The sequence below is a fragment of the Streptococcus sp. 1055 genome (genome assembly GCF_013276815.1).
Lineage (GTDB): Bacteria > Bacillota > Bacilli > Lactobacillales > Streptococcaceae > Streptococcus > Streptococcus pseudopneumoniae.
Map to the genome: position 1 here is coordinate 1 of NZ_VMLT01000068.1, position 43,519 is coordinate 43,519.

At 39.1% G+C, this 43,519-nt stretch carries 34 protein-coding genes and 5 pseudogenes; 2 read left to right on the top strand and 37 right to left on the bottom strand.

Annotated elements, in window-relative coordinates:
* From HT699_RS06595 to HT699_RS06610, 4 genes and pseudogenes are all read right to left on the bottom strand, one after another.
* Positions 1–759, bottom strand: a 759-nt coding sequence (locus tag HT699_RS06595) for a YSIRK-type signal peptide-containing protein (RefSeq protein ID WP_155449089.1), incomplete at its 3' end; no start/stop codon positions are given.
* 82 nt (positions 760–841) lie between these two features.
* Positions 842–979: a hypothetical protein gene (locus HT699_RS06600; protein ID WP_153300005.1), complete on the bottom strand. Its 138-nt coding sequence runs from the start codon at positions 977–979 to the stop codon at positions 842–844.
* A gap of 461 nt (positions 980–1,440) precedes the next feature.
* Positions 1,441–1,864 (bottom strand): annotated as a pseudogene (locus HT699_RS06605) (DUF4231 domain-containing protein).
* Positions 1,865–1,992: 128 nt separating this feature from the next.
* Positions 1,993–2,793, bottom strand: a pseudogene (locus HT699_RS06610) (IS5 family transposase).
* A 255-nt stretch (positions 2,794–3,048) separates the two neighbouring features.
* On the opposite strand from HT699_RS06610, the pseudogene HT699_RS06615 reads away from it, so the two are divergent.
* A pseudogene (locus tag HT699_RS06615) lies at positions 3,049–3,249 on the top strand (helix-turn-helix domain-containing protein); the annotation flags it as partial.
* 126 nt (positions 3,250–3,375) lie between these two features.
* Here HT699_RS06615 and HT699_RS06620 read toward each other — a convergent pair.
* The 10 genes and pseudogenes from HT699_RS06620 to HT699_RS06665 all read right to left on the bottom strand — a co-directional run.
* On the bottom strand, positions 3,376–4,260 hold the full coding sequence (locus HT699_RS06620; RefSeq protein ID WP_000988346.1) for a PucR family transcriptional regulator: 885 nt from the start codon (positions 4,258–4,260) through the stop codon (positions 3,376–3,378).
* A 3-nt stretch (positions 4,261–4,263) separates the two neighbouring features.
* Complete coding sequence (locus tag HT699_RS06625; protein ID WP_000567930.1) at positions 4,264–4,650, bottom strand: Mini-ribonuclease 3; 387 nt, start codon at positions 4,648–4,650, stop codon at positions 4,264–4,266.
* Positions 4,643–5,986, bottom strand: a complete 1,344-nt coding sequence (cysS, locus tag HT699_RS06630; RefSeq protein ID WP_054387984.1) for a cysteine--tRNA ligase — start codon at positions 5,984–5,986, stop codon at positions 4,643–4,645. The genes HT699_RS06625 and cysS overlap by 8 nt, the downstream gene beginning before the upstream one ends.
* Before the next feature lie 81 nt (positions 5,987–6,067).
* Positions 6,068–6,952, bottom strand: coding sequence for a GNAT family N-acetyltransferase (locus tag HT699_RS06635; RefSeq protein ID WP_050971888.1), 885 nt, complete (start codon positions 6,950–6,952; stop codon positions 6,068–6,070).
* A gap of 11 nt (positions 6,953–6,963) precedes the next feature.
* Positions 6,964–7,581: a serine O-acetyltransferase gene (gene cysE, locus HT699_RS06640; protein ID WP_023933244.1), complete on the bottom strand. Its 618-nt coding sequence runs from the start codon at positions 7,579–7,581 to the stop codon at positions 6,964–6,966.
* A gap of 15 nt (positions 7,582–7,596) precedes the next feature.
* A complete protein-coding gene (gene pnp / locus HT699_RS06645; RefSeq protein ID WP_000166431.1) occupies positions 7,597–9,810 on the bottom strand; it encodes a polyribonucleotide nucleotidyltransferase in 2,214 nt (737 codons plus the stop codon).
* 1,079 nt (positions 9,811–10,889) lie between these two features.
* Entirely contained in the window at positions 10,890–11,756 is an 867-nt protein-coding gene (metF, locus tag HT699_RS06650) for a methylenetetrahydrofolate reductase [NAD(P)H] (protein ID WP_172934190.1), read from the bottom strand.
* Positions 11,757–11,858: 102 nt separating this feature from the next.
* Positions 11,859–14,108 (bottom strand): 5-methyltetrahydropteroyltriglutamate--homocysteine S-methyltransferase, encoded by a 2,250-nt coding sequence (metE, locus tag HT699_RS06655; RefSeq protein ID WP_172934191.1) that lies wholly within the window; start codon positions 14,106–14,108, stop codon positions 11,859–11,861.
* Between the two features lie 562 nt (positions 14,109–14,670).
* Positions 14,671–14,964 (bottom strand): helix-turn-helix transcriptional regulator, encoded by a 294-nt coding sequence (locus HT699_RS06660; protein ID WP_172934192.1) that lies wholly within the window; start codon positions 14,962–14,964, stop codon positions 14,671–14,673.
* A gap of 58 nt (positions 14,965–15,022) precedes the next feature.
* A pseudogene (locus tag HT699_RS06665) lies at positions 15,023–15,508 on the bottom strand (helix-turn-helix domain-containing protein); the annotation flags it as partial.
* Positions 15,509–15,664: 156 nt separating this feature from the next.
* Here HT699_RS06665 and HT699_RS06670 point away from each other — a divergent pair.
* The gene (locus HT699_RS06670; RefSeq protein WP_172934193.1) at positions 15,665–16,666 is read left to right on the top strand and encodes an endonuclease/exonuclease/phosphatase family protein; all 1,002 of its coding nucleotides are present in this window, start codon (positions 15,665–15,667) and stop codon (positions 16,664–16,666) included.
* 187 nt (positions 16,667–16,853) lie between these two features.
* Here the strand turns inward: HT699_RS06670 and pheT are convergent, their stop codons facing one another.
* The 23 genes and pseudogenes from pheT to HT699_RS06785 all read right to left on the bottom strand — a co-directional run bounded on the left by pheT (position 16,854) and on the right by HT699_RS06785 (position 43,411).
* Complete coding sequence (gene pheT, locus HT699_RS06675; RefSeq protein ID WP_172934194.1) at positions 16,854–19,259, bottom strand: phenylalanine--tRNA ligase subunit beta; 2,406 nt, start codon at positions 19,257–19,259, stop codon at positions 16,854–16,856.
* A gap of 76 nt (positions 19,260–19,335) precedes the next feature.
* Positions 19,336–19,845 (bottom strand): N-acetyltransferase, encoded by a 510-nt coding sequence (locus tag HT699_RS06680; RefSeq protein ID WP_172934195.1) that lies wholly within the window; start codon positions 19,843–19,845, stop codon positions 19,336–19,338.
* Entirely contained in the window at positions 19,845–20,891 is a 1,047-nt protein-coding gene (gene pheS / locus HT699_RS06685) for a phenylalanine--tRNA ligase subunit alpha (protein WP_000103741.1), read from the bottom strand. The genes HT699_RS06680 and pheS overlap by 1 nt, the downstream gene beginning before the upstream one ends.
* A gap of 437 nt (positions 20,892–21,328) precedes the next feature.
* Entirely contained in the window at positions 21,329–22,744 is a 1,416-nt protein-coding gene (locus HT699_RS06690; RefSeq protein WP_000151847.1) for a glycoside hydrolase family 1 protein, read from the bottom strand.
* Positions 22,745–22,756: 12 nt separating this feature from the next.
* Entirely contained in the window at positions 22,757–24,595 is a 1,839-nt protein-coding gene (locus tag HT699_RS06695) for a beta-glucoside-specific PTS transporter subunit IIABC (protein WP_172934196.1), read from the bottom strand.
* A gap of 17 nt (positions 24,596–24,612) precedes the next feature.
* Positions 24,613–25,452, bottom strand: a complete 840-nt coding sequence (locus HT699_RS06700; protein ID WP_000584530.1) for a PRD domain-containing protein — start codon at positions 25,450–25,452, stop codon at positions 24,613–24,615.
* A 298-nt stretch (positions 25,453–25,750) separates the two neighbouring features.
* Positions 25,751–28,429, bottom strand: coding sequence for a DEAD/DEAH box helicase family protein (locus HT699_RS06705; protein ID WP_172934197.1), 2,679 nt, complete (start codon positions 28,427–28,429; stop codon positions 25,751–25,753).
* Positions 28,430–28,700: 271 nt separating this feature from the next.
* The gene (locus HT699_RS06710; protein WP_023936623.1) at positions 28,701–29,504 is read right to left on the bottom strand and encodes a Fic/DOC family protein; all 804 of its coding nucleotides are present in this window, start codon (positions 29,502–29,504) and stop codon (positions 28,701–28,703) included.
* Between the two features lie 356 nt (positions 29,505–29,860).
* Positions 29,861–30,427 (bottom strand): hypothetical protein, encoded by a 567-nt coding sequence (locus tag HT699_RS06715; protein ID WP_000253751.1) that lies wholly within the window; start codon positions 30,425–30,427, stop codon positions 29,861–29,863.
* Positions 30,417–31,760 carry an AAA family ATPase gene (locus HT699_RS06720; protein ID WP_000778677.1) on the bottom strand — a complete coding sequence of 448 codons (1,344 nt, stop codon included), beginning with the start codon at positions 31,758–31,760 and terminating at the stop codon, positions 30,417–30,419. Before HT699_RS06720 ends, HT699_RS06715 begins: the two co-directional genes overlap by 11 nt.
* Positions 31,761–31,866: 106 nt before the next feature.
* A complete protein-coding gene (locus HT699_RS06725) occupies positions 31,867–34,518 on the bottom strand; it encodes a valine--tRNA ligase (protein WP_138701090.1) in 2,652 nt (883 codons plus the stop codon).
* 126 nt (positions 34,519–34,644) lie between these two features.
* Positions 34,645–35,646 (bottom strand): virulence RhuM family protein, encoded by a 1,002-nt coding sequence (locus HT699_RS06730; protein WP_001002884.1) that lies wholly within the window; start codon positions 35,644–35,646, stop codon positions 34,645–34,647.
* Between the two features lie 31 nt (positions 35,647–35,677).
* Positions 35,678–36,919 (bottom strand): hypothetical protein, encoded by a 1,242-nt coding sequence (locus tag HT699_RS06735; RefSeq protein WP_138701091.1) that lies wholly within the window; start codon positions 36,917–36,919, stop codon positions 35,678–35,680.
* Between the two features lie 299 nt (positions 36,920–37,218).
* Positions 37,219–38,451, bottom strand: a complete 1,233-nt coding sequence (locus HT699_RS06740; protein ID WP_050223594.1) for a hypothetical protein — start codon at positions 38,449–38,451, stop codon at positions 37,219–37,221.
* 5 nt (positions 38,452–38,456) lie between these two features.
* Complete coding sequence (locus HT699_RS06745) at positions 38,457–38,612, bottom strand: hypothetical protein (protein WP_004237269.1); 156 nt, start codon at positions 38,610–38,612, stop codon at positions 38,457–38,459.
* A gap of 30 nt (positions 38,613–38,642) precedes the next feature.
* Positions 38,643–38,840, bottom strand: a complete 198-nt coding sequence (locus HT699_RS06750) for a hypothetical protein (protein WP_007284866.1) — start codon at positions 38,838–38,840, stop codon at positions 38,643–38,645.
* Between the two features lie 296 nt (positions 38,841–39,136).
* Positions 39,137–39,715: an AAA family ATPase gene (locus HT699_RS06755; RefSeq protein ID WP_031222973.1), complete on the bottom strand. Its 579-nt coding sequence runs from the start codon at positions 39,713–39,715 to the stop codon at positions 39,137–39,139.
* Complete coding sequence (locus HT699_RS06760; RefSeq protein ID WP_138701092.1) at positions 39,715–40,275, bottom strand: GNAT family protein; 561 nt, start codon at positions 40,273–40,275, stop codon at positions 39,715–39,717. The genes HT699_RS06755 and HT699_RS06760 overlap by 1 nt, the downstream gene beginning before the upstream one ends.
* Positions 40,262–40,839, bottom strand: a pseudogene (locus HT699_RS06765) (flavin reductase family protein). Before HT699_RS06765 ends, HT699_RS06760 begins: the two are co-directional and overlap by 14 nt.
* A 282-nt stretch (positions 40,840–41,121) precedes the next feature.
* Positions 41,122–41,517 carry a helix-hairpin-helix domain-containing protein gene (locus HT699_RS06770; RefSeq protein ID WP_000038630.1) on the bottom strand — a complete coding sequence of 132 codons (396 nt, stop codon included), beginning with the start codon at positions 41,515–41,517 and terminating at the stop codon, positions 41,122–41,124.
* A gap of 95 nt (positions 41,518–41,612) precedes the next feature.
* Positions 41,613–41,867 carry a DUF1912 family protein gene (locus HT699_RS06775; RefSeq protein ID WP_000119707.1) on the bottom strand — a complete coding sequence of 85 codons (255 nt, stop codon included), beginning with the start codon at positions 41,865–41,867 and terminating at the stop codon, positions 41,613–41,615.
* 9 nt (positions 41,868–41,876) lie between these two features.
* Positions 41,877–43,178, bottom strand: a complete 1,302-nt coding sequence (locus HT699_RS06780) for a DUF438 domain-containing protein (protein ID WP_172934198.1) — start codon at positions 43,176–43,178, stop codon at positions 41,877–41,879.
* Positions 43,178–43,411 carry a DUF1858 domain-containing protein gene (locus tag HT699_RS06785; protein WP_041171405.1) on the bottom strand — a complete coding sequence of 78 codons (234 nt, stop codon included), beginning with the start codon at positions 43,409–43,411 and terminating at the stop codon, positions 43,178–43,180. The genes HT699_RS06780 and HT699_RS06785 overlap by 1 nt, the downstream gene beginning before the upstream one ends.
* Positions 43,412–43,519: the final 108 nt, after the last annotated feature.

The window sequence follows — 43,519 nt, forward strand, 5'->3', positions numbered from 1 at the left end:
ACCGTCTCCGTCTGTATCTACTGTTTCATTAGGTCCTACTGCAACATAGCGAGGATATCTTGAACGAGGCTGTACAATTCCAGCTACGACAGGTAATTGTGAAGCCACTACCCCATCTTGAACATCCGCTTCTATTTCCCACTTGTAAGCATTATGAGAAAAATTTTCCCATGAATTGATACCAAACAGTAACTGATTTTTTTCTTTCCACTCAGTTGGAATATAGGAACCTGAACCAACCTTTCCTATTTTTTCCCAAAATTCATTCCATTTTCCTTCGTTTCTAGGGTCAAAATCAGGATTAAAAACTAATTCTCTTGTCGCACCAGGAAATTCATGCACTCCCAAATCGTGCACTAATTTCCACGGCAATCCCCCTCCCCCTGTTTTTCCATCAGAATTATAAGTTCTAATCCTAACCGTCCGATGGTCCAAACCAGTTGGTAACCAAGCAGTAAGTCCTGGCCTAGCCCAGTATTCATAATTTTTATTGAAAAGTATTGTATATTTTACATGCTTGCCATTTTTTGATATCTCAGTCCTTACTTGTACTGATTGCTTAGCATTCTCAACTTCTTTAGGTGTATCCCCAAGATAGGTCACATTATCTACCGTTTCAAAATGAGCGGAAACGGTAGATATATCACTGCCTAAAAAGGAGAGTCCTACCAACACAGAAGCCGCGCCAAATTTAAATTTTCTGAGAGAGTAGCGAAAGGCTTTCTCTCCACCTTTTTTCTTATTTTGTATCAATTTCAACAATTATTTTTCTCCTTATGTTCTAAGTAATTCTTTCTGTGAACTCCAAGGCCAGCCAGCTTTTTTCTGACTTCAGAAAGCCTCAAGTGTAGCCGTCTGCTTCCTGGGTATCAATGATGGCAAAGACTCCTACAGGGCAAAAACCATGCTCTGGATAGTCCAAGCCTGGTAATAAGCAGAGGTACCAACGCCTGTAGATACATACCAGGTGCTCCTTCATCGCTCAAACCGCCATTATGTTGGATGACAATCCTATCGATAGCTAAACGATTGTCATCGCTATTCATGATTTCTTCGTCGACATCAGCGATAAGACCTGAAAATAAATCACCATTTATCCGTTTTGTTTTAACCTTAATCACCTCCTAGTTATCTTCCTTTAGGTGTTGAAACATTGAAATCTGCACTCTTTCCATTTCTAAAAAACCATCTACTAGCTACTCAACCACATCCGTACTGGTTAGACCATAAGCTTGTTTAACAGTCTCCGTCTAAACTGAGTTTTCTTTCAAATGCACCGAGACAAACTCAAGTTTCAAGGAAGTTCCTGTCTTTTAAGCACAAAAAACAAACCGGACCTTGAGTTGTTTTACGCTGTAAATTCCATTTTTTCATACTGCTTTCCAGTCAGGCTATTCTTTCCCTGACTATAGGTTTTCTTTTACCCCCTCGATTTTTCTTTCATTGGAGTGGAGTTTCCGCAGGCACACCCGCTTCTTTAGACTGGATGCCTTCCCACTTGATTATTTCGTCAGAGATTATCCCTTCACAGATCTTGACAAAGAATGTAGAAGGCTTGCTTTCACCTGCGTATTTATTTCTCAGTCAGACACTGGTAGAGAAACTTTTCTCGTTCTAAAAGTTGCGCTGCCTTCTGATAGGATATCCAGTGTTCCTTGCTATTATAAATACCAAGCAATCCCTCACAAAGCAACCCCATGCTTGAAAGCACAACAGAGACAAGGCGATAGTAATCGCCCGACATGGGAATGGCACAAAAAATCGCAATCAAAAAACCGGAAACAATCTCAGCAATCTCCAAGACCTTGTAGCGTCTGCGATGCTGGAAACTTTTCCCCTGAAAGCAGGTGATTTGCTTTTCCAATCACTCTGTCATATAGACTTCTTCTGGTGTCATATAGAACTCCTCTCTGTTTTGTTTACCACTATCATAATAATACATAATAGAAAGTGAATCAACTTGTAGATTGTAAAACTAGACTTCCTGCAAAACTAGAATCCTAGTTCACGGTTGATAATGCCAGCAATCGAGTTCATTCGTAAGCCGAAGCGTTTACGATGATTTCGATAGGTTGTTGAAAACATTTTAAACGTTTTTACTTTGGCAAAAATATTCTCAATCTTGCTTCTCTCCTTAGATAGCGCATGGTTATAGGCTTTATCTTCAGCTATTAGCGGCTTGAGTTTGCTGGATTTACGTGGAGTTTATGCTTGAGGATATATCTTCATGAGCCCTTGATAACCACTGTCAGCCAAGATTTTACCAGCTTGTCCGATATTTCTGCGATTCATTTTGAACAACTTCATATCATGACAATAGTTCACAGCGAGCTCCAAAGAAACAATTCTCCCTTGACTTGTGACAATCGCCTGAGCCTTCATAGCGTGGCATTTCTTTTTACCAGAATCATTCGCTAATTGTTTTTTAGGGCGATTGATTTTTACTTCCGTCGCATCAATCATTACCGTGTCCTCAGAACTGAGAGGAGTTCTTGAAATCGTAAAACCACTTTGAACAAGAGTTACTTCAACCCATTGGCTCCGACGGAGTAAGTTGCTTTCGTGGATACCAAAATCAGCCGCAATTTGTTCATAAGTTCGATATTCTCGCACATATTGAAGTCGCCATAAGAAGGTATTCTAGGCTTAGTTTAGGCTTTCTTCCACCTTTTGCGTGTTTAAGTTGATAAGCTGTTTTAATACAGCTAACATCTCTTTAAAAGTCGTGCGCTGAACACCAACAAGACGCTTGAATCGTGCATCAGTTAGTTGTTTACTTGCTTCATAATTCATAGAACTATTGTACCATATTTTGTTTCGCAGGAAAGTCTAATATATAAATAGCAACTTACGACTATTTACCCCACTGTACCTCCTATGAAGAATATACAGTCTAGTAATAATTATACTACCCCCCCCCCGAATTTTGCAAGGAAAAACATTTTATTTTTTCTGTTTTGTAATTCGAATGTGATAATGTCTTTAGTAAATCGAACGTGAAAATGTTCCATTTGATAAAATAGTCGTATGAAAAGTATCCAACTGAATATGAATGAAACGAAAAAATATCTTGTGATAAAAGCTATAGACCAAGGAAAGAAAACAAAGAATCGAGCCTGTGTCGAACTGAATCTTTCTGAAAGACAAAGCAATCGTCTGCTACTAGCCTATCAACAGAAAGGAAAAGAAGCCTTCAGACACGGAAACAGAAATCGAAAACCAAAACATGCAATCCCTGATGAAAGCAAAATAATTGCCCTCAATCTCACCATTTTTTTGGGACATCATCACTTTCGATTGACAGCATCAATACACTATAACTCTGCACATAAAAATGGAGAAGATGGCAATCCTCTTCTCCAAATATTAACTTCTTTACAAACCAACTATAGTTGACAAAGAACCTAAAATCAATTGATAACACAGGGTCAGGTCGGTCAATTCCTTCAACTGTAGCCCTGTCAATTCTTCCCATTTATCAATTTTGTATTGGAGAGAATTGCGGTGCAGATAGAGTTGCTGGGCTGTTTTTGTTAGGACAGCACTATTTTCCCAAAGGGAGAGAATGATTTCCTGAATCTGATCTTGATCCAAAATCATCTGGTGTAGACATTCCTTGATTACTCTCAAGTCCACGAGTCTTTCTCCCATACTCCAAAGATAGAGCTGAGAAAAAGTATGAACACCTTGGTGACCCTGACGCCACCAAGTCTTAAATAAATCTCTCTCTGCTTTAATCAAGTCTGATAGGGCTTGATGTCTTGCCTGAGACCAAACCTGACCCAACATGATTGACAGACGAAGTCCAAAGTCATATTCAACCGCTTCAATCGTATCAGATAAGATTGAACGTACAGAGGTGTACTTATCTTGTTGCAGCACGAAAACATAATCCTGAGCTCCGACCTGAAGCACCGTCTGACAATTCGGAAAAAGAGTCCGCATCATATCTAGCCAAGAAGCCAGATTTTCCTGCTGAAAATAGGAAAGATGGCAATACACCAACTGAATCTTTTTAAAAGTTTGCGGTGCCTGACCCTTCCCCTCAATCAGATAGGAATACCAAGGATTGAGCGAACGAGCCTGCTCCTGCTGGGTCAAAAGGGAAATCAACTGCTTTTCACGCTCACTGAGCCCAGCTTTCTCCAGCAAAATCCACTGCTGAGAAGCTAAAGGGAGAGTGAGATAGCCCTCTTTCTCTACTGGTTGGTCTGAAATCTGAGCCTCAGGAAACCAGTCTTGTAGTTCTTTTGTCATCATGTCCTAGCCCTCCACTTTTTGGATGCACCACCAAATCAAGCTCTCAAGACGTTCCAAATTTTCAGTCATATGGAGATAGCCCATCACAGCTTCAAAACCTGTGGACATGCGGTAAGTCACCACATCGGCATTTTTAGCCTTTGTGTGGCTATTGGTATTGCGGCCACGTTTGTAGATTTCTTTTTCTCTTTCCGTTAGGACTTGCTCCTCTAACATGAGGGAAATCAGGCGAGCCTGAGCTTTGGCCGACACATACTTGGTCGCCTCTTGATGGAGTTTATTGGGTTTTGTCATGCCTTTAAGAATGAGGTGACGGCGAATATACATGGAATACACCGCGTCCCCCTCAAAAGCTAACGCAATCCCATTAATGAGATTGACATCAATCACGCGTCCACCTCACTCCATCTTTGGTGTCAAGGAGCTTAATCCCTTGAGCAGCCAATTGGTCACGGATCTGGTCCGCTGTCGCAAAGTCACGATTGGCACGCGCTTCTTGGCGTTTTTGGATCAAGTCTTCAATCTCTGCATCCAAAACTTCCTCAATAAAAACAATTCCAAAGACATCTAACATAGCCGCAAGAGCTTCCTTAACACTTGAATCATAGTTACCTGAGTTAATCCATTTGGCCATTTCAAAGACGACTGTAATACCGTTGGCAGCGTTAAAATCTTCATCCATAGCTGCTACAAACTTATCTTTAAAGGTTTGTAACTCTTGAGCATCTACAGTTCCAGTAAATGGTTGCTCATAAGTGTTTTTCAGATACTTGAGATTGGTCTCAGCGTCTCGCACTGCCTTTTCCGTAAAGTTGATAGGCTTGCGGTAATGCTGAGTCGCAAAGAAGAAACGAAGCACTTGTCCATCGAGGGTTTTAAGGGCATCATGTACAGTAATAAAGTTGCCCAAGGACTTGGACATCTTGACATTGTCGATATTGACAAAGCCATTATGCATCCAATAGTTGGCAAAGATCTTGCCTGTTTTTGCTTCTGACTGGGCAATTTCATTGGTGTGATGCGGAAACTCAAGGTCGGCTCCACCACCGTGAATATCAATGGTATCACCAAAAATCTCTGTTGACATGACCGAACACTCAATATGCCAGCCCGGACGACCAGGTCCCCAAGGACTATCCCAAGAAATCTCGCCTGGTTTGGCAGATTTCCAGAGGGCAAAGTCTACAGGATTTTCCTTACGAGCCGTTTCTTCATCGGTACGACCTGAAGCACCTAGCTCCAAGTCTTCCAAGGTTTTATTGGCCAGCTTAGCATAGTTGTGAGATTTTTCCACACGGAAATAGACATCTCCTTGACTCTCGTAGGCAAAACCTTTTTCAATCAAGTCTCCCACAAAGCGGATAATGTCCGCCATAAATTCCACCACACGCGGATGGCGGGTCGCAGATTTGACGCCCAAGGCCGTCACATCCTCACGAAAGGCAGCGATGTACTTGTCCGCCACCTCCTGAGGCGTGATACCTTCTTCCTTGGCACGGTTGATAATCTTATCATCCACATCCGTAAAATTGGAAATATAGGCAACCTCATAACCACGGTACTCAAAATAGCGACGAATGGTATCAAAAGCCACTGTTGAGCGGGCATTCCCCACGTGGATATAGTTGTACACGGTTGGCCCACAAACATACATCTTGACCTTACCGTCCTCAATCGGGACAAATTCTCGCAAATCACGAGACATGGTGTCGTAAATTTTAATCATAAATCATAATCAGGAAAACCAAAATCAAAGAACACTTAGTTTCATCACTAAGAGTTCAAGTAAATTTCAGTCCGAATATCTCTACACTTCGGAATCCCTTGCTCCTTTCTCATTCAGATAAACCACCTGAGTCTGTTTGACAAAGCCAATTTTTTCATACAAACGTTTGGCACCTACATTGCTATCTTCCACTGCAATCTGAAATTCCTTGTCATTTTGCTCAATTAGTTGGTTGACGAGGGATTTTGCTAAGTAGCTTCCATAGCCTTTCCCACGTTCAGGTTCCAATATTGCTAAACCGTAGAAGTAATTCGTATCGCTCGATAAATCAACCGTGCAAGTCCCAATGACCTCACCGTTTTTTAACAAAATATACAAGCGACTTTCTGGATCCTTCAGAGCTTCAGCGACATATCTATCCACAACTTCTCTAGATTCATGTTCCTCTGAAAATGCCTGAAATTTTAACTGGCTAATTTGCTCCTGATACGAACTATCTGCTAACAAAACTTCAAGATTAGAAAGTTTTGCTAACTGATATGGTCTTCTATCCTTACCTAACCAGGTTTCTGTCTCTTCATCCTCGACCAATCCCCAATTATTGACAAAATCAGGATGACGCTCTAGAAAAATACGCTCTGTCTGAAAAGTGACTGAACAAATAGAGAAAGAAGCTGTTTCTTTCTCAAAACTCGTAAACAAAGCACGCGCAATTCCCTGACGGCGATGATCTGGATGAACCAGTATCGTCACTTCCACATCTTGATCATCTGCATAAACAGTTAAGAGACCAACAAGTTCGCCTTTTTCATAATAAAGGAAAAAGGCGGGCATGTTTGGGTCAAAATTAAGCATGTTAGAGAGATAGGGATCACGATAGGTACCGTCATAGTTTTGGCAACAGTTAATTAGTTTTTTCGCCTCAGATAACTCCTCTTGGCTTAACTTGTTTCTTGCTTGAATCATATAGGTATCCTCTACAAACCAGACGATCTATGACTGGCTTCTTTAGCCTGCTCGAGTTTATTAACATAATACTCTCGTTTTTCTTCGACTTCGTGAATGACAGGCTCATCCTTCTTACCATGAAGGCGGACAATCTTAGCCGGAATACCGACAACCGTCACATCACTAGGTACATCTGCCACGACAACTGCTGCTGCACCAACCTTGGCATTTTCACCGATTTCCACTGGTCCGATGACTTGGGCATGAGCCGATATGAGAGCTCCCTTTCGAACGGTCGGATGGCGTTTTCCAACATCCTTACCAGTTCCACCAAGAGTCACCCCGTGATAAAGAAGAACGCCTTTTTCAACGATCGCTGTTTCTCCAATCACCAAGCCTGAACCGTGGTCGATAAAGACACCTGAATCAATCTGGGCACCTGGATGAATCTCAATCTGAGTCCAAAAGCGCCAGAACTGACTGTGCATACGAGCCAGGAGTTTGAAGTCGTACTTCCAGAGAAAATGCGAGAGACGGTGGGCCGCCAAGGCCTTGACACCTGGATAAGTCAGCAAAACCTCCAAAGTGGTGCGGGCCGCTGGATCATTTTCTTTTACGATATCAATGGTTTCGCGCCACCACCCCATACATTTCTCCTTTTCTTACTCTGAATCTTTTGGTGTCTCTGTAAATTCTTTCTTAGGTTTGTGTTCCTTGTGATGACGTGGGCGGTGAGGGCGCTCAGACTTTTCACCTTTTTCATCATGCTCAGGTTTTGGCGGACGAGGTAGAAGAGCCTTCATAGAGGCATCGATACGGCCTTTTTCATCAATCTTGATAACCTTAACATCAACTTCATCCCCGATTTCTACCAAATCCTCTACACGATTGGTACGAGTCCAAGCCATCTCCGAGATATGAACAAGAGCATCTGTCTTATCAAAGAGGTTAACAAAGGCACCAAATTTCTCGATACGAACGACTTTAGCACGGTAAACTTCGTCCACCTTAGCTTCACGAACCAAACCAGCAATAATTTCTTTAGCACGATTGATGGCATCTTGGTCGCTAGAGTAGATAGATACGTTACCTTCTTCGTCGATGTCAATCTTAACGCCTGTTTCAGCGATAATCTTGTCGATGGTTTCTCCACCCTTACCGATGACAATCTTAATCTTGTCCACATCAATCTTGATCGTATCAATTTTCGGAGCAGTTGGAGCCAATTCTGGACGAACTTCTGGAATGGTTGCTTCAATGACATCAAGGATTTCAAAACGCGCTTTCTTGGCTTGAGCAAGAGCCTCCGTCAAGATTTCTGCAGTAATCCCTTGAATCTTGATATCCATTTGAAGGGCTGTAATCCCATCACGAGTACCTGCAACCTTGAAGTCCATATCTCCAAAGTGATCTTCCAAACCTTGGATATCTGTCAATACTGTGTAGTTATTTCCATCTGAGATAAGTCCCATAGCAATACCAGCTACTGGCGCCTTGATTGGCACACCACCAGCCATAAGGGCAAGAGTTCCCGCACAGATAGAAGCTTGAGATGAAGAACCGTTTGATTCCAAAACTTCTGCTACTAGACGGATAGCGTATGGGAATTCTTCCAAGCTTGGCAAGACTTGAGCAAGAGCACGCTCACCAAGAGCACCGTGACCGATTTCACGACGACCTGGCGCACCGTAACGACCTGTTTCCCCTACAGAGTATTGTGGAAAGTTATAGTGGTGCATAAAGCGTTTCTTGTACTCTGGATCCAAACCATCAATGATTTGAGTTTCTCCCATCGGAGCCAAGGTCAAGACTGAAAGAGCCTGAGTTTGTCCACGAGTGAAGAGACCGGAGCCGTGCACACGAGGAAGGAAGTCAACAACCGCATCCAAAGGACGGATTTCATCGACCTTACGACCATCAGGACGCACCTTGTCTTCTGTAATTAAACGTCGCACTTCTGCGTGTTCCATTTGTTCCAAGATTTCAGCCACATCACGCATGATACGGTCAAATTCTTCGTGGTCTGCATATTTTTCTTCATAAACAGCAGTCACTTGGTCTTTAACTGCTTGAGTAGCAGCTTCACGAGCCAATTTTTCTTCTACTTGAACCGCTTTTTGGAGGTCACTGTTGTAAGCTGAGATGATTTCTGCCTGCAATTCAGCAGCCACGTGAAGCAATTCCACTTCTGCTTTTTCTTTACCGACAGCAGCAACGATTTCTTCTTGGAAGGCAATCAATTCTTTGACAGCTTCGTGCCCTTTAAGAAGCGCTTCCAACATGATTTCTTCTGACAATTCTTTGGCACCAGACTCTACCATGTTGATAGCGTGCTTGGTTCCAGCTACTGTCAATTCAAGAAGAGATTGCTCTGCTTGTTCTTGCGTAGGGTTGATGATGATTTGACCATCTACATAGCTCACTTGTACCCCAGCGATTGGGCCGTCAAATGGAATATCTGAAATAGACAGCGCCAAGGATGAACCAAACATAGCAGCCATTGGTGCAGATGCATTTTCATCATAAGAAAGCACGGTGTTAATCACTTGTACTTCATTACGGAAACCTTCCGCAAACATAGGACGAATTGGACGGTCAATCAAACGCGCTGTCAAGGTCGCATCCGTTGAAGGACGTCCTTCACGTTTCATAAAGCCACCAGGAAACTTCCCTGCTGCATACATTTTTTCTTCGTAGTTGACTTGAAGAGGGAAGAAATCCCCAGTTGCCATTTTCTTAGACATAACGGCCGCAGTCAAGACAGTTGACTCACCGTAACGCACGACAACAGAGCCATTTGCTTGCTTAGCAACCTGACCAGTCTCTACAATTAACTCACGACCCGCAAAAGTCGTTTGAAACACTTGTTTTGTCATTTTAATCCCCTTTGGATTGATGAAATTATACGCCTTGCCTACAAAAATCAAGATACTAAGCCGTTAAGCAACTCAAAGGAAAATAGGAAATCGAACGACGGAGCGAATGCTCCTAGGTAGATTTATCTTTTTCCACAGAGTTGTAGGCGTGTTCAATTACTCAAGATACCAAGGACGTCAAGCAACTCAAAGGAAAATAGGAAATCGAACAACGGAGCGACCGCTCCTAGGCAGATTTATCTTTTTCCACAGAGTTGTAGGCGTGTTCAATTACACAAGATACTTTGGACGGTTCGGCTTGCCGAACATTTCTGTAGAAAAATAGGAAGGTGACGCCGCACTCGATGAGTGCTAGGAAGCTTATCTTTTTTCCTAAGGAATGAGGCCAAAATTCAATTCATCAAGACACAAAGCCGTTAAGCAACTCAAAGGAAAATAGGAAATCGAACGACGGAGCGACTGCTCCTAGGTAGATTTATCTTTTTCCAAAGAGTTGTAGGCGTGTTCAATTACACAAGATATTTTGGACGGTTCGGCTTGCCGAACATTTCTGTAGAAAAATAGGAAGGTGACGCCGCACTCGATGAGTGCTAGGAAGCTTATCTTTTTTCCTAAGGAATGAGGCCAAAATTCAATTAAGTATCTTTTTGATATTTCCCTGGAATAGTGCGGACGGGAGCTAAAATTATCCAGTGGATGATTTTAGAAATCCAATAAAATTTCAATGGTAATTTTTAATTACTTCGCCTTTTCATTTCTATGCTCAGGCTAAAATAGTTTCCCGAACTATTTTACTCTCAAAAATCCTGCCTTAGATAATAATATTGTTATCATCTAAGATACCACGATAGCGTGAAATATCTTTTAAATACTCACTCCGTTCGTGTTTTTTGAGACACACATTATCAGATTTTGCTTAAAAAATAATCAACTTTAAACAAACTTCTAAAACCTAAATACCCTCATCTTTGTATCAAGTACGTACAGAGTCTATTTTATCATATTTTTCTTAAAAAGTGCGGTCTTTACCATTAAAAAGGAACCATTCCCCTCACTTGAGAAGAATGGTTTTCTTTTTATTATCCTAGAGACTGGTGATTAAACAAAGCATGTGTTGCTTGATGAATGTATTTTGCTGTTTCAGCATTGTTCATGGTGTAAAGATGCACACCAGCCACATCCTGAGTTACCAAGTCCACGATTTGGTCCACTGCATAGGCAAGTCCTGCTGCTCTGAGCGACTCAGGGTCATGCTCATACTTGTCTAAGATGGCTTTAAATTTGCGTGGAAGATGGATATTCTCACAAGTCTTCAAGAGGCGGAGAGCCTGATTTCGATTCAGAATTGGCATAATTCCTGCATGAATGGGAACATCAATCCCAGCCAAGATGCACTTGTCTTGAAAATCATAGAAACGCTCATTGTCAAAGAAAAGCTGAGTTACGAGGCTCGAACAACCTGCATCCACTTTCTTCTTAAGATTTTGAATATCTGAAATCTGATTTGGTGAATCTGGATGGCCTTCTGGATAGCAAGCGCCAACAATATCAAAGTGAGGGGCTTGTTCCTTGATGAACTCAATCAAGTCCGTTGCGTAGCGAAAATCCTTTTGTGGTTCCACATCTGGAACAATATCCCCACGAAGAGCCAAGATTTTCTGCACCCCAACCTTGTCCAAGTCTGCAATGGTTTCAGCAACCTTGTCCTTAGTCAAATAGATGGCTGGCAAGTGAGCAATGGTCGGAATCGCTAAGTCATTTTGGATAAAATCAGCCAAACGAACCGTCGTTTCCTTGATATTAAATTTATTATTGCTGGCAGTTACACTGATAAAGTGAGGAGCCAACTCCTGCATATCTTGAAGAGCAGAAATAATGTTATCATTACCCACGACTGGGTTGGGAGGGAACACTTCAAATGAGAGTGACGGTGTTTGGCGTGACATAGTCAATATCCTTTTCTAGTTGATTTTTTCGTTAGCTGGATTCCTAGAATCCAAGTGAAACAGGCAGATTGACCAAACAGCGCTTCTAGAGAAATCCTTATCTTACAATTTCTCACGCGCAGCTTTAGCTGCTTCAACAAGGCGGATCAAGCTTTCTTTTGTTTCTGGAATACCACGTGTTTTCAAACCACAGTCAGGGTTGATCCAAACTTTCTTGCTTGGCACTTTAGCAAGGATGGCTTCGATTGTATTGTCGATTTCGCCTTCATTAGGCACACGAGGTGAGTGGATATCGTAAACCCCAGGGCCCACTTCTGTTTGGAAGTTTTTCGCTTTGAGTTCGTCCAAGATTTCAAGGTTTGAACGGCTAGCTTCAAAGGAAATAACATCTGCATCCATGTTGTCGATAGCTGGGATGATATCTGTAAATTCTGAGTAACACATGTGAGTGTGGATTTGTGTGTCTGGCGCTACTGTTGAGTGTACCAAGCGGAAGGCAGGAATAGCCCAGTCAAGGTAGTCTTCGTACCAGTCGCTACGGCGGAGTGGCAATTTTTCACGAAGAGCAGCCTCGTCGATTTGGATGATTTTCACACCAGCAGCTTCAAGGTCAAGTACTTCATCCTTGATAGCAAGGGCGATTTGGAGAGTTGAATCCTTGATAGAGATGTCTTCACGTGGGAATGACCAGTTGAGGATGGTAACAGGTCCAGTCAACATACCTTTAACAGGTTTGTTTGTACGACTTTGTGCATAGCTAGACCATTTAACAGTGATAGGGTTAAGACGAGTGACATCACCCCAGATGATTGGTGGTTTTACCCCACGCATACCGTATGATTGTACCCATCCATTTTTAGAGAAGAGGTATCCTGACAAGTTTTGACCGAAGTACTCAACCATGTCATTACGCTCAAATTCACCGTGAACAAGGACATCAAAGTCAATATCTTCTTGCCACTTGATCCATTCGTCAATCGTTTCAGCAAGGAAAGCGTCGTACTCTTTTTGAGACAATTCACCTTTACGGTAAGCCAAACGTTTGGCACGAACTTCTTTTGTTTGAGGGAATGAACCAATCGTTGTTGTTGGAAGAGCTGGAAGTTTGAAAGCTTCTTCTTGGATAGCTTCACGTTCTGCAAAGGCTGGCAAACGAGTGTAGTCTGTGTCTGTCAAGCCAGCGATACGCGCACGAAGTTCAGCATTTTCACCAACACGCTCAGTCGCAAAAAGTTCTTTGTTGGCTGCAAGAGCTTCTGAACCTTGACCATTGCGGATAGCATCCAAGTCACGGATTTCATCCAATTTTTCAACTGCAAAGGCAAAGTGGTTCAAGAGTGCTGGTTCAAATTCTTCATTAGCAGTTGTAAATGGCACATGAAGAAGTGAGCAAGAGCTTGTCAAAACGATGTTTTCAGCTGGGATTTGCTCAAGAACAGCCAAGCTCTTTTCGTAGTTGTTGCGCCAGATGTTTTTACCATTGACAATACCTGCATAGAGAGTCTTGTCAGCTGGGAAGCCACCTTTAACGAGTTCAAGAGTTTTCTTACCTTCAACCAAGTCAAGACCGATAGCATCTACTGGCAAGTTTACAAGGTCAGCGTAGACGTCACGAACATCACCGAAATAAGTTTGAAGCAAGACTTCAAGACCTTTTTTGTCAGCCAAGAGTTTGTTGTAAAGGTTCAAGAAGAGAGCTTTTTCTTCAGCTGTCAAGTCTTTTACAAGAGCCGCTTCATCCAATTGGATGCGAGTTGCACCAAGTTCAGCCAATTTAGCAAAAACTTCTTGGTAAGCAGCCACTAAGCTATCTACGAAGTCTTCTGCCTTCACACCTTCTTCAAAGTCTGACAATTGAAGGAAAGTGAATGGACCTACAAGAACTGGACGAGTGTTCAATCCAAGTTCTTTTGCTTCTTGGAACTCATCGAAAATCTTGTGACCTGCAAGTTTGACTTGAGTTTCTTTTTCAAACTTAGGAACGATGTAGTGGTAGTTGGTGTTGAACCATTTTTTCATTGGAAGGGCGCGAACGTCCCCTTTTTCTCCTTGATAACCACGTCCCAAAGCGAAGTAGCGCTCAAGGTCAGACAAGTCCAAGTTTTGAACTGAAGCAGGTACCACGTTGAAAAGGAAAGCTGCATCTAGGAAGTTGTCATAGTGAGAAAAGTCATTTGATGGGATTTCAGTGATGCCTTTTTCTTTGACGATGTTCCAGTGTTTAGCACGCAAGTCTTTTGCGGCTGCCAAGAGTTCTTCTTCTGTGATTTCTTTTCTAAAGTATTTTTCAGTTGTAAATTTTAATTCGCGGAATTCGCCCAAACGAGGGAAACCGATGATTGTAGTTGACATGATGTGTCCTCCAAAATTTGTTGTTGAAACTATCTTAACAGAAAAGAAATCATCTGTATAATTGTAAAAAATTAGGCTTTGATATAGTTTGAAACTATACCTCTGTTTTAAACAAAAGAAAAAGACCTGAGACAAATGCCTCAAATCCTTTGTGTAGCTTGTTTTATAGCTTTGTTTCAGTTAGACAGTTCAAACACGTTATTAGTAATTCTTATAAGTGACTATGGCTTGTTATTAGAAAAGACTATAGGTTGATTTTTCTTTTGTAATTCTGATATTTCCCTGAAAAGTGCGGACGGGAGCAACTTACTTCGTACTTTCATTACTGATTTTTGAGCACTTCGCTTTTTCATTTGTATGCTCAGGCTAAAATAGTTCCCCGAACTATTTTACTCTCAAAAATTCCGTTCTAGATAATAATAAATTATTATCTAAAATACCACTATGGCGGGAAATATCCACTAAAAGCTCACTTCGTTCACGCTTAATTAAAAAAGTTTGATTTTATAAAATTAAGATACTATAACTGTTAAATTTGTTAAAGTTTTCCAACTTCTTCCTATCAACTCTTTCTCTGTTCGAGGGGGACGACTGCTAGTGTCTTTCCTAAACTGGCTAGGACTTTTAAGACTGTGTCCAACTTAGGACTTGTCTTTCCTGTTTCCATCCTAGCTATGACAGGCTGACTCACTCCACTGAGTTCCTCTAGCTTTTTCTGACTGATTCCTTGCTTATTTCTGGCCTCAATCAACTCACTCATGATAGCCACTCGCATATCACTTTCAAGAATTTCCTCCTTGGTAAAGAGTTGAGACCTGACATCCTTCCAGTTACTCCCAATAGCACTATTCTTCATCTCTTAACCCTCTTTCTTTTACGTCTATGTATTTTTTGAAAAAATGAGCGAATTATAATTCGATAGATTGACCAGCGGGTTTAAAATTGGTGCTAGCTTGTTTCTTAAGCGCTTTTCCTTTTCTAGGGTAAAGCAGTTCCTGTTTGCTTAACCCCAATTTTACATGATGAATCCAATAGTAGATGGTAGAAATTCCCACGTTAACGCCCTTAGCCTTGACCATCATTTCAGGCGAAAATTTTTGGTTATGATAGTGGAGAATCTTTTCCTTTAGTTCCTTGGTCAATCTTGATTTCTTGACCGAGCGCTTGCGATTATTTTCATAAGACTGTTGAGCATAGTCGGCAGAATAAACCTCTTTGAAGCGCCCTTTTCCAAGACATTTTCGGACTGTCCCACGCTTGATTTCAGTATAGATAGTTTGAGGAGCTTTTCCAAGTAGAGAGGCAATTTCTCTATTTGATTTTCCCTTTTTCCATCGTTCGATTAAGCGACGACTATCGATTGTCAAATGTTTGCCTTTTGTAGTATAATTGTCTTGCATCTCCGTGACTTTTAATCATTTCAATCTTAAATTGGACTTTTTTTTACTTGGGTTGTACTTAATCTATAAGGAAGACAAGAAAAAGAGTATCAATCAAGTAAAGTCACAAAGTCACATTAGCTCCGAGCAACCATTGCAAATCGAGGTACTCATACAATGATTAAAATATTTCTCTCTGCCTTTTCTGTCATTCTCTTTGCTATCCCTATCATAGCTTATTCTTTTTTTCCATCTTCTAATCTTAATATTTGGCTATCTACCAGACCTATCTTGGCACAGATTTATGCCTTCCCCTTAGCTACTGCAACTATGTCTTCTATTTTAAGTTTCGTATTTTTTTCCCTATCTTTTTACAAGAAAAATAAACAAATACGGTTTTATTCTAGCATCTTGCTCTTACTATCGTTCATATTACTATTATTCGGAACAGATAAAACCCTTTCTTCCGTATCAAATAAGACTAAAACCTTAAAATTAGTAACTTGGAACGTCGCTAATCAAATAGAAGCACAACATATTGAGCGAATTTTTAGCCATTTTGATGCCGATATGGCTATATTCCCTGAACTAGCTACCAATATTAGAGGTGAGCAAGAAAACCAGAGAATCAAACTATTGTTTCATCAAGTTGGACTTTCTATAGCCAACTATGATATTTTTACTTCTCCACCTACTGACAGTGGAATAGCTCCTGTGACTGTGATTGTCAAGAAAAGTTATGGTTTCTATACAGAAGCTAAAACTTTCCATACAACACGGTTCGGGACAATTGTATTACATTCGAGAAAACAAAATATACCAGATATCATTGCTTTGCATACTGCTCCTCCTCTGCCAGGTTTAATGGAAATCTGGAAGCAAGACTTAACCATCATTCATAATCAATTGGCTTCAAAATATCCAAAGGCTATTATTGCAGGTGATTTTAATGCAACTATGCGTCATGGAGCACTTGCAAAAATAAGCTCTCATAGGGACGCATTAAATGTACTACCACCTTTTGAAAGAGGAACTTGGAATAGCCAAAGTCCAAAACTTTTTAATGCAACAATAGATCATATTTTATTGCCTAAAAACCACTACTATGTTAAAGATTTAGACATTGTAAGTTTTCAAAACTCTGATCATAGATGTATTTTTACAGAAATCACATTTTAATTATTTTATACTCTTCGACAATCTCTTCAAACCACATCAGCATCGCCTTACCTTAGACATATGGTTACTGACTTCGTCAGTCTTANNGCTAGCTTCCTAGTTTGCTTTTTGATTTTCATTGAGTATTATATAAAATCACCCCTCTAGTGTTCATAAACTAGAGGGGGAATTTGTATCATACTATCGTTTAACGCACTTCTGCATTGATTTTTTCTTCGAGAGACGCTTGGATTTTTTCCATATATCGTGCGACTTCTTCGTCCGTTAAGCTGTCTTCTGGATTTTGGAAGGTCAAGCTATAAGCCATGGACTTCATACCAAGTCCCAATTTCTCACCTGAGAAGACGTCAAAGAGTTTGATATCTGTCAAACGTTTCACGCCGGCAGCTTGGATAGCATCTACAACTTCTTGATGAGTCACTTCTGCCTTGAGGAGAAGGGCAACGTCACGGCTGACTGCCGGGAATTTGGTGATTTCTACAAATGGAGTCGCTGGCTGAAGCGCAGCTTCGATAGCTGAAAGGTTAAGCTCAGCTACATACGTTTCTGGAATATCATAAGCCTTAGCAGTGACTGGATGCACTTGGCCAAGGAAACCAAGAACTTGGTCACCGAGTGAAATCACGGCTGTTCGACCTGGATGAAGGCTAGCAATTTCAGATGTTGCTGTATAGGTTACTTGGAGTCCCAAACGAGCAAATAGGGCTTCAAGGATTCCCTTAGCATAGAAAAAATCAACTGGAACTGCTGCTGTTTGGAAATCTTTTTCAGCAACCAAGCCTGTCAAGGCAAAGGCAAAACTGTTGATTTCATTTGGAAGTTCTTCTTTTGGATTACCTGTTTGTTCAAAGACTTTTCCAATCTCGTAAAGGGCCAAGTTTTTATTCTTACGAGCCACGTTGTAGGCAACGGTATCAAGGATACCTGAAATCATATTTTGACGGAGGACTGAACGATCCACAGTCATTGGCCACATGAGTTCCGTAAGGTTACTTAGCTGAGCCGTAAACTCAACTGCTTTTTCAGGAGTTGTTAGAGCATAGGTGATGATTTCTGTCAAACCTGCTCCTTCAGCAATAGTACGAACTTGACGGCGGAGTTTTTGTGTGGCTGTCAATTCACCTGCTGTACCATCGTCTTTTGGTAGACTAGTTGGCAAGCGGTCATAACCATAGATACGAGCGATTTCTTCAAAGAGGTCAGCTTCGATTGTGATATCCCAACGACGACATGGGACTCTGACTGTAAAGCTGTCTGCATTTCCAGAAAGACCAAAGCCAAGACGACGGAAGACGTCTTCTACATCAGCATAAGACAGCTCAGTTCCGAGGACACGGTTAACATCAGCAAGGGTTGAAGAAACTTCTACATCTGAAGTATCAAGCTCACCCGCTGAAACGATGCCCTTACGCACCGTCGCACCTGCAAGTTCCGCAATCAGGCTAGCTGCCGCATCAAGGGCTTCATTAACTGTTGCCACATTAATTCCTTTTTCAAAGCGAGAAGATGACTCAGAACGAAGGTTCAGGCGACCACTTGTCTTACGGATAGATTTGCCATTGAAAACAGCAGCTTCAAGGACAACACGACTAGATTTTTCAGAGATTTCTGTTGCTTGACCACCCATGACACCTGCAAGGGCTACTGGCTTGTCTGCAACAGTGATGACTAGGTCATTCACGTCCAAGTCACGTTCTTCACCGTCCAAGGTCACCAACTTTTCACCAGCACGCGCTTCACGCACACGGATGTCAGTCCCTTCAAATGTGTCCAAGTCAAAAGCATGCATAGGTTGACCAAAGTAGAGCAGGATGTAGTTTGTCACGTCTACAACGTTATTGATGGGACGGATGCCTTCGTTCATGAGAAGGTTTTGCAACCATTGTGGACTTGGTGCAATCGTCACATTATCCAAGATACGAGCTGCATAGTAAGGCGCCTTGTCTGTATCAATGCCCACAGAAAGAACATCTGCTGCAGCTTGGTCAGTTTCTGAAAGAGTAAATTCTTTAAAGTTGACTGCCTTGTCATAGATAGCTGCCACTTCGTGAGCCACTCCACGCATAGAAAGGGCATCTGCACGGTTTGGTGTGATAGACAGTTCGATGATTTCATCATCCAAGTCTAGGTATGAGAAGACTTCCTCACCTGGAACGGCATTTTCTGGCAAAATTTGGATGCCATCTGCGAATTCCTTAGGCACAACTGAGTCAGAAATTCCCAATTCGCCAAGCGAACAGATCATCCCAAGTGACTCAAGACCGCGGATTTTCCCTTTTTTGATCTTGTAATTGTCAGCGATGCGAGCTCCTGGAAGTGCCACCATAACCTTGATACCAGCACGCACATTTGGGGCACCACAGATGATTTGACGGGCTTCTTCTTCGCCAACGTTAACCTGACAAACATGGAGGTGAGTTTCTGGCACATCTTCGCAAGACAAGACCTCACCGACGACAATTTTTGAGAGACCGGCAGCTGGTGATTCCACACCTTCTACCTCGATCCCTGTAGTTGACATTTTTTCAGCCAACTCTTGTGATGGCACATCAATGTCCACCAATTCTTTTAACCATTTATAAGATACAAGCATAATTTAGTTTTCCAGAATGACAGTTGTCACTCTGGTTCTTTTCCTTTCCTAACATTTCAATAGAAGAATCATCTTCTTACCTTAATTTCTTTCTCAGTAACCAATCCGTATCTACTTTTTGACCAACCATAAAATGATGTTGGCTAAATTTTTCAAAACCATATCGATTATAAAATACTTGAGCTTTTGTATTATGCTCCCAAACACCTAGCCAAGCCCAAGAAAAATTATTTTTGGTAGCAAGTTCAAGAGCGAATTCAAACAGTTGCTTACCGAATCCAAATCCTTGGAATTTTTGTAGCACATAGAGGCGTTGAATTTCAAAAGCATCCTCTAATTCTCTCTCAGTCTGAGCACTTCCCCAGTTGACTTTGAGAAAACCAGCTATCTCCTCTTCATGCATAATGAAATAGGTTTCGGATTCTGGATTTTCCAACTCAATTGACAAAACTCTCAGACTATAAGCCTCTTCAAAGTATTCCTGTAACTGCTCTTCTGTATTATCATGAGCAAATGTTTCACGAAAGGTTTGTTTGGCAATTTTAGCCAACACCCCAACATCTGCCTTTTCTACTTTTCTAATCATTATTTAAACTGTTCTGAGAAGCGGACATCTCCTTGGTAGAATCCACGGATATCATTGATTCCGTAACGGAGCATAGCTACACGCTCTTGTCCAAGACCAAAGGCAAATCCAGAGTAAACAGTCGCATCGATACCACTCATTTCAAGGACACGTGGGTGAACCATACCGGCCCCCATAATCTCGATCCAACCCGTTTTCTTACATACGTTACAGCCTTCTCCACCACACTTGAAGCAAGAAACATCCACTTCAACAGATGGCTCTGTAAATGGAAAATAAGATGGACGCAGACGGATCTGACGCTCTTCACCGAACATTTTTTGCACAATCAACTGAAGGGTTCCTTGAAGATCCGCCATAGAGATATTTTTCCCAACAACCAAGCCTTCGATTTGGTGGAACTGGTGACTGTGGGTCGCATCGTCTGTATCACGACGGAAAACGCGTCCTGGTGAGATCATTTTCAAAGGACCTTTAGAGAAATCATGGGCATCCATAGCACGCGCTTGAACTGGAGACGTGTGAGTACGGAGTAAGATTTCTTCTGTGATATAGAATGTGTCCTGCATATCACGGGCTGGGTGGTCTTTGGGAAGGTTCATACGTTCAAAGTTATAGTAGTCTTGCTCTACTTCAAAACCATCCACAACTTGGTAACCCATCCCAATAAAAATATCTTCGATTTCTTCACTGGTTTGTGTGAGGACATGACGGTGACCAGCCGCAACTGGACGACCTGGAAGTGTCACATCGATACTCTCGCTAGCCAGTTGAGCCGCGACTTTCTTTTCTTCCAAAAGCTTAGCAGTTTCTTCAAAAGCTGCTGTCAGAACATCACGCGCTTCATTGACATGTTTCCCGATAATCGGACGCATCTCAGCAGAGACATCTTTCATCCCTTTGAGGATTTCAGTGAGCGAACCCTTTTTACCAAGGACTGAGACACGCAAATCTTGCATCTCTTTTTCATTTTCAGCAGTAATCTGCTTCAAGCTAGCCAGCGTTTCTTCACGAAGCGCTTTTAATTGTTCTTCAATAGTTGACATAATTCCTCCATCAGTCGCTCGTAGATAAAAAGAAAACCACATGCCAAAAACTCCACTCGGAGCGTTGACACGCGGTACCATCCGTTTTCATCTGACAAGTCAGACCTTCATTTCTAAATCCATGCGCAAGTGAATTCACCCAGCTTTCATATAGAGAGCTTGCAGTCACGGCTCTCCTCCCTGATATACTTCCCTTGAGTTACTAGTCTTGCGGATTCCTATTTAATTACTACTTAGTTTATCAGATTTTTACCATTCTTGCAAGACCTATCTCACTTCTGCTTGTTAGCTTATTCTTATCTGTAATAAAGTTAAATTAATTGATACTCCCCTATAAAATAAAGAGGTTTAGAATTTGATATCTTCCAAACTTCTTTATTCCATATTTAATGAAATGCCAACTTAACCGTGATAATAGCTAATCATCAATAAACAAACTATTTGAATAAGGATTCTCCATTTGATTCAATCACTCCTTTATACCAAGTAAAGGACATTTTCTTATATCGATTGAATGTACCACTTCCATCATCGTTTCGATCAACATAAATGAGACCGTACCTCTTAGAAAGCTGTGCAGTGGACATAGAAACGCAGTCAATACATCCCCAAGACGTATAGCCCATAATTTCCACACCATCTTGTAGAGCTTCAGCTACTTGCAATAAATGTTCTTTCATATACTGAATTCTATAATCATCTTGGACTGTTAAGTTATTAAATTCATCTTTTATTAGTTGATCTTTAGCACCTAATCCGTTTTCTACTATAAATAATGGGATTTGATAACGGTCATAATATCTATTTAAAATTATACGTAGTCCAATTGGATCAATTTGCCATCCCCACTCAGAAGACTCTAAATAAGGATTTACTAAACCACCAATAATATTCCCTTGTCCTGAATTATACTGTGTTGGAAGAGCAGATTGAGTCACACTCATGTAATAGCTAAAGGATAAAAAATCTACGGTATAATTTTTTAATAACTCTGCATCTTCAGCTGCAAACTCTATGTTAATGTCATGTTCCTTAAAATATCTTTTTGCATAATTCGGATAATAACCTCTAACATGCACATCTGAAAATAGATAATTTAGATTCTCATACTCATGAGTCGCCCATACATCTTTTGGATTTGGAGTCATTGGATAAGCTGGCATAGCTAATACCATACATCCCACCTTAAACTCTGAATGAATCTCTCGAGCAATTTTTGTAACCAAACTCGAAGCGACTAACTCATGATGTATAGCTTGATATAATTCTTGTTTCGAAAGATTCTCCTTAGGTATATCTATTCCTCCACTAGTAAACGGTAATTCCAAAACAGAGTTTACTTCGTTAAATGTAAGCCAATATTTAACTTTATCTTTATACCTTTCTAAAACTGTTCGAGCAAATTTTTCATAAAAATGAATCATTCTCCTATCAATCCATCCATGATATTTTCTTGCTAAATATAATGGAGTCTCATAGTGTGAAAGAGTTACAAGTGGTTCTATCTCGTGAGCATGTAGTTCATCAAACAATTCATCATAATATTTCAAACCAGCTTCGTTAGGTTCTTCCTCATCTCCTTTTGGAAAAATTCTACTCCATGCAATAGAAGTGCGAAAAACATTAAAGCCCATTTCAGAAAACAAGGATATATCTTCCTTATATTTATGATAAAAATCAATACCTAATAATTTTAAGTTATCTTCTGTAGGATTTTCTGTTGCTTCTCCTAATCCACCTTTGGGTAACACATCCTGAACTGATAATCCCTTACCATCTTCATTATATGCTCCCTCTACTTGATTAGCTGCAACAGCTCCACCCCAAAGAAAATCATCTGGAAAAATGGTCATAACTTTCCTCCATTATAATATTACCAGTAATTCCTTAGAATGCTCGATTGTCTGATTATTAGGTAATACTAATACATCTAGAAAATCGTTGGTATTCGTTACAATTACTGGTGTAACTGTTTCGTAGCCTTTACTCTTGATTAAATTTAAGTCCATTTCAAAAATCAACTGATTTTTGAAAACTCTGTCTCCTTCTTCTACATGACTAATAAAGCCTTGACCTTTTAACTCAACAGTATCTAATCCAATATGAATTAGTAACTCAACACCTTCATCACTCTTCAATCCAATTGCGTGCTTAGTCGGAAAAATATTTGTAATTTCCCCATCGAATGGTGCATAAACCTTACCCTCATTTGGGATAATCGCTACTCCGTCTCCAATAAGTTTATCTGAAAATGTTTTATCCTGGACATCACTTAACGGAATGATTTCTCCTGATATAGGAGAAAATACCATTTTTTTATTTGAAACTCTAGCCTCAACTTCTAAATGGCTAGAACTCTCTTCTTCATCGATTCCAAATATATAAGCCAAGACAAAGGTAATAACAACCGAAATGACCACCACAATTAAAGCATTTACAATATTTGATGGTACATCAGAATAAATAAATTGAGGCAACGCTATCAAAGATGGGACAGCAAATAGATACGCTTTAACACTAGTAAGACCTGCAAATAATCCCGCTAATCCACCACCAATCATAGCTGCATAAAGCGGTTTTTTATATTTTAAAGTCACACCATATAATGCAGGTTCGGTAATCCCTGCAAGTAAGGCTGAGAAACCTGCTGCAAAAGCAATTTGTTTTGTATTATTATTTTTACTCTTTAATGCAACAGCCATCGAAGCAGCTCCTTGAGCTAAGTTTGACCCTAACATTGCTGGAAGAATTAATACGTCTGGAGTAGCAATAGATGCCGCCAAAAAAATAGGTGCAAAAGCCCAATGCATTCCAGTCATAACAATAAATGGCATAATAGCGCCAAGAATAGCTAATGTAAGCCATCCAGCTACACCATACATTTGCCCAACTAGATTTGATAATCCTTCACCAACAATTACTCCAATAGGTCCGACTACAACTAAGGCAATACAGCTTGATACTAATAATACTAGCGTAGGTTGCAAAAAACTCTTAGTAACAGCTGGTGTTAATTTAGCAATCATTTTTTCAATATATTTCATCAACCAAACCATAATAAGAATTGGAACGACTGACGAACCATAACTAGCTGGTGTCACAGGTACACCAAATAAACTAAGAGGATTCCCTGATTGCACCATTTGAACAAAATTTGGATGGAGAAGTACACCTGCTACAGACATAGCTAATGTAGATGTTACTTTTAATTTTTGTGATGCAGAATAAGCTAATAACAGCGGTAAGAAATAATATGGAGCATCCCCAAAAAATGTCAAAAAAGCAATAGTCTGAGAATCTGATTGCAATATACCAAGCATTGGTAAAATAATTACCAAGACTTTCAGCATACCTCCCCCTAACATTGCTGGAATGATTGGAGTCATGGAACCAGCGATATATTCAATGATTCTTTCTAACATATTCCCTTTGTGCCCTTGATCAACTGAATCTGTTTCAAAATTGCCAAGTTTAATGAATTCTTTATAATAATTGGCTACATCATTACCAAGTATAATTTGATATTGCCCATTCTTTTTCATAATACCTATTACACCTGGTATCTTCTTCACATCATCATCATTGACTAAATTTTCATCTTTTAATTCTAATCTTAAACGTGTTACACAATGGGTAACTCTATTGACATTTTTTTCGCCTCCAATTACATCGAGGATTTTTTGTACTGTATCTTTATAACTCATGGTATTCTCCTATTCTATTAATCTAAATTTTTTGTTAAACGACGAATATGAGCCATCAAATAAACTAATTCACTAGAAGTCAGCAAATAATTGTACTCAGTTTGTATAAACATTGCCACCTGTTCACCACATTCATATTCTCTAGGATATTTATTTTTCATTAATGCTAACAAGTCTTCATCATCATCGTCACAATAAGTTGTATTTTCAACCAAGCGATGGGCAAATAATTTTATATGAGTTATGAATCTATAATAATCAATAGAATCTTGGTTAAACTCAGTACAATAGAAATCTTGAATGATTTTCTCAATTCCCATAATTATTTCAGTGATTTTATACGACTCTTGAAAATTATTTTCTAAATTAGCATTAACAAAATGTAGCGCTATGAATGCAGCTTCATCAATTGGAAGTTCAATACCTAACTCTTTTTTTATTATTTGTAAAGCCCTTTTCCCAAGCTCAAATTCTTCTTTATAATATTTCGAGATTTCCCAGCGAAGGGGATTCGAAATAATAATCCCTTCTTTATAACGTTCTATGCTCGAAGAAATATGATCCGTTAAATTAATATAGATAATTTCATCAAAATTATTACCCAATGTTATTTTACCTAGGTTAATTATTTTTTCGGTAATGTACACCAACTCCAAAGGAACGTTAATAAACATCTCTGTAAAACGGGTCATATTATCTCTATTTTTGAGAAAAAAACTTTTCTCAATATCAATTGGATTTACTTTATCTCCAATTTTTCTTCCAAAAGCTATTCCCCTTCCAAAAAGAAGAATATCGATATCTTTTTTACTTTGCGCAATTACAGCATTGTGGTTTAGTATTCGTTTTATGATCATAAATTTCCCTTTTAAAATAAAAGGAACCTACTTAAAAACATCAAGAAACTTCTTCCGATGTGATTAAATAGGTTCCTGCTCACTTGTATTAGTGATAACATCCTTTTATTTCAATTTTTAATGGTGACATGAAGCTTAAATAATTAATAACTCTGTAACCATTTTCATTTTAAGATATTTCAATCTATTTGTCAAGTACTTATAGAAATTTTTTTATTTTGTGTGATTCGAATGTGATAATGGCAACAGTCTCACTAAAGAAATGAAAATCATACATAGAAATTTTTAAAAATTTTCTCTATCGTAAACCTGCCACTAGTTCAGAAACTATACTAGCTGATTCCAAACGTAATATGGTCATTTCATCTACCTTCCCTAATAATGGCATTGCGCCATACCAAACAATGGTCTTGTTTACCAAAAGAATAGGCGTGACTATTTTTGATTGAGTAAAAGATACTTTAATTTTCTTGCTCTTCAACTGGTCTAGCCATGCTTTATTTGCAACCGTCTCTGGTATACATATCTCAATTTGACTAATCCTAAATTCTTTTAGAAATTTCATCAGTTTTGTCTGGTGCACATAAGGTAAAATAAGCATACATTCCTGTCTTTCCCCTGCTAAGTCCTCTCTCAACACCTTCTCATATCTACTATCAACATAAACGAATTGTTTCTCCTCACCCTCGATGGCACGATAATCCATCTTTCGATAAGCTACTTGTCGTTTCTGAAACATCTTTTCTAAATAAGGAACATGAATATCCACATAATCGAAAATCCGTACCAAAGACTTATCCTTGTAGTTTCTATGAATCCGACCTGCATACTGAATTAAATTATTTTTCCAAGAAAAAGGTGCTGCCAAGATAAGCGTGTCCAACTGAGGTAAGTCAAAACCTTCGCCAATGTATTTTCCAGTTGACAACAATACAAACCCTTTATCTAGCTGTTCTAATACCTCCAGTAAACTTGTTCTCTCTCGGACTTTGGTTTTTCCGCTAATAATATAACAGTCATCAACCTCTTTCTCTTTCAATAACTTTTCAAAGACATCTATCTGTTGAATTCGATTGACTAGAACCAAGATATTCCGCCCTTCTGCCACTTGGTCTAGAATATCCTTGAGAATCATCTGATTCCTCACTGAGTCTGTAGCAATCCAATCACTAAGCTGTATAAAATTACTTGCTTTGGTCTTTTCAATTTCCAGATGACCAAAAGAAGTAAATCTTAATTGCAATTGCCGTTTAAAAGATGTTTCCCTCTTATCAGCAGTATGGAGTATCTCACCAATTCTCTGAAAAACAATAGGCTCATGACCATTCTTACGTTCAGGCGTAGCCGTTAAACCGTAAAGATACTTCCCTCTATACTGAGCAACAACTTTTTCAAACATCAAGGCAGAGACATGATGACACTCATCCACAATCATCATCTCATACTCATCCAAAAGACTTTGACTATTTTCCAACTTAAATAGAGATTGAATCATAACAACATCAACCAGTTTACTCAGCCATTTCTTAGTCCCACCGTACTGCCCAACATAGCCGATTACCTTTTCACGACCTGATGGTGTATAACGGGTAGCTTCTGCCTCTTCGAAAGTCAAAAAATGGTTTAAACGATCCAGCCATTGGTCTAAGAGTTGCCTATTATGGACTAGAATAATTGTTTTTGTTTTCCGTTCAGAGATAAGAGCAGCACCTAAAACGGTCTTCCCAAAACCAGTCTCCGCATGAAGTAAACCATTTTCTTTGGAAATCATATCTGACAGGGCTAACTCTTGCTCAAAAGTGAGTTCTCCCTTAAATTCCACTCTAATAGACCTCTGTACCTTTCTCCTATCTTCCACAGATACCTGCTTAAATTTATCTTGCAATGGATACAGTAAACCTCTTGGCAGCCATAAATAATGATCGGATTCTCCAAATAAATACATTCGCTCAGGAATTTGATAGGTTGGCTGTCGCATAGCCTGCTTTAAATAAAATTCGGGATTAGAAAACGAAGCCATATTTTTCAAGAAAAACAGTGTCTTGGGTGTCACAGACGATTTTTCAAGTTGGATCATATTGGATAAGACGACCTTCAACTCCTTGTCCAATTCTTGCTTGCCTAACTCCTCTTGGATTAACAGTGCCACTTTAGCAGTTGAAACCCTCTGAATCTCTTGTAGATACCTCCATTGGTCTTCATAAGGCTGAAACTGTTCATCCACAAAGACCGTTCGCCCTTGATGATAAGCTTCTCCTTGAAAAGGAAGGGCAATCAAATTACCAAATCCACCTTTAGGAAGAACATCCTGATTTGGAAACATGCGATCAAAAGAATCAAAGGACAGTTGCATACTTTCCTGCATTGCCAGTTCTAACAGTTTCTTTCCAAACAAGCGAGCCTCTCGACTCGGAATCGCTTCCTCAAAGAAGAACCAAATATGGAGTCCGTGACCCGAACGAGAAATCTCTAAATGGGCTTCCATCTGGCGTTCCCTGGCTATTCTTCGAATGGTTAAACCTGCTTCTTTCCAATCTCCTTCATCAAAATCCAGTACCAAAAAATAACAGCTATCATCTAAGTGCATAGGAAAGATACCGATAGCTGTCTCCCCACGAAAATGAGATTTCAAAACGGAGTCCGTTAATGTCTGGAAACTCCGTTTTTCAGGTGGCAACTGCTTCCAACCATAATCATAGGAAGGAAAATACTGAATTTTCCCTTGATCATTGATAAAACTCTTAGCATAAACATCAAAACGGCCAGCAAACACAGAGGTAAACAATTGTAATTTTTCTTGCGTCGTCAAGTGACTACTTTGAAGTTGGAACATCTCCTCGAACTGAGAGCGTTCCATAACAAACTGACTCTTGTCTTTAAGACGTTTACACAAGAAAAACTCACTTTCCCCATTAAAAGAAGAAAAGACATCAAGTACTTCTACCACAATTCCATCCAAAGAAACAAAAACAGCCATAACAATCACCTCCTTGATTCCTATAGGCTGATTATAACAAGAATAGCTGAAATTGTACACGAAAATAAAATCCTAATAGTACTCATTTTGTATGTGGCTAATATTCCGTCTCGCTCCGGAATGTACGAGGTAAATAGAGTTTAAACGAGCAGTCTATAAAATTCAAAAAACGCATATTATCAAGTGACCTAAAACTTTGATGATATACGTTTTCTTGTGAGAATATTTACTTCATTTTTTCCTAAAATTCAATGTTTACTCAGTATTAGGATTATGAAAAATCGAGGTCTAAATCTAGATACATTTTTTCTGAAGACAAATCATTTTGACCACCGAGCAAGAGATTTTCAAAAAAAGCTGTTAAAAACTCAGGACGTCGCTGTAAAATCTTTGCATTATCTAATACCAAGGCATCACGAAAATACTTGGCATGTTGCTGAAATGGTGTATTATCAATATCAAAACCAAACTCACGAAGATACTGAATCAAAAAGACCGTTACTGTCCGAGTGTTTCCTTCGCGAAATGGATGAATCTGCCAGATTCCTGAAATAAAATGCTGGATTTGTTTAACCACATCCGCCTGAGTTAGTGTCGCATATGCAACTTGTTTTTCCTGATTAAAATCATAATCCAAGGTCATTTGAATCATGGAGTAATCAGAGTACACAACACTTTCACCATTCAAAACAGGTTCATTCTTTGTGATATTGGTCTGACGAAATTGCCCCACCGGAATAGAGGGTTCAAATATATCTTGAAACAACTCCTTATGAATAGCAAGTAAGGTCGCAGGACTAAAGCTAAAGCCTCTTCGAGACAATAGTTCTACAATACGTAGAGAAACCAAGTCTGCCTCTTCCGTACTTGCATCAATAGTATGGTGATAAGCCGTTGCATCCTCATAAACCTGCTCGTAAGTCAGTTCACCCCGGGACTGTTTCTCAGCCAAAGATTCCATATACGCTGATGGCACTAGATTGTCAACTTTCTGCAGACCAAAACCTATCCGCCATAAGTCACGCTTAGCTTCATAAGACAAGTTTGGGTTGTCAATGTTGTAAGTTGGTTGCATAGAAATATCCTTTCAATTGTTTTTCTGTGTCATCGGTAAATGGTGAAATTGGGGTGAACTATAAAAAACATTCATAATAAGTTCTATGAAGAAGTAATAAAAGAGTTATACTCAACATCCCATGCACTCATTTGTAATGCCTTTTGGATGAATGGTTTGATTAAATGAATAATTCTAGCTTGCATACTTATCAAACTCATAGGATACACCACTCTGAACTCGTTGGTTTGTTCAAATCCCCCAACACCTGAGAAGAAACTGCAATGTTGTACTTCTCAGAGCGGTTCGAACTTAGAGGGGTTGTTGTGTAGTGAGCTGGTTTTTAATCAAAGCTATAAAATTTTAGTATTTTAATTTTAACTGACTAAATTATTATTCTCTATAAATTCTATAAATTTTTCAGGGGGATATTTAAAAGATTCAATTCCATAAAAATCTTCTAAAGCCCTAAAATTTTCAACTTTATAAGGTGACTTACCACTTATTTTTGCCTGATGTTGTCTAATTTCATTTAAATGTCTTTTACCTTTTTGTGATTTAACTACAGTAACTGTCACTATTTTTTTATAATCAGTTTTTTGCAATCCATAAAAATTTTCTAGTAGGAACAAACTCGATAATATTTTAGCTCTAACGTTAGCATATGGAATATTTTTTGAATTCTTAAACTCTATTAAATATAATTTACTATCAGCATCTACAGGAAGAAGAGGCAGAATTGTATCTACAGATTGCCATTTATCAAAGCTATGTTTTTTAAAAATAATTTCTGAAATCTTATCAAAATTATAACAAGTATATTTAGAGTTTACCAAATTATAGTTAGAATCAGAATCATATGAGCAGGTTTTAATATCGCTACGACATTCAGAAAATCTAATATTAAAATCATGTAATATAGAGAAAATTATTTTACTCACCATCAAAATCCTCCGCTAGCTCCTCAAGGCGATTTAAAGGAACATACATTTGCTCATAAATCTTATCAATCGAGTCAGTAACATCTTCAATAGAACTATTAGCAAGATAATACTTAACAGAATCATTTGTATCATTTTTTTTGCTAAATATATCAATCGCTTCAACTAAATAAGGACTATGGGAATTGATTAAGATATGTAATCCAAATTCTTTCTGAAGTAATACTATAATTTCAGCAAATTTCAATTGCCATTCTGGATGTAAATGGACTTCTGGTTCATCTAAAATGAGTGTCCCATTTTCTCTAATCACACCATTTTCTAAAAGAGATTTAATTAAATAGAACGTTTTCATACCTGAAGAATAATTGATTATATTAAGTTTTTTTTCATCTTCCTCATCTTCTGAACTATTAACAATATCAGTCTTCAATATATGATTTATTTCATTAAACACCAAATTTAATCTGTCAGTTATCTTAGCTCGTAATGTGTAAGTGTTGTTTCTTTCATCTCTAAGCTGCTCCATTAAATGAGCATTATGATCCAATTTTAAATCAATTTTATTTAAAAATTCATTTAAAAATTTAGTTGAAAATTTATTTAAAAATTTAGTTGAAAATAAATTTTCAACTATTGCAGCAGCATCATCTATGTATACTACATCTGTTTTAAAATTTATCAATTTATCTGCAGTAGCTCTATTTTTGTTAACTTCAACATTTATTTGTTCATCTTTTATTCTTAAAGAAATTAGTCCTGTCAATGGGTCGTATATATTATTTATTTGATTATGAAATTCATCAGTTAAATGAGCAGTTAAAATTTGGTTAAAGATAGATTGGTCTGACTGAGATAGAATTTCTTTTATATTTTCAGATAAAACATTTAGGTCCAAATCCTTAATATTTAATACAAAGTATTTTGAATTTCGTTTATTGAATTCATTAATTGATTCAATGATACTCTTCTTAAGGGATTCGTTATTATGTTCACTATAATTTTTATCAAGAAATATCAATAAATTTTTTGAAATGATTTTTGTCAATTCTGTATAAAGGAAACTCGGAACGATTCTTCTAGCAATCCCTATTTCAGAATTATTTTTACGATTCATTTCGATATCAGAGAGATAGTCTTCTAAAAAATCATTAATTGCTTTAGTTCGATCGTTAGAAATTTTTTTTATAACATCATAATTGGCACTAAATATTGAAAATAAAGAACGACTTATTGTACTTTTTCCAGTGCCATTTTGACCTGCAATAACTGAAATTCCATTTATTTCAATTTCTGCATTCTTTACATTACCTATATTTTCTATTGTTAGTTTCATATATATTCTCCTTTCACCATGGAGGCAGTACTATCAGTTTAACACAAACTACATAAAAAAGCAGGTGTGAGGTGTAAATCATCTTCCAAGTATATCTCACTTCACACTACTTCACCAACTTCTTCATATCATCAATACGTGCAACTGTCGCGTCGTATTTGGCTTGGTAGTCGGCTTGTTTGTCGCGTTCTTTTTGGACGACTTCTGGTTTAGCATTGGCGACGAAGCGTTCGTTAGAGAGTTTCTTGCCCACCATATCTAGTTCTTTTTGCCATTTAGCCAGTTCCTTGTCGAGACGAGCCAGTTCTTCTTCGACATTGAGGAGGTCTGCCAGTGGCAAGTAGATTTCTGCTCCTGTGATGACGCTTGACATTGCGAGTTCAGGTGCAGGGATGTTTGATGCAATTTCCAAGTGTTCTGGATTTGTGAAACGTTTGATGTAGTTGACATTGCTGTTAAAGAAGGCTTCCAAGTCACTATCGCTAGTCTTAACAAGGATTGTGATTGGCTTACTTGGTGCTACGTTTACTTCCGCACGCGCATTACGAACGGCACGGATCAAGTCTTTGAGACTTTCCACACCAGTGTGAGCCGCAAGGTCTTCAAAGGCTAGATTAACAGTTGGGTATGCAGCTGTCACGATAGAGCCTTCTGAGATTTGTCCAAAGATTTCCTCTGTCACGAATGGCATGATCGGGTGAAGGAGACGAAGAATCTTATCCAAAGTATAAAGGAGAACAGAACGCGTGATGACTTTCTCTTCTTCGTTGTCACTATAAAGGACTTCCTTGGTCAACTCAACATACCAGTCCGCAAACTCATCCCAGATGAAGTTGTAGAGGATGTGTCCAGCCACACCAAACTCAAACTTGTCAAAGTTGGCAGTTGCTTTTCCGATGGTTTCATTGAGGTTGTGGAGAATCCAGCGATCTGTGACATTTCCAGCTTCCTTGTTGGCAACTTTTTCCACATTGGCAGTTGCTTGCTCAAGGGTCAAGCCTTCATTGTTCATGAGGATGTAGCGAGAGATGTTCCAGATCTTGTTAATGAAGTTCCATGAGGCATCCATTTTCTCGTAAGAGAAGCGGACGTCTTGACCTGGTGCAGAACCGTTTGAAAGGAACCAACGAAGGGCATCGGCACCGTATTTCTCGATGACATCCATTGGGTCAATCCCGTTACCGAGAGACTTAGACATCTTGCGTCCTTGCTCGTCACGAATGAGACCGTGGATAAGGACATTTTGGAATGGTTGACGGCCTGTGAATTCCAATGACTGGAAGATCATACGAGACACCCAGAAGAAGATGATGTCGTAACCTGTTACCAAGGTTGAAGTTGGGAAGTAACGTTTGAAGTCTGCTGAGTCGACATCAGGCCAGTCCATAGTTGAGAATGGCCAAAGGGCAGAACTGAACCAAGTATCCAAGACGTCTTCGTCCTGAGTCCATCCGTCACCTTCTGGAGCTTCTTCGCCAACGTACATTTCACCCTCAGCATTGTACCAAGCAGGGATTTGGTGACCCCACCAGAGCTGACGAGAGATTACCCAGTCGTGGACATTTTCCATCCATTGGAGGAAGGTATCGTTGAAACGAGGTGGGTAGAATTCAACCTTGTCCTCTGTGTCTTGGTTGGCAATGGCGTTCTTAGCCAAATGGTCCATCTTGACGAACCATTGAGTAGACAAGCGTGGTTCAACCACAACACCAGTACGCTCTGAGTGACCAACACTGTGGACACGTTTTTCAATTTTAACGAGGGCACCGATTTCTTCCAACTTAGCAACGACTGCCTTACGAGCTTCAAAACGGTCCATGCCTGCAAATTCGAAGGCTAAGTCATTCATAGTACCGTCGTCGTTCATAACATTGACTTGTGGCAAGTTGTGACGTTGACCAACCAAGAAGTCGTTTGGATCGTGGGCAGGTGTAATTTTCACGACACCAGTACCAAACTCAGGATCTGCGTGCTCATCACCAACGATTGGGATCAATTTATTAGCGATTGGAAGGACGACGTTTTTACCGATCAAGTCCTTGTAGCGTGGGTCTTCTGGATTGACCGCAACCGCAACGTCCCCAAACATGGTCTCAGGACGAGTGGTCGCAACTTCAAGGGCGCGAGATCCGTCTTCCAGCATGTAGTTCATGTGGTAGAAGGCACCTTCGACATCCTTGTGGATAACTTCAATATCAGAAAGGGCTGTGCGTGCAGCTGGGTCCCAGTTGATGATGAATTCACCACGATAGATCCACCCTTTCTTGTAAAGGTCCACAAAGACCTTACGAACAGCTTTTGACAAACCTTCGTCAAGAGTGAAACGCTCACGAGAGTAGTCTACAGAGAGCCCCATCTTACCCCATTGTTCCTTGATAGTAGTGGCATATTCGTCTTTCCATTCCCAGACCTTGTCGAGGAATTTTTTACGACCTAGGTCATAACGTGTAATGCCTTCTCCACGCAAGCGCTCCTCAACCTTAGCCTGAGTGGCAATCCCAGCGTGGTCCATACCTGGAAGCCAAAGGGTATCAAAGCCTTGCATGCGTTTTTGACGGATGATGATATCTTGCAAAGTCGTATCCCAAGCGTGACCAAGGTGAAGTTTCCCAGTTACGTTTGGTGGCGGAATGACGATTGAATAAGGCTTAGCCTTTTGATCTCCTGAAGGCTTGAAAACATCAGCGTCAAGCCATTTTTGGTAACGACCAGCCTCAACCTCGGCTGGATTGTATTTAGGTGAAAGTTCTTTAGACATGTGTTTGTCCTTTCTAGTTAATATCTTTAAATAAAATTAGTATGTAGAAGATATGCCTTGATTCAGCACATCTGATTTTTTCAGTATCTTCTATTAGTAAAAAAGAAACTGTATAAAAATTTTACATTAACTTTCTCTCATTATCTTCAGAATATGTTTATCAAAGTCCGATATAATTTTTTGAGTTCGGTTAAATTTTTCATACTCTTGGATGGCTTTTGAGTCTGCTTGTTTCTTGGAAATGCTTCCTTTTCCTTCTAAGATTTCATATTCATTAAAGGATAGAAAGCGATCAATACTATCTGCCAATCCTCGCATTGTAAACGTATTACGGCGCTCAACTAAACCCTCGATATAATCAAAATAGGCTGTAACAGTTCGCTCTAGTTGTCGAATTTCTTTTTCTTGCAAATAATTTTTGGCTACCGTTACATCTGATTTGAGCACTCGTCCATCAGGTGCATGTTTCCAAGTAGTTAATCCCATTTTTTCTTTACTAGCATCAGCTTGCTGATAGATAATTTCTGCAGCCGTACTTCCAGTAATTGCATAATGAAATTTATTTTGCACCATAGCATAGAAGTTTTTAGTAATATCCGAGTTTCGATCATAATCTATGGCACATTCGGCAAAGATATCCGTAATTTGTTGATAGATTCGGCGCTCGCTAGAACGAATAGAGCGAATTCGTTCTAAAAGTTCACGGAAATAATCTTGTCCGAAAACTGTCTGTCCTTGTTTCAAGCGTTCATCATTCAAAACAAAACCTTTGATGATAAATTCTTTCAAGGTCTTGGTTGCCCAAATTCTAAATTGAGTAGCCTTGCTGGAATTTACGCGATAGCCAACTGAAATGATAGCATCCAGATTGTAATATTCAAGTTCACGTCGGACAGTTCTATTTCCCTCTTGTTGAACCTGTGCAAATTTTGCACAAGTTGACACCTTATCCAACTCACCACTATCATAAATGTTTTTTAAGTGCTTTGTAATGACACTTCGTTCAACTCCAAAGAGCTCTGCAAGACCTTTTTGAGTCAACCAAAGATTTTCATCTTGTAAAAGGATATCTAGCTGAACGTCGCCATTTGGTGTAGTATACAGGATGAAATTAGAAATTTCATTCAAGACAATTTCACCTCCCCCCTTCCATAAACAATTACTTCTCTTTCTTAAACTTTATGCCGTTTTCTTTCAGCTTTTTAACGGTTACAGGACCAATTCCCTTCAAAGCGAGAACTTCTTTTTCAGTCCATTTTTTGAAATCTGAAGATGTACGAATCCCATTTTCAACAAAGATGCGAACAAGATCCATCCGGATTCCCTTCATTTTTTCCTCGCTCATAAAGGAGTACCAGTCTGTAACCTGGGATAGATTTCTTAACACACTGGAATGATTCGAAAATACTGGTTTACGACGGAATTTCTTGGCTTCTTTTGTTAAAAATTCTGTTAAGATAATATTTTCTTGTAAATAGTCAAGCAGAGGATACAAACTAGCTTGTAGCGATTCAACTGAATTTGAACAATAGCATTCTTGGTCTTCTATATCTATAACTTTGAATTGCCAATCTTCCTCTATAAAGAATTCAACAGCTTCATCATTTATTTCCACTAATTTTGCAAATAGCTGACTTGCTTCTTCAATTTTTCCTTGAGAAAAAGCAGAGATGATGGCATGAATAAGAATGGTATCATCCCGTTTCCCTTTATTCAATTCTTCACGATAGAAACGCTCAACCTTTAGCTCCTGACCGGTGATATGATACAAGGAAAGCATACAGAAGACAAAATTAGGAGGAAACCGTTCTGGTCGCTTACTCAAATATAGGTCAATCAATTCTATAGCCTTAGAATTGAAGTTCTCCATCATATAATACTCAATCAGAAACATCAGAGCAGACAGGATAGAGCGTGCTTCAAAATAATTCCAACTATTGTATCCATTCACTTTCCATTTTTCTAAAACTAGAATTTCAAAATCCAATACTTTTTTAAAAGTTGACAAATCAAAATCTTCAACTTCTGATAAGAATAAATGAAAATCAGCAGCAAAATAATCTGGATTTATTTTTAAAACTTGCTTTAACAATTTATTTCGCTTCTGTGTATTCGGAGTATGCATAGCTTCTCTAAATAAAGCATGATCCTGATTCCAATCAAAAGTCCTATTTTTCAGTTGGTAATTGATTAGCTGAACATCTGGATACTCTCCGTGTTCATCAGCATATTGCATCACTGCTGTATGTAGTTCATCGAAATTTTGAATGGTACGACGTTCTACAAAAGTTGGATTTTTGACCATGATTTCTGTCCAAGCAGCCTCTTCTTCAGAAATAACTTTGATATCCAACTTTTGCTGGCGTTTTAATTCTTTTTTTCTATTTTTCTTTTTAGGCATCTATTTTCCCCTTTAATTCATCCTGCAATAGACCCGACTCAACTGGCTTAGATATCCTTTGGGACTCAGCTACAGGCTTGAATGGGAAATCTCAGTTTCTTTGTGATTCGTTTACTTTGAAAGTTATCCCCCAAGCGTGACTAAGGTAGAGTTTTTTCCAGTTACATTTGGTGGTGGTAATCACAATTGAATAAGGCTTAGCCTTTTGATCTCCTGACGGCTTGAAAACATCCGTATCAAGGCATTTTTGGTAACGACCAGCCTAAACATAGGATGGAGTGTATTTAGGTGAAAGTTGATTAGACATTATTTTTTCTCCTTTTATGAATATTTCTTTTATATCTACGATTTATTAATACACTGTGCATGTTGTCACGATACACGTAATATCCATTATGGGTGTTTAAATAGAAATACTGTAATAACCAAATTATAGCCTTCCCAATAACTAATGATAATATGAAACAAACGAAAATAATTATAGTTGAGGCAAATAATTCAGACATCCAATCAGCTGCGGGAGTTATAAATTCGACCAATTTCATCTTAATCTTTAAACCCCAAATAATTTCGGTTAACTTTGGAATAATACTCAACATTAATAGAGTAAGAAAACTATATAGTTGAGTTCGATAGAGGTGTCTATCCATTTTCTCAGTTCTTATTGGTTTTTTCTTATATTTTTTTGTATCAAATTGAGAATTTATTTCTCCAATTAGACTAGGAATTAATATTGGCAAAAACCAGGTTAAAGCATTTATTAATTCATTTTCAACTTGATTAAATATTGCTAACAACAATATACAGATTGTTCCAGTTAGCCATGATGATATTACTTCTTTGGTATCTTTTGCACCATGTCTAATTAGATTATGAATTCTCCACCAGAATATTAAATAAAGCGCAATAAATGAATTAAATATAAAAATGTCAGTTATTAAATCGGAATGAAAATCAATAGCTTTAGAAATAAAGTAATAAATATAGATATAATACCATAAAAACGAAATAATAAGCATCGTGGCATATACATTCCACAGTGTCTTTCCCTTTACGATATCTATTTTATTAACTTTTTGAAATATCTTGATTGATCCTACAGTTTTTATAACAGATAATACAAATGGTAATATTAAAAGTATTACAATGATAATCCAGTTATTTATGTGATTTTTACTTATGCCATAATTAATAAAAAAATATTGAGATAAGTTGATTAAAGTTGATTCAACTAGATTTAGGTTATAAAGAATGTAAGTCAAGATTCCGCAAAATATTCCATCCCATGCGTTCATAAAAGCTAAAGATTTAGTACTTTTAGTAAGAAAAACTCTAAACTTATTAAATCGATTTTTATAGTTAAACACATATATTAGTATCAAGGCAAATTGTAAAATTATAACTAATTTAAAATCGGTAAGACAGAATACAATTAGAGATATTATTGGAAAATACGTTAGCGCATACATAAGTATTTTCCAAGTTTGAGCAAAAAGATTCTTCAATCTATTGTCAGTATTAAAATAATACATTAATTTCAATCTTTGCCTCCTAAATCTAATCTAAAGGTTGGTAAATCAAAATCTTCAACCTCTGATAAGAATGGGTGAAAATCAGCAGCAAAATAATCTGGATTGATCTTTAAAACTTGTTTTAACAGTTCATTTCGCTTCTGTGTATTTGGAGTATGCATAGCTTCTCTAAATAAAGCATGATCCTGATTCTAATCAAAAATCCTATTTTTCAGTTGGTAATTGATTAGCTGAACATCTGGATACTCTCCATGTTCATCAGCATATTGCATCACTGTTGTATGTAGTTCATCGAAATTTTGAATGGTCCGACGTTCTACAAAAGTTGGTTTTTTAGCCAGTAGTTCTGTCCAGACAACCTCTTCTTCAGAAACGACTTTGATATCCAACTTTTGCTGGCGGTTTAATTCTTTTTTCTATTTTTCTTTTTAGCCATCTATTTTCTCCTCTAACTCATTCTTCAATAAATCAAACTCTACCTCTGCTGTATTGGATATTCTTACGACCTCGGATACAGGCTTAAATGGGAAATCCCAGTTTCTTTGTGATTCGTTTACTTTGAAGGGTGTACTCCAAGCGCGATTAAGGTAGAGTTTTCCAGTTACATTTGGTGGTAGGAATCACGAACGAAAAAGATTGAGACTTTTGAACTTCTTGAGTCTTGAGAACGTCTTCATGAAGTTGTTTAGATATGTGTGTGTCCTTTCTCTATTGTATTCATTTTATTTTGAATTTGCTTAGCAGCTTCTTCTGCAGACAAATTCGTATTATTTATTTTAAAGTAGTGGTGCAACTCATTCGGTTGATATTGGGAATTTAATTGAAGTGTTTCAGCGGTCTCTAAAATTTCTCTTTCAGATACCTCAATATGCCGTTTTAAGGGTTTGTGCTTTAATCGATTCTCCGTTCGATTTCGACGTATGCACTCTTCAAGACTTGTTTCCAACTCAACAAAAAGAATCTCTTGATGATAATCATCCAACAAATTCTGAATTTGCTTTAAATACATCAGCTGATACTGATTTGAAAAATCAATTACATCTGTTAAAATTACTGATCGCTGATTTCTTGCACTTGCTCCAAGGAATGAAAAAGTGATTCCACGAACAAATTCCCACATTTCCTCTGTATAGTCCTGATAGATTTCTAGTGCAAAATCAATGGCTTGATGGTTATAAAATAGGGTAGCATCCGTCAGTCGAGATAATTCTTGACCAATGGTCATTTTTCCTGATGCTGGAGCACCAATGATGAAAAGATGCATCAAATCACCTCCCACTCGCTCTTCAGCAAGCCGTATCTCAAATCATCACAGCGATTCCTTTGGGCATCTTTGCGGTCTCGGATACGAGCTTCGAGGGTAAATCCAAGTTTTTCTGCGACTCGTTGACTTTGGACATTATAACCAAAACAAGTCAGTTCAATCTTGTGGAGACCCAAATCTTTAAAAGCTAAGTCAATCAAGGCAAGCGCTGCTTCTGGTACATAGCCTCGCCCCCAATAGTCTGGGTGTAAGGTATAGCCGATTTCCAGCACATCATCTTCATGGCGATGGTTGAAATCAACAGAGCCAACGATCTTATCCGTTCCTTTGACGACAATCCCGTAGCCTGCTGGGAGATTTTCCTTTTGATTACGCTTCGGAAGAATGTGCTCCAGATAATAAATCTCATCTTCCAAGGTCTTGACTGGAGGAAAACCTGCTGGATAGGCGACCTCTGGGAGACTAGCGTAGGTATGGATATCCTCAGCATCTGCCACTGTACGAACTCGTAGGACGAGTCGTTCGGTTTCTAATCGTTCTGGTAATTCAGCTCTTGACATCCTTCATCCTCGCTTTCTTAATGAAGCTCCCCATAGGGTCTACTCGGTCATCTAAATAGCGATAAACGCGCTGGTGGCCATCCCCATAAAGTAAGTAGGTGCAAAACGGTCATTTCTAAAATGTCCCTTTTCATCCAAAAGTTCTGGGTCAACAAATCGCTCAACAATCTTAGCGAAAATATGACAAATTCCCTCTTCCTCATCAATCCTATCTACCTGACATTCTAACACGACTGGACAAAACTCTAAAATCGGTGCCTGAGTCCGTTCAGAAATCTCGTAGTCTAGCCCCAGGTGTTTCAATTTCTCTCTATGACTGATAAAACCAGCCTGCTCCATCTCGAGCATGAGATTTTCATCAGGGATATTCACGGTGAACTGTTGATAATGCTTAATCTGCTCAGTCGCATTTTCTTCAGCACCAACACCAATGACTAGCCAATCTCCCAAGCTATAAGAGGAGCTACAGGTCGTAATATTGTGTCCAAAATTCTGATCCTGATACCCCAAAATGAAGATAGGAAAACCATAATAGAGTTTACTTGTTTTAAAAGATTGCTTCATAACAAGCTCCTTTGACTAAGACGCAAAAGAAAATCCCTGCCATCTACATGACAGGGACGAATGTGTTTATCCGCGGTACCACCCAATTTCGGGCCAAGCCCGCATCTTTAGTCTTTAAAATAAAAAGACAGAAATATTTCATTTTTTCAGTCATTAGCAACCAGTTTTGACACATTTGTGGACTTCTCAGCGCCGCCACTTTCTGTAAAATGTAGGATTCAAAACACCTCTAATGGCTCTATTGTAGCAAGTTTTTCTCGGAAATGCAAGACTCAAGAAAAATTACTTGAACTTGATGCCATTTTCTTTCAATTTCTTGATGGTAGCTGGGCCGATTCCTTTCAAGGCAAGGAGTTCTTTTTCAGTCCAGTTTTTGAAATCTGAAGCAGACTTGATTCCTTCATCATAGAAAGTCTTGGCACGATCAAGGGGAAGTCCACCCAAGTTTGCTGCAAAATCTTCTACAGAATTAACTACTTTTTGAGCTTGCTCTTTGGTAGCTTCTACTGCTTGTTCAACTTTTTTAGAAACAGCCTTACCAGCTGCGCTTGCTGACTGTTCTGCACGCTTCACGACTTTTTTTGTCTCATCTACAACCTTAGTCACAGTACTTGAAAAGGCACCTGCACGACGGAGACTATTTCGTAATTGTTTTTTACGATTGAGTTTCTTTGACATGATAAAATCCTTTCAATAAAAAATCCCTGCTCTGACAAGGATTTAATATAAATATTCTATCAAGATTTTAGTGAAAAATCAAGAACCTATCTCGTTTAATAATTTCGCTCACCAAACAAGCCTTCTGGCAAATCATGGAATCCCTTTCCTGCTTTGAAATTTTCAAACTTACCAAGCAAGAACTGATAAGCATCCAAACGACTTTCGTAGCGAATCATGGCATCTTTGGCACGTTCGTCTTGGTCTTCTTCGTAGACCTTTTGACTTTCCTTATGCGCCATGTCGTTGATCATGATTTGGGTATTGACCCAAGCTTCAAATTCCTTCATAAATTCTTGTTCGTAACTCATTTTTTCTCCTTATTCTAATCCACGGAAATAGTCCGTGTCAATCTCATGGTAGGGTTGAATATCCTGAACGTACTCCAACACACCTTGGAATTCTCCGTTTTCATCGTGCACTGCAGCGTAGGTGATGTGGACAAACTTACCTCGCGACTCAGACTTAATCCACATTTCATACTTGTCCTTGGTTCCCTCACGAAGCCCCTTCATGATGGTTTTGACCTTGTCCAAGTACTTAGGTGGATGACAGAGTTCGACATTGCGCCCAACTTGGGACGGTGTTCGTTTGAAAATCATCTCATCAGCTGGCGTATTGTCATTGTAATACTGGAAAATATCGTCTTTATTGACAAAGGTAATTTCCATGGGGAGGTGATTGAGGATGAGATTAGCCTGCTCGACTGAAAGATAGCCATTACCAAAAGACTGCTGACTATGGCGATCCAACACTGCTTCCTTTTCCTTAGGGGTAAAGGTAATGGTAAACTGTCCTTCTGGCGTATCTAGCTGTACAGGCTCCTCTTCACTCTTTTCCTCAACAAAACTCTGGCGTTCTGGCACCCATTTCTCAGACGGACGGATAATAGCATAGCCATAGGCATCGCTCTCCTCCGCAATCTGAAGCCAGTCATCCTGAGTAAAGGACTCAAGGAGAATCATGAGAAGGATAGATTCTTCCTTGAAAATCATACTTTCAAACTCTGTCGCAAAAGCTTCAAAAGCTTCTTTTACGCTGCTAATTGACACTTCTGGTAGTGACTTGGCTGTCGCTAAAGCTGTTTGAAAGAGTTCCCTGATCTGATCATCCACTCCCCACATAACTTTTGGAGGTGAATCGTGTCCATAGCGCTCCATGATGGGGAAGAAGAGCTCTTCCTTACGTTGGTAATGGATGTCAAATTGCCCCAAAAGACCCATCTGACGCACCAAGCCCTTGCGCATCTCCGCCAGCATTTCTTCATCTTCCATAGACTCATAGGTATCCAACAATCTCCGAATACGAATCAAGGCCGCACGGAGGGCTAGATTTTCTTCTTTGAAAATCCGAACTGGGTGACCTGGGTGCTCGGTATCTGCAACTTCGACATCCTTAACAGCATTTTTAAAAAGATTGGCATGAACATCACAGAGTTCCATGACATCTTCAAAGGTGACACCTGAGTCTGAGTTCATCAGCTCGTGCTCCATAAGGGAAATCACGATGGCTGAAACACCTGTAAAGGTCGCATCAAAGCGCTCCTGAACCGACTCAGGAGAGGAGCCATTATGCAATTCTAACAAAATATCCCGCAGGACATGAATTCGTTCATCTGCCATTAGTCTAACCCAATCACTTCGTAACCGTTTGCTTCCAGCGTGCGGACAATCTTGTCCATAGGAGTTCCTTCAAGCTTAGAACCTTGTTTGAGCGATACTTTACGACCAACTGTGTTGCGCATTAAGGGATTGGCAAGGGGGTTAAAACCCAACTCCACTAGAATTTCCAAGACTTCTGGATGCTTGTCCACCACTTCTGCAACGGGAATTGACACATCGATGATATTGTCCATGACGACCTCCTTTGTATGTTCTAATACTCAATGAAAATCAAAGAGCAAACTAGGAAGCTAGCCGCAGGTTGCTCAAAACAGTGTTTTGAGGTTGTGGATAGAACTGAC

Bases quoted from the DNA above. Each gene is read 5' to 3' on its own strand.
- metE (WP_172934191.1), bottom strand. From the start codon at position 14,108: ATGTCAACTACAATCATCGGTTTCCCTCGTTTGGGCGAATTCCGCGAA.
- HT699_RS06690 (WP_000151847.1), bottom strand. From the start codon at position 22,744: ATGACCATTTTTCCAGATGATTTTCTTTGGGGTGGAGCTGTTGCAGCT.
- HT699_RS06725 (WP_138701090.1), bottom strand. From the start codon at position 34,518: ATGTCTAAAGAACTTTCACCTAAATACAATCCAGCCGAGGTTGAGGCT.
- HT699_RS06695 (WP_172934196.1), bottom strand. From the start codon at position 24,595: ATGAGTTATAAAGATACAGTACAAAAAATCCTCGATGTAATTGGAGGC.
- HT699_RS06780 (WP_172934198.1), bottom strand. From the start codon at position 43,178: ATGGCAGATGAACGAATTCATGTCCTGCGGGATATTTTGTTAGAATTG.
- HT699_RS06710 (WP_023936623.1), bottom strand. From the start codon at position 29,504: ATGCAACCAACTTACAACATTGACAACCCAAACTTGTCTTATGAAGCT.
- metF (WP_172934190.1), bottom strand. From the start codon at position 11,756: ATGTCACGCCAAACACCGTCACTCTCATTTGAAGTGTTCCCTCCCAAC.
- HT699_RS06735 (WP_138701091.1), bottom strand. From the start codon at position 36,919: ATGCCTAAAAAGAAAAATAGAAAAAAAGAATTAAAACGCCAGCAAAAG.
- HT699_RS06680 (WP_172934195.1), bottom strand. From the start codon at position 19,845: ATGATTAGAAAAGTAGAAAAGGCAGATGTTGGGGTGTTGGCTAAAATT.
- HT699_RS06785 (WP_041171405.1), bottom strand. From the start codon at position 43,411: ATGGACAATATCATCGATGTGTCAATTCCCGTTGCAGAAGTGGTGGAC.
- HT699_RS06660 (WP_172934192.1), bottom strand. From the start codon at position 14,964: ATGAAGAATAGTGCTATTGGGAGTAACTGGAAGGATGTCAGGTCTCAA.
- HT699_RS06700 (WP_000584530.1), bottom strand. From the start codon at position 25,452: ATGATCATAAAACGAATACTAAACCACAATGCTGTAATTGCGCAAAGT.
- cysE (WP_023933244.1), bottom strand. From the start codon at position 7,581: ATGGGGTGGTGGCGCGAAACCATTGATATCGTAAAAGAAAATGATCCA.
- HT699_RS06745 (WP_004237269.1), bottom strand. From the start codon at position 38,612: ATGCATACTCCAAATACACAGAAGCGAAATGAACTGTTAAAACAAGTT.
- cysS (WP_054387984.1), bottom strand. From the start codon at position 5,986: ATGATTAAAATTTACGACACCATGTCTCGTGATTTGCGAGAATTTGTC.
- HT699_RS06775 (WP_000119707.1), bottom strand. From the start codon at position 41,867: ATGAGTTACGAACAAGAATTTATGAAGGAATTTGAAGCTTGGGTCAAT.
- HT699_RS06600 (WP_153300005.1), bottom strand. From the start codon at position 979: ATGAAGGAGCACCTGGTATGTATCTACAGGCGTTGGTACCTCTGCTTA.
- HT699_RS06635 (WP_050971888.1), bottom strand. From the start codon at position 6,952: ATGATTCAAGCAAGAAACAAGTTAAGCCAAGAGGAGTTATCTGAGGCG.
- HT699_RS06760 (WP_138701092.1), bottom strand. From the start codon at position 40,275: ATGTCAAGAGCTGAATTACCAGAACGATTAGAAACCGAACGACTCGTC.
- pheS (WP_000103741.1), bottom strand. From the start codon at position 20,891: ATGTCAACTATTGAAGAACAATTAAAAGCGCTTCGTGAAGAAACGCTG.
- HT699_RS06740 (WP_050223594.1), bottom strand. From the start codon at position 38,451: ATGTATTATTTTAATACTGACAATAGATTGAAGAATCTTTTTGCTCAA.
- HT699_RS06715 (WP_000253751.1), bottom strand. From the start codon at position 30,427: ATGGTGAGTAAAATAATTTTCTCTATATTACATGATTTTAATATTAGA.
- HT699_RS06755 (WP_031222973.1), bottom strand. From the start codon at position 39,715: ATGCATCTTTTCATCATTGGTGCTCCAGCATCAGGAAAAATGACCATT.
- HT699_RS06705 (WP_172934197.1), bottom strand. From the start codon at position 28,429: ATGGCTGTTTTTGTTTCTTTGGATGGAATTGTGGTAGAAGTACTTGAT.
- HT699_RS06620 (WP_000988346.1), bottom strand. From the start codon at position 4,260: ATGATGACAAAAGAACTACAAGACTGGTTTCCTGAGGCTCAGATTTCA.
- pnp (WP_000166431.1), bottom strand. From the start codon at position 9,810: ATGACAAAACAAGTGTTTCAAACGACTTTTGCGGGTCGTGAGTTAATT.
- HT699_RS06770 (WP_000038630.1), bottom strand. From the start codon at position 41,517: ATGTCAAAGAAACTCAATCGTAAAAAACAATTACGAAATAGTCTCCGT.
- pheT (WP_172934194.1), bottom strand. From the start codon at position 19,259: ATGCTTGTATCTTATAAATGGTTAAAAGAATTGGTGGACATTGATGTG.
- HT699_RS06670 (WP_172934193.1), top strand. From the start codon at position 15,665: ATGATTAAAATATTTCTCTCTGCCTTTTCTGTCATTCTCTTTGCTATC.
- HT699_RS06720 (WP_000778677.1), bottom strand. From the start codon at position 31,760: ATGAAACTAACAATAGAAAATATAGGTAATGTAAAGAATGCAGAAATT.